General features: G+C 72.3%; 35 protein-coding genes. 26 read left to right on the top strand and 9 right to left on the bottom strand.

The window, feature by feature from the left end:
- Both IH00_RS0102120 and IH00_RS0102125 read left to right on the top strand, forming a co-directional pair.
- On the top strand, positions 1-1,069 hold a 1,069-nt coding region (locus IH00_RS0102120; protein WP_031068902.1), incomplete at its 5' end, for an SUKH-4 family immunity protein.
- A gap of 84 nt (positions 1,070-1,153) precedes the next feature.
- Positions 1,154-2,065, top strand: coding sequence for a coiled-coil domain-containing protein (locus IH00_RS0102125; protein WP_031068904.1), 912 nt, complete (start codon positions 1,154-1,156; stop codon positions 2,063-2,065).
- Between the two features lie 429 nt (positions 2,066-2,494).
- Here the strand turns inward: IH00_RS0102125 and IH00_RS0102130 are convergent, their stop codons facing one another.
- The gene (locus IH00_RS0102130; RefSeq protein WP_031068905.1) at positions 2,495-3,985 is read right to left on the bottom strand and encodes an MFS transporter; all 1,491 of its coding nucleotides are present in this window, start codon (positions 3,983-3,985) and stop codon (positions 2,495-2,497) included.
- 295 nt (positions 3,986-4,280) lie between these two features.
- On the opposite strand from IH00_RS0102130, the gene IH00_RS0102135 reads away from it, so the two are divergent.
- Positions 4,281-5,069 (top strand): ABC transporter ATP-binding protein, encoded by a 789-nt coding sequence (locus IH00_RS0102135; RefSeq protein ID WP_031068907.1) that lies wholly within the window; start codon positions 4,281-4,283, stop codon positions 5,067-5,069.
- Positions 5,066-7,645 carry an ABC transporter permease gene (locus tag IH00_RS0102140; RefSeq protein WP_031068909.1) on the top strand — a complete coding sequence of 860 codons (2,580 nt, stop codon included), beginning with the start codon at positions 5,066-5,068 and terminating at the stop codon, positions 7,643-7,645. Before IH00_RS0102135 ends, IH00_RS0102140 begins: the two co-directional genes overlap by 4 nt.
- Before the next feature lie 82 nt (positions 7,646-7,727).
- Here IH00_RS0102140 and IH00_RS0102145 read toward each other — a convergent pair whose 3' ends face one another.
- The 3 genes from IH00_RS0102145 to IH00_RS0102155 are packed head-to-tail and all read right to left on the bottom strand — an operon-like array spanning position 7,728 to position 10,236.
- Positions 7,728-9,176, bottom strand: a complete 1,449-nt coding sequence (locus IH00_RS0102145; protein WP_031068911.1) for a DUF2079 domain-containing protein — start codon at positions 9,174-9,176, stop codon at positions 7,728-7,730.
- A gap of 24 nt (positions 9,177-9,200) precedes the next feature.
- Positions 9,201-9,752: a hypothetical protein gene (locus tag IH00_RS38680; RefSeq protein ID WP_031068913.1), complete on the bottom strand. Its 552-nt coding sequence runs from the start codon at positions 9,750-9,752 to the stop codon at positions 9,201-9,203.
- A complete protein-coding gene (locus IH00_RS0102155) occupies positions 9,745-10,236 on the bottom strand; it encodes a SigE family RNA polymerase sigma factor (RefSeq protein WP_031068915.1) in 492 nt (163 codons plus the stop codon). Before IH00_RS0102155 ends, IH00_RS38680 begins: the two co-directional genes overlap by 8 nt.
- A 184-nt stretch (positions 10,237-10,420) precedes the next feature.
- Here IH00_RS0102155 and mfd point away from each other — a divergent pair, with 184 nt between their 5' ends.
- Positions 10,421-13,951: a transcription-repair coupling factor gene (gene mfd, locus IH00_RS0102160; RefSeq protein ID WP_031068916.1), complete on the top strand. Its 3,531-nt coding sequence runs from the start codon at positions 10,421-10,423 to the stop codon at positions 13,949-13,951.
- Positions 13,952-14,020: 69 nt separating this feature from the next.
- Here the strand turns inward: mfd and IH00_RS0102165 are convergent, their stop codons facing one another.
- Both IH00_RS0102165 and IH00_RS0102170 read right to left on the bottom strand, forming a co-directional pair.
- Positions 14,021-14,581 (bottom strand): dihydrofolate reductase family protein, encoded by a 561-nt coding sequence (locus tag IH00_RS0102165; RefSeq protein WP_031068918.1) that lies wholly within the window; start codon positions 14,579-14,581, stop codon positions 14,021-14,023.
- A 329-nt stretch (positions 14,582-14,910) separates the two neighbouring features.
- Positions 14,911-15,516: a TetR/AcrR family transcriptional regulator gene (locus IH00_RS0102170; protein ID WP_031068920.1), complete on the bottom strand. Its 606-nt coding sequence runs from the start codon at positions 15,514-15,516 to the stop codon at positions 14,911-14,913.
- Between the two features lie 85 nt (positions 15,517-15,601).
- Here IH00_RS0102170 and IH00_RS0102175 point away from each other — a divergent pair, with 85 nt between their 5' ends.
- The 14 genes from IH00_RS0102175 (at position 15,602) to IH00_RS0102240 (ending at position 38,256) form a co-directional block, all read left to right on the top strand.
- Positions 15,602-16,486 (top strand): SCO6745 family protein, encoded by an 885-nt coding sequence (locus IH00_RS0102175; RefSeq protein ID WP_031068922.1) that lies wholly within the window; start codon positions 15,602-15,604, stop codon positions 16,484-16,486.
- 23 nt (positions 16,487-16,509) lie between these two features.
- Positions 16,510-17,259: an HNH endonuclease family protein gene (locus IH00_RS0102180; protein ID WP_031068925.1), complete on the top strand. Its 750-nt coding sequence runs from the start codon at positions 16,510-16,512 to the stop codon at positions 17,257-17,259.
- Positions 17,260-17,511: 252 nt separating this feature from the next.
- On the top strand, positions 17,512-20,898 hold the full coding sequence (locus tag IH00_RS44960) for a hypothetical protein (protein ID WP_031068927.1): 3,387 nt from the start codon (positions 17,512-17,514) through the stop codon (positions 20,896-20,898).
- A 143-nt stretch (positions 20,899-21,041) separates the two neighbouring features.
- On the top strand, positions 21,042-21,407 hold the full coding sequence (locus IH00_RS0102190; protein WP_052411124.1) for a hypothetical protein: 366 nt from the start codon (positions 21,042-21,044) through the stop codon (positions 21,405-21,407).
- Between the two features lie 59 nt (positions 21,408-21,466).
- The gene (locus IH00_RS0102195; protein ID WP_234334731.1) at positions 21,467-22,018 is read left to right on the top strand and encodes a BMP family ABC transporter substrate-binding protein; all 552 of its coding nucleotides are present in this window, start codon (positions 21,467-21,469) and stop codon (positions 22,016-22,018) included.
- 234 nt (positions 22,019-22,252) lie between these two features.
- Positions 22,253-32,839, top strand: a complete 10,587-nt coding sequence (locus IH00_RS0102200) for a LamG-like jellyroll fold domain-containing protein (protein ID WP_234334732.1) — start codon at positions 22,253-22,255, stop codon at positions 32,837-32,839.
- A gap of 30 nt (positions 32,840-32,869) precedes the next feature.
- Complete coding sequence (locus IH00_RS0102205) at positions 32,870-33,418, top strand: SMI1/KNR4 family protein (protein ID WP_031068934.1); 549 nt, start codon at positions 32,870-32,872, stop codon at positions 33,416-33,418.
- 149 nt (positions 33,419-33,567) lie between these two features.
- Entirely contained in the window at positions 33,568-33,948 is a 381-nt protein-coding gene (locus IH00_RS0102210; protein ID WP_031068936.1) for a hypothetical protein, read from the top strand.
- A 157-nt stretch (positions 33,949-34,105) separates the two neighbouring features.
- Positions 34,106-34,786 (top strand): hypothetical protein, encoded by a 681-nt coding sequence (locus tag IH00_RS36855; protein WP_052411125.1) that lies wholly within the window; start codon positions 34,106-34,108, stop codon positions 34,784-34,786.
- 32 nt (positions 34,787-34,818) lie between these two features.
- The gene (locus tag IH00_RS0102220) at positions 34,819-35,193 is read left to right on the top strand and encodes a hypothetical protein (protein ID WP_031068938.1); all 375 of its coding nucleotides are present in this window, start codon (positions 34,819-34,821) and stop codon (positions 35,191-35,193) included.
- Positions 35,194-35,238: 45 nt separating this feature from the next.
- Positions 35,239-36,012 carry a tetratricopeptide repeat protein gene (locus tag IH00_RS38685; RefSeq protein ID WP_158827614.1) on the top strand — a complete coding sequence of 258 codons (774 nt, stop codon included), beginning with the start codon at positions 35,239-35,241 and terminating at the stop codon, positions 36,010-36,012.
- 39 nt (positions 36,013-36,051) lie between these two features.
- Positions 36,052-36,654 carry a hypothetical protein gene (locus IH00_RS41570; RefSeq protein WP_031068941.1) on the top strand — a complete coding sequence of 201 codons (603 nt, stop codon included), beginning with the start codon at positions 36,052-36,054 and terminating at the stop codon, positions 36,652-36,654.
- A gap of 23 nt (positions 36,655-36,677) precedes the next feature.
- Positions 36,678-37,646: an SUKH-3 domain-containing protein gene (locus IH00_RS0102235; protein WP_031068943.1), complete on the top strand. Its 969-nt coding sequence runs from the start codon at positions 36,678-36,680 to the stop codon at positions 37,644-37,646.
- Between the two features lie 25 nt (positions 37,647-37,671).
- Complete coding sequence (locus tag IH00_RS0102240) at positions 37,672-38,256, top strand: suppressor of fused domain protein (protein ID WP_031068945.1); 585 nt, start codon at positions 37,672-37,674, stop codon at positions 38,254-38,256.
- A gap of 7 nt (positions 38,257-38,263) precedes the next feature.
- Here IH00_RS0102240 and IH00_RS0102245 read toward each other — a convergent pair whose 3' ends face one another.
- Together IH00_RS0102245 and IH00_RS0102250 are read right to left on the bottom strand one after the other, a co-directional pair.
- On the bottom strand, positions 38,264-38,740 hold the full coding sequence (locus IH00_RS0102245; RefSeq protein ID WP_031068946.1) for a DUF4265 domain-containing protein: 477 nt from the start codon (positions 38,738-38,740) through the stop codon (positions 38,264-38,266).
- Between the two features lie 8 nt (positions 38,741-38,748).
- On the bottom strand, positions 38,749-39,036 hold the full coding sequence (locus IH00_RS0102250) for a GntR family transcriptional regulator (RefSeq protein WP_031068948.1): 288 nt from the start codon (positions 39,034-39,036) through the stop codon (positions 38,749-38,751).
- Between the two features lie 161 nt (positions 39,037-39,197).
- Between IH00_RS0102250 and IH00_RS0102255 the strand changes: the two genes are divergently transcribed.
- From IH00_RS0102255 to IH00_RS0102275, 5 genes are all read left to right on the top strand, one after another.
- Positions 39,198-39,527, top strand: coding sequence for a hypothetical protein (locus IH00_RS0102255; protein WP_031068950.1), 330 nt, complete (start codon positions 39,198-39,200; stop codon positions 39,525-39,527).
- On the top strand, positions 39,524-39,814 hold the full coding sequence (locus tag IH00_RS36865) for a hypothetical protein (RefSeq protein ID WP_039946038.1): 291 nt from the start codon (positions 39,524-39,526) through the stop codon (positions 39,812-39,814). Before IH00_RS0102255 ends, IH00_RS36865 begins: the two co-directional genes overlap by 4 nt.
- A 52-nt stretch (positions 39,815-39,866) precedes the next feature.
- The gene (locus IH00_RS0102265; protein WP_031068952.1) at positions 39,867-40,421 is read left to right on the top strand and encodes a hypothetical protein; all 555 of its coding nucleotides are present in this window, start codon (positions 39,867-39,869) and stop codon (positions 40,419-40,421) included.
- 157 nt (positions 40,422-40,578) lie between these two features.
- Positions 40,579-40,995, top strand: coding sequence for an LppU/SCO3897 family protein (locus IH00_RS0102270; protein ID WP_031068953.1), 417 nt, complete (start codon positions 40,579-40,581; stop codon positions 40,993-40,995).
- Positions 40,996-41,110: 115 nt separating this feature from the next.
- The gene (locus IH00_RS0102275) at positions 41,111-41,590 is read left to right on the top strand and encodes a hypothetical protein (protein ID WP_031068954.1); all 480 of its coding nucleotides are present in this window, start codon (positions 41,111-41,113) and stop codon (positions 41,588-41,590) included.
- Between the two features lie 94 nt (positions 41,591-41,684).
- On the opposite strand, the gene IH00_RS0102280 is transcribed toward IH00_RS0102275, so the two are convergent.
- Entirely contained in the window at positions 41,685-42,431 is a 747-nt protein-coding gene (locus tag IH00_RS0102280; protein WP_234334733.1) for a hypothetical protein, read from the bottom strand.
- A 153-nt stretch (positions 42,432-42,584) separates the two neighbouring features.
- Between IH00_RS0102280 and IH00_RS0102285 the strand changes: the two genes are divergently transcribed.
- Both IH00_RS0102285 and IH00_RS38690 read left to right on the top strand, forming a co-directional pair.
- Positions 42,585-44,624 carry an N-6 DNA methylase gene (locus tag IH00_RS0102285; RefSeq protein WP_031068956.1) on the top strand — a complete coding sequence of 680 codons (2,040 nt, stop codon included), beginning with the start codon at positions 42,585-42,587 and terminating at the stop codon, positions 44,622-44,624.
- Positions 44,625-44,750: 126 nt separating this feature from the next.
- Positions 44,751-45,222, top strand: a 472-nt coding sequence (locus tag IH00_RS38690; protein WP_158827616.1) for a hypothetical protein, incomplete at its 3' end; no start/stop codon positions are given.

Below are 45,222 nucleotides of genomic sequence, written 5' to 3' on the forward strand. Positions count from 1 at the left end.
GGGTCCGGTCGGTCCCGGTGGTCCTGGTGCGCCCGTACCGCCGCCCGGCTTCCCGCAGCCCCCGGTCCAGCCGCAGGCGCCGGGGCCGACCGGTCAGCCGACCGTCGGGCCCGGCTACCAGGCGGTGTTGCGCTACCGCGCGCCCGACGGTTCCGAGCAGCAGCTCATCCGGCGTTCGGCGCCGGGCACGCCGCACCCGGAGTGGCAGATCTTCCACGAGCTGCGGGCCATGAACATCCCGCCGGACCAGGTACTGGAGCTGCACACCGAGCTGGAGTCGTGCGAGCTGCCCGGCGGTTACTGTGCCCGGATGATCCGGGAGACCTGGCCGCAGGCGCGGATCACGTCGATCTCCCCGTACGGGCGCGATCACGCGAGCCGGCAGCAGGGTGTGCAGCAACTGATCGCCCACCAGGGTGAGTTGCACCAGGTGGCGGACGGTCCGGCGCGTCCGGCGCCGCTGCGCACCCCGCTGCCGCCGGTGCAGCCGGCGCCGCCGGTCCCGCCGGAGGGCATCGCGCAGGAGCTGGCGGGGGCGTTCGGGCCGCAGGGCATCTGCCGGTTCGACCAGCGGGCCGTGTCGCGGCAGGGCGTGCCGGAGATGGTGGCGCGCACGCTCGTGTGGGCGGGGCTGCCGGCGGACTTCGGGCCGTTCTTCTGGGCGCAGCCCGCGCAGCCGGTCGTGCCGACGCTGGCGGAGCTGGCGGCGCAGCGGCAGGTGCAGCCGGCTTCGGACGCGGGCTCGTACCTGGTGCTCGGTTCGGACTTCGGCCGGGCGATCTGTGTCCAGTACGGGACGGCGCACATCGTCGCCGTACCGGTGGAGGGGGGTCCGGGCGGTCAGCCGGTGGCGCCGCAGTTCGTGAACACCGGGCTGCCGGAGTTCACGCGGTGCCTGGCGCTGCTGGGACGGATGTGGCGGCTGAGGTTCGGGTTGAACCCGGAGCAGGCGGGCCGCTGGACCGTGGACTTCCAGGTGCAGCTGGCCATGCTGGACCCGGCCGCGCTGGCGTCGCCGGAGAGCTGGTGGTCGGTGCTGCTGGAGCAGATGTGGGACGGGCTGCTGTGAGGTGACGAGGGCGTGGTGACCGGCCTGCCGCGAGCAGACCGGTCATTACGTCCCTTTTTGTGATGATTGTCGCATCCTGGGCGTATGAGTCCTGACACAGCATCATCATCACCGCATGGGTTCGAGGTCGTCGCCAAGGGCCGGGGCTACCGGCCCAAGGACGTCGACGGCTATGTGAGTGGGCTGTCCGCCGACCGCGACAGCGCGTGGGAGCGTGCGGCGCGGCTGACCGTGCTCGCCAAGGAGATGGACAAGGAAGCCGCTCGCCTGCGCGAGGCCGTCGCCGGGCTGAAGCCGCAGCGGTACGAGTCGCTCGGGCCGCAGGCGCATCAGCTCCTCGTGATGGCGGAGGAGGAAGCCGGGGCGGTACGGGCAAGGGCGGTGGCCCACGCGCAGGCCCTGGCCGACGCGGCCGACGAGGCCGGGCGGCAGACGAGGGACGCGGCGCGCGAGGCGGCGGACGCGCAGCGGGCCGCGGCGGAGGAGGAGGCCACGCAGATCCTGCTCGCGGCGCGCGAGAAGGCCCAGGAACTGCGGGCGGAGGCGCGCGGGGAGGCCGACCGTACGCGGGGTGAGGCGCAGGCGGAGCTCCGGCAGGTGCGGGAGCGGACGGAGGCGCTGCTGGCCGCCCAGGAGAAGGTGCAGGCCGAGCAGCGGAAGGCCGCCGAGCAGGAGCTGACGGAGCGGCGGGCGGAGGCCAAGGAGCGGATCGCCGCGATGATCGCGGAGGCGGAGTCCCAGTTGGCCGAAGCCGATCGGGTGTACGCGGAGGCGGAGGAGGCGGCGCGCCGGCGGCAGCAGGAGGCGGACGCGCGGGCGGCGGAGCTGCTGGCCTCGGCGCGGGTGGAGGAACAGCGCATCGAGGAGGAGACGGAGCAAATGTTGCGGGAGCACGCGGAGGCGCGGGAGGGGTTGCGGGAGCACATGTCCCACGTCCGCGAGAGCCTGGCGGCGCTCACGGGCCGCGCTCCGGACCCGGATCCGGACGCGGCCTGACCGCCTCCACGTTCCCGATCCGGAGTCGATCCGGAGTCGATCCGAAGCCGATCCGAAGTCGAGCCGGAGCCGATCCGAAGTCGAGCCGGAGCCGGTTCCGGAGCTGGACGCGGTCGCATCGCCCCGGCTTTTCCGCCCCCCGCCCCTGTCCGGCCTGCCCACTCTCCGCCCGGCCCCGGCTCCCGTGACGAGGGCTCCGCCCCTCAGGATGCCGGGGCCGCGCCCGTTCCGGAGCAGGCGCGGGCCCCGGCAGGGGGCCCGGCGCCGCCCAGCCGCCCAGCCGCCCAGCCGCCCCGCCGGTGCGGTCCGATGCGCGGGCGCGGGCGCGGCGCGGTGCAGGCACCGGAACCGGCGCGGGTCCCTCGCCGGATCCGTCCGTACCCGGCGTGTCCATACGGGAGTTGCGCCGTGCTTGCGGGCCCGGGCGGCTCAGTCCTCCGCCCGCAGGACCGGGAAGCGGCGGGGAGCCACTGTCAGGAGGACCACCAGCGCCAGCGCCGCCGCGACCGCGGCGCCCACGTAGACGTGGTCGACGGCCGCGTCCACCGCCGCCGGGGTGAGCGTGGCCGGGTCGTCGAGGTCGCCGGAGGGGAGGCGGTCGGCGAGGACGGCGTTGGCGAGGGCGCCGAAGAGGGCCGCGCCGAGGCTCTGGCCGACCTGGCGGCAGAAGAGGACGGACGCCGTGGTGGTGCCGCGCTCGGACCACGGCACCGTGGACTGGACGCCCACGATCAGCGGCAGCTGGACCAGGCCGAGCGCCGCGCCGAGCAGCAGCATCATCAGCGCCGGCTGCCACGGCTCGCCGGGATACGGCAGGAACGGCATCGCCAGCAGGATCAGCATCGCGAGGGTGGTGCCGGCGGCCGCGGTGAGCCGGAAGCCGATCCGGGTGTAGAGGCGGTTGGAGAACGCCGCGCTGACGGGCCAGGACAGGGTCATCGCGGAGAGGACGAAACCCGCGGCGACCGGGCCGAGACCGAGGACGGTCTGGGCGTAGGTGGGGACGAACACGGTGGGCGCGACCATCAGCAGGCCCAGCGCGCCCAGGGCAAGGTTGACGGCCGCGATGGTGCGCCGGCGCCAGACCCAGCCCGGTATGACCGGTTCGGCCGCCCGCCGTTCGATCACCGCCGTCAGCGCCGCCAGGACGGCGGCGCCGGCGAAGAGCCCCAGGGACGGGGCGGAGAGCCAGGGCCACGCCACGCCGCCCTGCACGAGCGCGGTGAGCAGCAGGGTGCCGGTGGCGAACACCCCGAGGGCGCCCGGCCAGTCGACCCGTACTGCGGCCGCACGGGCACGGGGCGCCTCGGCCAGGTGGCGGGTGATCAGCCAGAGGGCGAGGGCGCCGACGGGCAGGTTGATCAGGAAGATCCAGCGCCAGTCGGCGTACCCGGCGAGCAGCCCGCCGAGGGCCGGGCCGGCGACGGACGAGGTCGCCCAGACCGAGGAGAGGCGCGCCTGGATCCTGGGGCGTTCCTCCAGCGGGTACAGGTCGGCGGCGATGGTCTGGACGGTTCCCTGGAGGGCGCCGCCGCCCAGCCCCTGGACGACGCGGAAGGCGATCAGCGCGGCCATGTTCCAGGCGGCGGCGCACAGCAGGGAGCCGATGAGGAAGAGGACGACGCCGGTGATCAGGACCGGTTTGCGGCCGAAGGTGTCGGACAGCTTGCCGTAGACGGGGAGCGTGACGGTGACGGCGAGCAGGTAGCCGGAGAAGAGCCAGGAGAAGACGGACAGTCCGCCGAGGTCGCCGACGATCTGCGGTACGGCGGTGGCGATGACCGTGCCGTCGAGGGCGGCCAGGGCCATGGCGAGCATCAGCGCCGCGACGACCGGTCCGCGCCTGCCCGTCGTGGCGCTGCCCGCCGGTGTGGCGGCCCCGGTCAGCGAATCCGTCACCGAGGTCCTTTCCCCATGCATGTATTTCGTCGGTCAGCTTCTCACTCCGTCCCCGGTCGGAGAACCCCTAGGGGCTCCTCCTCACTTCAGGCCAGGGGCTGTTCGTCCCGCCGGAGGACGAGAGGCGGGGGACGGCTGCCTAGCGTGGGTGGGGAAAACCCCAGGGCGAAGAGTGCGCCGCGCACCAGTGCGCACGGGCCTGCCGGGGCGGAAAACTCAGGACGTGTAGCCCAGGACTCGCTGCTGCCGCCTTCCCGCTCGTGCCTCGTCGCGCCGCGGTGCGGTGCGCGAGCCGATCCGACATAGGAGACGTACCGTGACAACGGCTGTGACCATCCCCAGGCACGGGGGTACTGGAGGGCGTACGGCCGTCGCGGCGCGAGCGCGGCAGGTCGTCAAGGCGTACGGCGCGGGGGAGACCCGGGTCGTCGCGCTCGACCACGTCGACGTGGACATCGCCCGGGGCGAGTTCACCGCGATCATGGGCCCGTCCGGGTCCGGCAAGTCGACGCTGATGCACTGCCTGGCCGGGCTGGACACCGTGACCAGCGGGGAGATCTTCCTCGACGACACGGAGATCACCCGGCTGAAGGACAAGAAGCTGACGCAGTTGCGGCGCGACCGCATCGGCTTCATCTTCCAGGCGTTCAACCTGCTGCCGACGCTCAACGCGCTGGAGAACATCACGCTGCCGATGGACATAGCGGGCCGCCGGCCCGATGCCGCCTGGCTGGACCGGGTGGTGGAGACGGTGGGCCTGGCGGGCCGGCTGAAGCACCGGCCGAACCAGTTGTCCGGTGGGCAGCAGCAGCGGGTCGCGGTGGCCCGGGCGCTGGCGGCCCGGCCCGAGATCATCTTCGGTGACGAGCCGACCGGGAACCTGGACTCGCGGGCCGGGGCCGAAGTGCTGGGCTTCCTGCGCCGGTCCGTCGACGAGCTGGGGCAGACCATCGTGATGGTCACGCACGACCCCGTCGCGGCGAGCTACGCGGACCGGGTGCTCTACCTGGCGGACGGGCGGATCGTGGACGAGATGTCCCGGCCCACCGCCGAGGCCGTCCTGGACCGGATGAAGGACTTCGACGCGCGGGGGCGGACGTCGTGACCGTGCTCAGGACCTCCCTGCGCAACTTCTACGCGCACAAGGGGCGCATGGCGCTGTCGGCGGTGGCGGTGCTGCTGTCGGTGGCGTTCGTGAGCGGGACGCTGGTGTTCACGGACACCATGAACACCACCTTCGACAAGCTCTTCGCGTCGTCGGCCGCCGACGTCACGGTCAGCCCCAAGGCGGCGACGGCCGACGACGAGATGCCGCAGACGGGGAAGCCCGAGACGCTGCCCGCCTCGCTGGTGCAGCGCGTCGGGAGCGCCACGGGCGTCAAGGCGGCCGAGGGCGCGGTCGTCTCGATGAGCGTCACCGTCGTCGACGCCGACAACAAGAACATGGGGCCCACCAGCGGGGCCCCGACCATCGCCGGCAACTGGACGCGCAACGACCTGCGGTCGATGGAGATCACGTCGGGGCACGCGCCGCGCGGACCGACCGACGTGATGGTCGACGCCGACACCGCCGACAAGCACCACCTGAAGCTGGGTGACGAGCTGCGCACCATCGCCGTCACCGGGGACTTCACGGCGAGGATCTCCGGTATCGCCTCCTTCAAGGTCACCAACCCCGGTGCCGCCGTCGTCTACTTCGACACCTCGACCGCGCAGCGCCACCTCCTGGGCGGCCAGGACCTGTTCACCCACATCGCGGTGGAGGCGGCCGAGGGCGTCGGCCACGAGGAGCTGAAGCGGAGTGTGGCCGCGGTCGTCGACGGTGCGGCGTACAAGCTGCAGACGCAGAAGGAGGCGGCTGACGCCGGACGGGAGGACGTCGGCGGGTTCCTCGACGTGATGAAGTACGCCATGCTCGGCTTCGCCGGGATCGCCTTCCTCGTCGGCATCTTCCTCATCGTCAACACCTTCTCGATGCTGGTCGCCCAGCGCACGCGGGAGATCGGCCTGATGCGGGCCATCGGGTCGAGCCGCAAGCAGGTCAACCGGTCCGTGCTGGTCGAGGCCGTGCTGCTGGGCGTCGTCGGCTCGGTGCTCGGCGTGGGCGCGGGCGTGGGCCTGGCGATCGGGCTGATGGAGCTCATGTCGTCCATGGGCATGGAGCTGTCCACCCAGGACCTCACCGTCAAGTGGACGACGCCGGCCGTCGGTCTGGTCCTCGGCATCGTCGTCACCGTCCTCGCCGCGTACGTTCCGGCCCGCCGGGCCGGCAAGGTCTCGCCGATGGCCGCGCTGCGCGATGCCGGCACCCCGGCCGACGGCAGGACCGGTGCCGTACGCGCCGTCACCGGGCTGGTGGTGACGGGCGCGGGCGCCGCGGCGCTGTACGCGGCGGCGAGAGCGGACGCGGCGGGCGAGGGGTCGCTGTACCTCGGGGTCGGTGTCGTGCTGTCCCTGCTCGGCTTCGTGGTCGTCGGTCCGGTCCTCGCCGGTGGTGTGGTGCGGGTGCTGGGGGCCCTGATCCTCCGGGTGTTCGGACCGGTGGGGCGGATGGCCGAGCGCAACGCGCTGCGCAACCCGCGCCGTACCGGTGCGACGGGTGCGGCCCTCATGATCGGCTTGGCGCTGGTGGCGTGCCTGTCGGTGGTCGGCTCGTCGATGGTCGCATCGGCGACCGAGGAGCTGGACCGCTCGGTCGGCGCGGACTTCATCGTCCAGAGCGCCAACGGCCAGCCGATCGTGCCGCAGGCGCAGACGGCTCTCGAGAAGGCGCCGGGCATCGCCCATGTCACCGAGTACAAGCAGGTGGACGCCCGGCTCACCTCACCGGACGGCAGGACGGAGGACGAGGGCATCGTCGCCGCCGATCCGACGTACGCCTCCGACCTGCGCCGCGAGACCGTGTCGGGCGAGCTGCCGGACGCGTACGGCAAGGACGCGATGTCGGTGGGCAGCGAGTACGCGCAGCGGCACGGCGTGAAGGTCGGCGACACCCTCACGGTGGCGTTCAAGCACGGCGAGCGTCCCGCGAGGCTGAAGGTCGCGGCGATCACCTCGGACGACACGAACGTCGACAAGGGCGCGATGTACACGAACATCGCGACGGCGCAGCAGTACGTGCCCGCGGGGAAGATGCCGAAGAACATCATCCTGTTCGCCACGGCGCGGGACGGCGGGGAGACGGCGGCGTACGCCGAGCTGAAGAAGGCCCTGGCGCCGTACCCGCAGTACAAGGTGCAGAACCAGACCGACTTCAAGCAGGACCTGAAGGACCAGGTCGGGCAGTTGCTGAACATCGTCTACGGGCTGCTGGCACTGGCGATCATCGTGGCGGTGCTCGGTGTGGTGAACACCCTGGCCCTGTCGGTGGTCGAACGGACCCGGGAGATAGGCCTGATGCGGGCGATCGGGCTGTCACGGCGTCAGCTGCGCCGCATGATCCGCCTGGAGTCGGTGGTCATCGCCCTCTTCGGCGCCCTGCTGGGCCTGGGGCTGGGCATGGGCTGGGGCACGGCGGCGCAGAAGCTGCTGGCCCTGGAGGGGCTGGGGGTCCTGGAGATCCCGTGGCCGACGATCCTGACGGTGTTCGTCGGGTCGGCGTTCGTGGGCCTGTTCGCGGCGCTGGTCCCGGCGTTCCGGGCGGGTCGGATGAACGTGCTGAACGCGATCGCCACCGACTGACCGGTACGGTGAGGGGCCGCGGTCCCGGTGGGCGTCCTCCATGCCCACCGGGACCGCATCCGCACGGCAGCCCCGAGAGGCATCAGGTGCGCCGCTCCAGGACGACGTAGCCGGCGGCCGCGCCGGTCAGGTCGTAACGGGCGTCGGGGTGGAGCTGCTTGGCGTAGCCGCGCGCGTCGCGCACCCAGCCGGATCTGTTGTTCAGCGCGATGTAGTCGGGGGCGGGGTTCCTGGCGTCGCCGATCCACAGGACGCGGCAGCGGCCCGTCAGGCGGCTGATGGGGCCGACGTTCGCCTCGACGGTCGCACCGTCCGGGATGCGGGCGAGGAGCCGTTGGGCGGCGACGGCCCCGGGCGGTGTGCGGTAGGCCTCCGCCTCGGTGAGCACCGACAGCGGCAGCGACGTGGTGAGGGCGACCGCGGCCGCGGCGGCGCACGCGGGCAGCCGGTCCGCGTACGTGCGCAGCCAGGGGCGCGGACTGCGGCGCGTGATGTCCGCGGCATCCGCCAGCGCGAGGAACACCACCGGCATCAGCACGGCGCTGTAGTGCCAGTCGGTGGACCAGTAGTGGGGGTCGCCGGACAGGAACCGCCAGCCGAGAGTGGGGGCGGCGGCCAGCAGCAGCGGGGAGCGCAGGGCGAGCAGCCCGGCCGGCAGCAGCAGCCACCCCAGGGTGCGCAGCTTCGTTTCGGCGCCGGCGAGGGGGCCCGGGCCCTCACCGACCTTGCTCCAGTAGTCGTAGCCGCCCGCGGTGTTGAACGCCGGTATGACGGCGAGGAGGGTCAGCGCGGTGGCGGCCGCTCCGAGGACCGCCACACCGGTCGCGTACACGGCGGCACGCCGCGAGGTGCGCCGCGCCCGCCAGGCGACGACGAGCGCGAGGGCGGCCAGGGTGAGGCCGAGGTCCTCCTTGACCAGTACGAGCGGTGCCGCCCACAGCAGTGCGGCACGCCACCGGGCGCGCAGGACCGCCTCCAGGGAGAAGGCGATCAGCGGGACGGCGAAGCAGATCTCGTGGAAGTCGAAGTCGGCGGCCCGCTGGATGCCCCAGGACAGGCCGTACGCGACGCCGACGGCCACACCGGAGGCCCGGCCGAGCAGGCGGGTCGCGGCGCGGGTGACGGGGATGGCGGCGAGCGCGAACAGCGCGGCCTGCGCGACGAGGAGGGTGACGGGCGTGGGGAAGAGCCGGTAGGCCGGCGCGAGGAGCGCGGTCACGGGGCTGAAGTGGTCGCCGAGGATGTTCGTGCCCGGCCCCTTCAGGTCGGCGACGGGCGCCTGGAGGTGGGCGTATCCACGGACGGCCTGCTCGAAGATGCCGAGGTCCCAGGAGCGGCTCCCCATGCGGCGGTGGCGGAGCACGGACAGCGTGGTGTACGCGGTGAACAGGGCGAGCGCGAGGAGGTACGGGGCTGGGCCGCCCGCGGCCGGTGCGGCGGCGGGCGGCCCGGTTATCGGTATCGGCGCGGCTTGCCGTGTCTCCGGTGCGGTGCGGCGGCCGGCGGGTGCGGCGAGGACGGCTCCACGCATGCGGGGCGGGCTCCTTCGGGTCGCTTACGGGTGGCGGGACCCGATGGCGGGCAGGACGGTCGAGGCCGACGCGCTCGGGGGCGGAGCACTCGGGGTGGCGGTGGCCGGCGCCGCAGCCCTCGGGGCGGGGACGGCGGTGGTCGGGACGGACGACGGGCTCGACGGGATCGGGGTGGGGACGGTCGGGGTCGGGGACGCCGGCGGAACCGGCAGCGAGGCGGAGTACGGCGGGACGGAGCTCGGCGGGACGGACGTGGGCGAGGCGGGGGACGGCGGGGCGGACGAGGGCGAGGCGGAGGCCGGCGGGGCCGACGGCGAAGGGGACGGGGACGGCGGCGCCGTCGGCACGCCGGGCCGGTCGGGCAGCAGCGCGAGCGCGGCGAGCGTGCCCGTGGCACCGAGCACGCACACGGCGCACACCGCCGCGGCGGCCAGCGTACGGCCGCGGCGGCGCCGCCCCCGCAGCGCCACCCGGGCCGCGGGCTCGGGCTCGACGAGCAGGGAACCGGAGCGGGCGGCCCGCTTGAGCGCGGCGGCGATGGCCTGGTCCGTGTGCTGGCTGCGCTGGTCAGACACCGTGCTGCTCCTCGGTCAGATGGGGTGCGAGGGCGGCTCTGGCCCGGGACAGGTGCGTCTTGACGGTCCCGGTGGCGAGCCCGGTCTCCGCGGCGACCTGCTCCACCGACAGGTCGCACACGTAGTGCAGGACGGCGACGCGCCGCTGCCGCTCCGACAGCGTGCGCAGCGCCGCGACGAGGGCGACGGAGCCGGCGTCGGGCGCCGGCACGCTGTCGCGCAGACCGCTGCCGTGCCGGCGCCACGCCTCCGCGGCCCGGCCCCGCCGCCGCCAGCGGCTGACCGCCAGCCGCCACGCCACCGTACGGACCCACGCCTCGGGCCCGGCGTCCCGCAGGAGCCGGGAGCGGCGCCCCCAGGCCCGTACGAACGCCTCCTGGACGACGTCCTGGGCCTCGTGGACGTCGCCGGTCATCAGGTACAGCTGGCCGACGAGGCGCGTGACCGAGTGAGCGTAGAGCTCGTGGAACTCCTCTTCGGTCAATGCGGGCCCCCAGTGGTCGGACGGTTCTCATGGCCTATACGCACCCGGGCACGTGTCCGGTTGACATGCGGCCCGGGATTGTTTCGAGCGCGACGGTCCGGGTGACGTCGTAGGCTGGGAACCCCCGGCCCGTGAGACGTGTCGGGCGGTTCGCGTTGCCCCACACACCGGGATGGAAGTCTCCATGAGCCTGCACGGTCTGCTCGACGCCGTCGTCAAGGACCCCGCCCTCGCCGAAGCGGTGAAGGCGGCCTCCGACGGCCACCGGCACCATGTCGACCTGGTCGGGCCGCCCGCGGCGCGCCCCTTCGCGGTGGCCGCGCTGGCCCGTGAGGCGGGGCGGCCGGTGCTCGCGGTGACCGCGACCGGGCGGGAGGCGGAGGACCTGGCGGCAGCGCTGCGCAGCCTGCTGGACCCCGACACGGTCGTGGAGTACCCGGCCTGGGAGACGCTGCCGCACGAGCGGCTCTCGCCCCGCTCGGACACCGTGGGCCGGCGCCTCGCGGTGCTGCGGCGCCTGGCGCACCCGTCCGCGGACGACCCCGCGGCCGGCCCGGTGTCCGTCGTCGTCGCGCCCGTGCGCTCCGTGCTCCAGCCGCAGGTCAAGGGCCTCGGGGACCTGGAGCCGGTGTCCCTGCGCACCGGTTCGCAGGCCGACCTGAACGACGTGGTGGAGGGGCTCGCGGCCGCCGCGTACGCACGCGTGGAGCTGGTCGAGAAGCGCGGCGAGTTCGCGGTGCGCGGCGGGATCCTGGACGTGTTCCCGCCCACCGAGGAGCACCCGCTGCGGGTCGAGTTCTGGGGTGACGACGTCGAGGAGATCCGCTACTTCAAGGTGGCCGACCAGCGGTCCCTGGAGGTCGCCGAGCACGGCCTGTGGGCGCCGCCGTGCCGTGAGCTGCTGCTGACGGACCAGGTCCGGGCGCGGGCGGCGGCCCTGGCCGAGGAGCACCCCGAGCTGGGGGAGCTGCTCGGGAAGATCGCCGAGGGCATCGCCGTGGAGGGCATGGAGTCCCTGGCCCCGGTGCTCGTGGACGACATGGAGCTGCTGCTGGACGTGCTGCCGAAGGGCTCCATGGCGGTGGTGTGCGACCCGGAGCGGGTCCGCACCCGGGCCTCGGACCTGGTGGCCACGTCCCAGGAGTTCCTCCAGGCGTCGTGGGCGGCGACCGCCGGCGGCGGGGAGGCGCCGATCGACGTCGGCGCGGCGTCTCTGTGGGGCATCGCGGACGTCCGGGACCGGGCGCGCGAACTCGGGATGATGTGGTGGTCGGTGTCCCCGTTCGCGGCGGACGAGGAACTCGACGAGGACACCTTCACGCTGGGCGTGCACGCCCCGGAGTCGTACCGCGGCGACACCGCCCGGGCCCTGGCGGACACCAAGGGCTGGCTGGCGGACGGCTGGCGCACGGTCTTCGTGACCGAGGGCCACGGACCGGCCGCCCGTACGGTCGAGGTGCTCGGCGGGGAGGGCATCGCCGCCCGCCTGGACGGGGAGCTGACGGAGATCTCGCCGTCCCTCGTCCATGTGGCGTGCGGCTCGATCGAGTACGGCTTCGTCGCCCCGGGCCTGAAGCTCGCGGTGCTGACCGAGACCGACCTGTCGGGCCAGAGGACGGCCGGCAAGGACGGCCAGCGGATGCCCACGCGCCGCCGCAAGACCATCGACCCGCTCACTCTGGAGACGGGCGACTACATCGTCCACGAGCAGCACGGCGTGGGCCGCTACATCGAGATGGTGCAGCGCACCGTGCAGGGCGCCACCCGTGAGTACCTGCTGGTCGAGTACGCCCCCGCCAAGCGCGGCCAGCCGGGCGACCGCCTCTACATCCCCACCGACCAGCTGGAGCAGGTCACGAAGTACGTCGGCGGGGAGGCACCGACCCTGCACCGGCTGGGCGGCGCGGACTGGACGAAGACCAAGGCCCGTGCGAAGAAGGCGGTCAAGGAGATCGCCGCGGACCTGATCAAGCTGTACAGCGCCCGCATGGCGGCGCCGGGCCACGCCTTCGCCCCGGACACGCCCTGGCAGCGGGAGCTGGAGGACGCCTTCCCGTACGCGGAGACACCCGACCAGCTGTCCACCATCGCCGAGGTGAAGGAGGACATGGAGAAGACGGTCCCCATGGACCGCCTGGTCTGCGGCGACGTCGGCTACGGCAAGACGGAGATCGCGGTGCGCGCCGCCTTCAAGGCGGTCCAGGACGGCAAGCAGGTCGCCGTCCTCGTGCCGACGACCCTTCTCGTGCAGCAGCACTTCGGCACGTTCTCCGAGCGGTACTCCCAGTTCCCGGTGGTCGTACGGGCCCTGTCGCGCTTCCAGTCGGACGCGGAGGCGAAGGCGACGCTGGAGGGTCTGAAGGACGGCTCCGTCGACGTCGTCATCGGCACGCACCGGCTGTTCTCGTCCGAGACGAAGTTCAAGGACCTGGGTCTGGTCGTCGTCGACGAGGAGCAGCGCTTCGGCGTCGAGCACAAGGAGCAGCTGAAGAAGCTGCGCGCCAACGTCGACGTGCTCACCATGTCCGCCACCCCCATCCCGCGCACCCTGGAAATGGCGGTGACCGGCATCCGTGAGATGTCGACCATCACGACGCCCCCGGAGGAGCGGCACCCGGTGCTGACCTTCGTCGGCCCGTACGAGGAGAAGCAGATCGGGGCGGCGATCCGCCGCGAGCTGCTGCGCGAGGGGCAGGTCTTCTACATCCACAACCGGGTGGAGTCCATCGACCGGGCGGCGGCCCGGCTGCGCGAGATCGTCCCCGAGGCCCGCATCGCGATCGCCCACGGCCAGATGACCGAACAGGCCCTGGAGCAGGTGGTGGTGGACTTCTGGGAGAAGAAGTTCGACGTCCTGGTCTCCACCACGATCGTCGAGTCGGGCATCGACATCTCCAACGCCAACACCCTGATCGTGGAGCGCGGTGACAACTTCGGCCTGTCGCAGCTGCACCAGCTGCGCGGCCGGGTCGGCCGCGGCCGTGAGCGCGGATACGCGTACTTCCTCTACCCGCCGGAGAAGCCGCTGACCGAGACCGCCCACGAGCGGCTCGCGACGATCGCCCAGCACACCGAGATGGGCGCGGGCATGTACGTCGCCATGAAGGACCTGGAGATCCGCGGCGCGGGCAACCTGCTCGGCGGCGAGCAGTCCGGCCACATCGCGGGCGTCGGCTTCGACCTGTACGTGCGGATGGTGGGCGAGGCGGTCGCGGACTACCGCGCGTCGCTGGAGGGCGGCGTGGAGGAGGAGCCGCCGCTGGAGGTCAAGATCGAGCTCCCGGTCGACGCGCACGTCCCGCACGACTACGCGCCCGGCGAGCGGCTGCGCCTCCAGGCGTACCGGGCGATCGCCTCGGCGAACACGGAGGACGACATCAAGGCGGTCCGCGAGGAGCTGACCGACCGCTACGGCAAGCTGCCCGAGCCGGTGGAGAACCTGCTCCTGGTCGCCGGCCTGCGCATGCTGGCGCGTGCCTGCGGTGTCGGCGAGATCGTCCTCCAGGGGCCGAACGTCCGCTTCGCGCCGGTGGAGTTGCGCGAGTCGCAGGAGCTGCGTCTCAAGCGCCTGTACCCGCGGACCGTGATCAAGCCGCAGGCCCACCAGATCCTGGTTCCCCGTCCCACCACGGGCAAGATCGGCGGGAAGCCGGTGGTGGGCCGCGAACTGCTGGCGTGGACGGGCGAGTTCCTGACCACGATCCTGGGGTCGTAGCTCCCGGTACGGCGTCGTGGGCTCGTGGGCGGCTCTCCCGGAGGGCCGCCCCGCCGCGGGTGCGCCGGGTCAGGGGCGCTTCGGCTCGTAGTGCAGCGCGGTGATCCCGCAGTCGAAGGGGCGCGCGGTGACCAGGCGCAGGTGCTGGTAGGCGTCGGTGTGCGGGAAGACGGGCATGCCGGCGCCGATCGCGGTGGGGTTGACGAAGAGGTGCAGCTCGTCGAGCAGGCCCTGGGCGATCAGGTCGCGGACGAGCGTGCCGCCGCCGTAGGCGATGATGTCGCCGCCGGGCTTGGACTTGAGCTCCTGCACGGTTCCGGCGAGGTCGTCGGAGACGACGGTGTTCTCCCAGGGTGACGCGGTGAGGGTGCGGGAGATGACGACCTTGGGCGTGTTGTTCATCTTGTCGATGGACGCCCGGTCCTCGCCCTCGGGGCCGGCGGCCCAGGTGGGGATGAAGCCCTCGGCGAGCCTGCGGCCCAGGACGATGCAGTCGACCGGTGCGGTGAGCGCGTCGATGTAGGCGTTGATGTCGTCGGTCCACGGGAACGTCATCCAGTCCATCTCGCCGTTCGGGCCGGCCATGTAGCCGTCGGCGGTGACCTGGACCTGGAGCTTGAAGGTGCGCATGGGGTGACTCCCGTGGTGTCGTCGTTGCTGATGGTGTGGAGACCGGAGGTGTACGGAAAACTCATCGGTCCGCGCGCCGCGGTGTTTCCGGAGCCGCCGCACGCTGTCGCCGGGGGCCTCCCGCACGGACCGCCGCCAGGAGCCATGGCCGTGAGCCGATGCCGTGGCCGTCGCCTCCCGCACGAACGGCCGCCGTGAGCCATGGCCGTGAGCCGATGCCATGAGCCGTGGCCCGTGGCCGTCGCCTCCCGCACGAACGGCCGCCGTGAGCCATGGCCGTGAGCCGTTGCCATGAGCCGTGGCCCGTGGACCGCCGTCAGGGGCCGTCGTCACGGACCGCCGTCACGGACCGCCGGGCCGTCGTCCGTCCGGAACAGCAGGCCGGCCAGTGCGCGGAAGACGTCCTCCGGGTCGCGCCCGGCCATCGGTCCTTCCAGGTTGCGGGTCAGCAGGAGTGTCGCGAAGCCGTGCGCGAGGGACCAGGCCGCGACGCCCGCCAGCCGGGCGTCCTCGCCCCTGCCCCCGGCGGGAACCGCGGTGACGGCCTCACGCAGCCGGTCGCCCGCACGGCCCCTGGCCCGCCGCAGCTCCGGGTCGTCCGGGTGGTGGAGGTCCGGCTGGAACATGACCTGGAAGTGCGCCGGGTGGTCGACGGCGAAGCGGACGTACCGAACGCCCGCGTCCCGCAGGTCCGTCGCCTTGCCGAGGGTCGCGGCCAGCAGGTCGAAGCCCTCGCCGGCGATGGCGGTCAGCAGGCCGGCGCGGTCCTTGAAGTGGTGGGCCGGCGCGGCGTGCGAGACGCCGGCGCGCCGGGCCAGGTCCCGGAGGCTCAGGGACGCCGGGCCGTCGCTGCGGATGGCGTCCAGCGCGGCGGTGATCACGGCCCGCCGCAGATCGCCGTGGTGGTAGCCGCGCCGGTTGTTGCTCGTGGTCATGGAGGCAGCGTACGCCCCATCTAGGCATTGACAAGTTTGCCGGGCCGGAGCAGTCTTGGTGTCAGCAGATCTAGGCAGTGACTAGATGGGAGTGGTCCCGGTGTTCCAGCCCGAACCCGCACGCGTCCGGCAGATGTGGCACCTGCTGGAGCCCCTGCACGCCGTCCTCTACTACGCACCCGAAGCCGTCGAGGAGGCCGCCGCGCTCGGATACGCGACCGACGAGCGCTGGCCCGCGTACTTCGCCTGGCGTGCCGCCCCCCTCGGCCCCGTGGACGCCGGGCCCGTCGCGGCCGCCTTCTACAGCTTCAGCCCGGCGATGGTGCGGCGGTACGTGCCCGCGGCCTGGCGGACCGCCGCACCCGGCGACGTCCTGGCGGCACGGCTGCGCGCGGTGGACCGCTTCTACCGGCGGCTGCTCGGGGACGCGGTCGCCGCGGAGGAGCTGGTGGAGGCGGCGGCCCTCGCGCGCCGCGCCGCCGAGGCCGCCGAAAGCGCCGGGCGGCCGCTCGCCGCCGCGAACGCCGCGCTGGACTGGCCCGAGGAACCGCACCTGGTGCTGTGGCAGGCGGCGACCGTGCTGCGCGAGCACCGCGGGGACGGACACCTGGCCGCGCTCCTCACCGAGGGGCTCGACCCGGTGGAGGCGCTCGTCTCGTTCGCCGCCGTCGGCGCGGCGCCCGTCACCACGTTCGCGAGCCGCGGCTGGAGCGAGGCGGAGTGGGCCGCCGCCCGGGACCGGCTCGCCGCGCGGGGGCTCGTCACCGCCGACGGGCAGGCCACCGACGCGGGGCGCGCCCTGCGTGACGACGTCGAGCGCCGCACGGACCGACTGGCCGCCGGCCCCTGGGCGGCGCTCGGCGACAAGGGCATGACGGAGCTGGCCGAACGGGTCGGCGGCACCTGGGTCGCCGTGCTCGGCACCGGGCTGCTGCCCCGCGAGAACACCCTGGGGGTGGGGAAGGTGTAGGCGAGGGCCCTACCGTGGAGCCCATGCCCACGCTCCGGAGGACCCTCGTGCCCGCCGCGCTCCTCGCGGTCTCCTCGCTCGCCGCGGGATGCGGTGCCGCCGACACCGGTGACGCGGCATCGGGCCCCGCGCCCGGCACCCGCGCGGCCGTCCCGCTGGACAACCCGGACGGTACGGAACCGGGACTCGCGCCCGTCGCCTCCGGGGCGGACCGCGCCGAGGCCCGCCGGCTCCTCGAACGCCTCGCGGTCAAAGGCCGCGGACCGAGGACCGGTTACGACCGCGAGGAGTTCGGCTACGCCTGGAAGGACTCGGTCGATGGCGTACCGCTGGCCCGCAACGGCTGCGACACCCGCAACGACCTGCTGCGGCGCGACGGACAAGACCTGCGCCTGCGCTCCGGCTCCGACTGCGTGGTCGTCGCCATGACGCTGCACGACCCGTACACCGGCCGGACCGTCGAGTGGCGCAAGCAGAAGGCCGCCGAGGTGCAGATAGACCACGTCGTACCGCTGTCGTACAGCTGGCAGATGGGCGCCGCCCGCTGGCCGGAGGCCAAGCGCGAACGGCTGGCCAACGACCCGCTGAACCTGCTGCCGGTGGACGGCCGCGCCAACTCGGCCAAGGGCGATTCGGGTCCGGCTTCCTGGCTGCCGCCGGACAAGCGGATCCGGTGCGCGTACGTGGTGCGCTTCGCCCAGGTCGCCGTGAAGTACGACCTGCCGGTGACGGCGGCGGACCGGCGCATGATGCTGCGGCAGTGCGACGGTTGAGGCAGGGCCACCGGGCCGCCGGGCACCGGTGGAATCGCATAGGAGTCCGCAGGCCCACGGGGCCGCCGGGCGGCGGTGGTGGTAGCGCATAGGAGTCCGCAGGGCCACCGGGCCGCCGGGCTGTGGTGGTATTGCACAGGCGTCCGCAGGGCCACCGGGCCGCCGCTGAGAGCGCGCAAACGTCTCACGGGATTACCGGCCGCCGGTGATATTCCGTGGGCGTCACACGGTCCACCGGGCAGAATCCCCGTCATGTCCCCTACGGTCGAACGCCTGCTCGCCTCCCTCGAGCCGCTGCCGCACTCCGCGCGCCTCGCACACCTCGCCCGCACCGCCCGTGACCTCGCCCGCAAGGGTGAGTTGCCGGCCGTGCTGGCGGAACTGGACAGCCGCGGCACCTATGAGCGGCGGCTGGCCGCGCTGGCAGCGCTGGCGGGACGGCACGCGGACCACCTCACCGCCCGGCTGACCGACCCCGACCCCGTGGTGCGCGGATACGCGCTCCACGCGGTGCACGTCCTGGCGCTGCCGGACGCCGCCGTCGAGGCCGCCTGGGACGACGCCTCCGAGGCGGCCCGGCGCGGTCTCGCCCGGGTCGTCATGGCGGGCCGGCGCACGGCGCTCGCCGAGCGCCTGGTGACACGGCTGCGCGCCGCATGGGGAGACGGCGAGGCGGCGCGCCTGCTGCCGGTGTGTTCCCCGGAGTTCGTGGCGCGGCTGCTGCCGGAGCTCGCCCACGCCGTCCCGTCGTGGACGCAGCTCGGCCGCCGCCACCCCGGCGCCGTGCTCGACCACGCCGAACGGGAGCTCGCCGAACAGCCGCACCACCTGCGGGACGTGTGGTGGCAGCAGCACGCCCGGGGCGTGGCCGCCGCCGCTCCCGCCCGGCCCGGACGGGTGCTGGCGCTGCTGGAGGCCCACGGACCGGGCGCACTGCCCGCGCCGCTGCGGGACAAGCTGGCCGTCCTCGCGGAGGCCGACGCCGAGCGCACCGTGCGGTTGCTGGTGTCCCCGGAGCGGACGTCCCGCCACGACCCGTCACCCCGCCCCGCCGTGCTGCGGCGACTGGCGCGGGCCGACCCGCCGTCCCTCCCCGTACTCGGCCGCCTGTGGGCACGCAACCGGCCCCAGCGGTTCGCCGCGCTCCTCAAAGCGCTGCCGCCCGCCCGCCGCACGGCCTTCCTCGACACGGTCACCGAGGGGACGGACGGCCGGATCGCGGACGCGGTACTGGCACTGCTGCCGCGCGACCGCCGTTACCAGGAGGCCCGCCGCTGGGTCTCCCGCGGCCGTGCCGAGAGCTGGCACTGGAGCGACGTCCTGGAGACGCTGGCCCACTGCCCCGTCGAGGAGGCGCGGCCCGAGCTGCTGGCCGCACTCGCGCGGCCGGACGCAGAGGAGCGGGCGTTCGTCTGGCCCCTGCTCGTCGCCAACGCCGGCGCGTCCCGCGACCCGGCGGCGGTACACGACCTGCTCGGACTGATGCAGCGGCTGCGCAACGAACAGGACCCGGTCCGGGCCGCGGCCCTCGACGCACTCGCCGACGTGCGCCCCGACCTGTTCACCGCGGACGGCATCGGGCCGCTGGACCGGATCGTGACCGACGCGCTGGAGGCGCGGGACAGCTCGCCGCGCAGCCGGGCCGCGGTGCGCCGCCTCGCCGCCGCGCTCCTGCGCGAGCACGCCCGGGACGGCGAACCGGCGCTGCGCGACTGGGCGCTGAGCGCACTGGAGCGGATGGCCCGGTACGCCGGCGTGGTCGACCTCGGACCCCTGCACCGCAGCCTGCCCCGTGGCGGGGAGTACCGCCTCTTCGACATCCTGCGGCCGTGGCTGGAGGCGGCCGCGGAGCAGGGCGACCACCGGCCGCTGTTCGCGCTGGCCGCCGCACTGGGCGACCGGGCGCACCGGATGGAGCCGTTGCAGCGGATGCTGGAGGGCGTGCTGACGACCGGTGACGACACCGACTTCGCCATCGCCGCCCGGTGGTGGCTGGACGCCCCGGCCACCCGCGGCGAGCGGGTGGAGCGGATCCTCGCGCTGGAACCGTCGGCCGCCGTTCTCGCCCCCGTCCAGCGGGTGCTGACGTCCACACGCGTCGACCTGCTCGACGTCCTGATCGCCGACACCCCTCCCTACGGGCGCTTCCTGCGCCCCGGCACCCGCCGTCCCCTGCCCGCTACGTGGCACGCCCCCCGCTGGCTGCCCCGCCAGCAGGCCGCGGTCGCCCGCCTGGCCGACGAGGCCGTCGCGGACGGCTCCCGTCCGCTGCACGAGCGGGCCGCCGCGCTCCGGGCGGCCGCCGCACTGCCGGACCATGGGGCCGCGCTCGCCCTGCGCTACGCCGAATCCCCGGAGGTCGCGCTCGCCGAGGCCGCGCTGGGAGCGCTGGTGTGGACCGGGCGCCCGCAGGACGCCCTGCCGGTGCTGCTCGCCCACGCCGGGAGCGACCGCGCCCGGACCGCGGTGTACGCGGCGGCGCGGGCCGCCCGCTTCGTCCCGCCGTCCGAACTGGCCGAGCGCCTCGGGACGCTGCTGTCCGGCGCCGCGGGCCCCGTGAAGGTGACGAGCCGCAAGGAGGCGGCGCGGCTGGCCGCCCGGTACCTGCCGCCGCGCCGCGCCGCCGCCCTGCTGGCCGCCGCGTACCGCGCGCCCGGCCAGCACCCCGACGTACAGGCCGCCGTGGTGGGCTGCTCGGCCGAACTGCTCGGCCAGGAGGAGATCCGGGCGGTGCTGGCCGAGGCCACGCGCGGAGCGCCGCAGGTGACGCGGGCGCTGGCCGGCGCCGCGCCCTGGTCCCTGCCGGAGGCACACCGGGCCCACTACGCGCGGCTGGTGGGCGAGGTGTGCCGGTCCGCCGACCCGGAGGCGGCGGCGGCCGCGCTGCAGGCCCTGCCCCGCTGGGCGGGGTACGCGCCCGAGGCGGCCGAGGTCCTGCCCGCCACGGTCGGCAACCTCGATGAGAGAACGGACGGTTGGTCGAACACCTGGCGTACCGCCGCGCATGCGGTCGCATCGCTGGCCGTCTCCGGGCTGCCGCACCCGCTGGGCGGCGCGGCACCGGGGAGCCTGCTCCACGACACGGCGGCCCGGCTGCTCACGGCCGTCGCGGCCGGGGAGTTCGAGGCGCTGGAGGACCGTGACCTGCCGGCCCGGCAGCGACTGCTCGCCTTGGTGGACCTGCTGCCCTATCAGCCGGGGGCCGGGGCCCGGCCCGTCCTGGAGGCGCTGGCCGCGCAATTCGCCGGGGAGCCGTCCCTCACCGCCGCCCGCGCCGACCTCCTGCGGCGCCTGGTCACGCTGGACGCGGACCCGTCGGAGCTGGCCGCCCGGCTGCGGGCCGTGGCCGACGCGGTGGACGGCAGGCCCGTGCTGGCCGGCAGGGTCGCCGACCGGCTGGGGTCGTCCCTCGCGATCACGCACGCGGGGCAGGACCCGGAGCCCCTGCTGGCCGTGGCCCAGGAGTGCGCGGCGGCAGGCGGGCCGGGAGCCGGGCTGCTGGCCGTCGGAATGGTGCACATCCTCGGGACCCGCCTCGACTGGCCCGCGCCGTGGCGGGCCGCCTTGCGCGCGCTGCGCCGGCACCCGGTGGCGGACGTCCGGGACGCGGCGCTCGCGGTGTTCGTCGCGCGCGAATGACGACGGCAGCGGGGCCGGACCGGGCGGGCCGGGCCCGGGGTGTGAGCCCCGGGGCTGACGCCGGGCGGCGCGGGATGTACCGTACGGCGTCCCCTTCCGCACGACCGTTCCCGCACTTGCGCGCGCCCGAGAGGTATCCGAACGTGAAGCACGCCGACGCCGCCACCGCCGAGACGGTGGCCGAACCGATGAGAGGAGCGGCGCCCGGGTCCGGGGCGCCGGGGCTGCTCGCCCGCGTTCTGCTGGCCGCCGTCCCCGTGGTCAGCCTGGGGATGATGGGGGCGCTGCCCTCGCTGGTCATCGCGTGGCGGCGGGGCGCCCGCGCCGACTGGGTCGCCGCCGTGGTGTTCACGGCGGTGACGGTCGCCTGGCTGTTCCAGGCCGTCCTGACGCCGGTGGAGTCCCACGGGTGGCAGTTCGCCGGGGACCTGGTGCTCCTCTCCCTGGCCACCGTCGGAGCCGCGCTGCACTGCCTGCTGGCGTCCCACCGGACGGGGCAGCGGCGATGAAGACGCGGCGTACCTGGCGAAGGGCCGAGAAGCGCCCCGAAAGCGGGCGAAACGTACGGATGTTGCTCGCGCGGCTGCGGATGCCGCGCGGACGCGCCGCCTGGGCGGCCGGGAGCGCCGCCGTGCTGGTGCTCGGCCTGGTGGCGGTCGCGCTGTTCGTCGGCGGCGGGCAGGACGGCCCGCCCGACCCGCGGGCGCGGCAGTACAAGGACATCGACGCCTGCCTGCTGACCGGCGAGAAGGGCGTCGCCGCGGGCACGCCGGCCGCCGCGGTGTGGCAGGCGATGCAGAAGGCGTCGCTGGACACCCGGTCGCGGGTCAACTACGTCCCGGTCATGGGCGAGCAGACGGCGGTGAACGCGCGCCCCTTCCTCAACAGTCTCATGCAGCGCAAGTGCGCGGTCGTGTTCGCGGTGGGCGGCCCGCAGGTGCAGGCCACCGTCGCGGGGGCCAGGGAGTACCCGGAGGCCCGGTTCGTCGTGGTCGACGGTGACGGGGCGGGGCAGCGGAACGTGACGGCGGTGCGGTCCGGGGACATGGCCGAACTGGACGAAGCGGTCGGAAGCGCGATCCGACGCGCCGTCAAGGACTCCGAAGCGTCGGGGAAGTAACACTCAAGCGCTGGTTCCGCGTGTCTGGTAACGATCAGATCAAGCCACCGCTCTCAAGTGGAACTGGCATGCGCACTTCGGGCAAGCTCACGAAGCTTTTGTAGGCTTCGTGTAAGCAAAGGGTTGCCCATGCGCATCCGCTGGGTCCGTAGCCCTCGCCTGTTTCCTCCGGGTCCTACCGGAAGACGCAGAGTGAGGGCTACGGCCGTATCTGTCCTTGTTTCCTTCTCTTTCATGCTCACCACCGAGACGGCGGCCGCCACCGGCGCGACGCTTCCGGCCCTGAGCATGCCCGAGTTGTCCCTCTCCGGACTGTGGGAGTGGGCCAACAAATCACCTCTCGACACCCCCGAACAGGAGGGGGGCACCGCCCGCGGCAAGAGCCACCAGGCTTCGGCCGAGGACACCAGCGCCGACGGCGGCGTCGGCCGCAAGCCCGGCAAGGGCAAGGGTGAGCTCGACCCGTTCAAGCGCACCGTGGACGCCGAGGACCCCGCCACCACCGGCAAGGCCCGCGGCACGGCGACCAGCTTCGACCCGGCGACGAGCAAGCGCGACGCCAGGAAGTCGACGGCGACCTCGGACTACTACGTCAACGCCGACGGCTCCACCACCATCCGCCACTACACCGGCCGCCACAACTTCAAGGCGGACGACGGCACTTGGAAGCCGATCGACACCCGGCTGACCGAGGACACCGACGGCCGGCTCCAGCAGCGGGCCAACTCCCTCGACGTGGAGTTCGCCCCGGACGCGGCCGACCAGCAGCTCGCCTCCGTCGACTTCGGCTCCGGCCGCAGCCTGGCGTACGCGCTGCGCGGCGCCGTGAAGGCCGAGCCGACCGTGGCCGCCAACGGCACCGTGACCTACCCGGGCGTGCTGCCGGACACCGACGTGGAGCTCGTGCCGCTGGCCGAGGGCTTCAAGGAGAACATCGTCCTGCGCTCCGCGGACGCGGCGAACTCCTGGGTCTTCCCCCTCGACGTCAAGGGCCTCGCGCCGCGCATCGCGGCCGACGGCGACGTGGAGTTCACCGACGCCGACGGCAAGGTGACCGCCACCATCCCGCACGCGTACATGGAGGACTCCAAGGTCGACCCGCGCTCCGGTGACGCCGCGCAGTCCCGGGCGGTCCGCTACGAGCTGACCACCGTGGACGGCGAGCCGGCGCTGCGGATGACCGCCGACCGCGCGTGGCTGGACGACCCGGAGCGGGTCTACCCGGTGACCGTCGACCCGACGGTGACCGCCAGCAACTCCACGTACGCCCAGAACACCATCGCCGGCGACCACTCCACCGAGACGCAGATCAAGGTGGGCTCGTACGACGCCGGCACCAACAAGGCGAACTCGTTCCTGCAGTTCTCCTCGCTGGGCACCACGCTCAGGGGCCAGAAGGTCTCCGCGGCCACCCTGAACGTGTACGCGCTGTGGTCCTCGGTCTGTGACGCCAAGCCGTTCACGGTCCACCCGATCACCCAGTCGTGGACCCCGTCCGGCGTCACCAGCTACCCCGGCCCGGCCTACGGCTCGTCCATCGGCACGGCCACCGGCACGCCCGGCGCCTCCTGCACCAACTCGGACGGCGGGGCGGACGTCGGCGTGAAGATGCCGGTGTCGCTCTCCACGAGCTGGTTCACCCAGGTCGCCACCGGCGGAGCCAACTACGGCCTGGCGCTGACCGCGCCGACGACCGACAACCTGCACTGGAAGAAGTTCCACTCCGACAACTCGGCGACCGCCACTTGGCGCCCCGCCCTGGACCTGACCTACGCGCCGAACACCAAGCCGCAGGTCAACGCCCAGTACCCGCCGGAGAACTTCCAGGCCAACACGCTCCAGCCGGAGCTGCTGGTCTACGCGAGCGACGCCGACAAGTGGCCGAACGCGTCCCTGCAGTACACCTTCGAGGTGTACGACGCGGACACCGAGAGCACCACTCCGGTCGTCACCTCCGGCGCGACCCCGCTCACCAAGGGCTCGTGGAAGATCCCCGCGGGCAAGCTGAAGTGGAGCAAGAACTACACCTGGTACGTCGGTGTCTCCGACGGCTACGAGGAAGTCACCTACTCCAGCCGCTTCACCACCGCCGTGCCGCAGCCGCCGGTCACCTCGGGCCTCGCCCAGAACACCGACGGCCACGAGTTCGACCCGTCCGACGGCAACTACACCACCGAGGACACCGACGCCGAGATCCCGGTGATCGGCCCCTCGCTGGAGATCGACCGCTCGTACAACAGCCTCGACCCGCGGGTCGACGGTGCCTTCGGCGCCGGCTGGTCGACGGTCGTCGACATGAAGGCCGCCGAGGTCAGGGACGGCGCCGGCGCCATCGCCAGCGTGGTCATCACCTACCCGGGCGGTGAGCAGGTCGCCTTCGGCCGCAACAGCGACGGCACCTTCCAGCCCCCGCTGGGCCGCTACGCCCGTCTGGAGGCCGTCACCGGCGGCTACAAGCTCACGGACAAGGACTTCACGGCCTACGCGTTCACGCAGGCCACGTCCAAGGCCGGGGTGAAGGCGATATCCAGCATCACCGACTACGCGGGCCGCGCCGAGACGTTCACGTACAACGCCTCCAACCAGCTCACGAAGATCACCAACACCACGTCCAACCGGTCGCTCACCCTGACCTGGCAGACGCCGGCCGGGGCCACCGCCGCGCACGTCGCGACGGTCGCCACCGACCCGTCGAAGACGGGCGACGCCACCACGGTCCAGACCTGGACCTACGGCTACACCGGCGACCAGCTCACCAAGGTGTGCCCGCCGGCCGACGCCACCAAGTGCACGGTCTACGGCTACGCCACCGGCAACCACTACCGCACCACGGTGCTGGACGCCGACCCGTTCGCCTACTGGCGCCTCGGTGAGACCTCCGGGACCGTGGCCAAGGACAGCGTCGACAGCAACCAGGGCAAGTACAACGGTCTGTACCGCAACGTGACCCTGGGCTCCACGTCCGTCCTGGCGGGCTCCACCCAGAAGACCGCCACCTTCAACGGCACCACCTCGTACGTCGAGATGCCGAGCGCCCCGGGCGCGACGCCGTCGTACATGTCGGTGTCGCTGTGGTTCAAGACGACCACGGCGGGCGGTGTCCTCTTCTACTACGGTGACAAGCCGCTGAGCGGGACCGACCCGGTCGGCACCACCACGAAGAACACCCCGGCGGTGTACGTCGGCACGGACGGCAAGCTGCGCGGCTGCCTCGCCATGTCGCCCGGCTGCATGACCACGATCACGTCCACCGCGACCGTCACCGACGGCCAGTGGCACAACGCGGTCCTCACCGGTGTGGCCAACAGCCAGACCCTCTACCTGGACGGCGTCTCGCAGGGCTCCCTGTCCGGCACCATCAACGACTGGGAGCAGCCCTACATCTCGCTGGGCGCCGGTGTGAACACCGACGGCTGGCCGGCGATGAACCCGAACGACAAGCTCGGGCACTACACGGGCCAGATGGCGGAGGTCGCCATCTACTCCGAGCCGCTCGACCCGACGGTGATCACCGCGCAGTACCAGGCCGCCAAGCGGTCCGCCGGTCTGCTCAACAAGATCACCACGCCGGGCGGCAAGTCCCAGGCGTCCGTCACCTACAACACCACCGACGACCTGGTCACCCAGGCGACGGACGGCGACGGCGGCACCTGGAAGCTGAACCCGCCGACCATCTCCGGCTCCTCGCAGGTCTACCGCTCCGCCGTCATGGGCTCCGCCCCGTCCGGCTACTGGCGGCTGGACGACACGCAGGGCGCGCCGCAGGCGGCCAACGAGATCCACACCGGCTTCGGCACGTACAACACCGTCACGCAGGGCGTGGCCGGTCCGTTCGGCACCGGTGACGCCACGGCGGCGCAGTTCAACGGCACGTCGTCGTACGCGGAGATCCCGTTCAACCCGTGGCACGGGAGTGGCGAGCGGGCCGTCGAGCTGTGGTTCAAGACCGGTTCGCCCGGTGTGATCCTGTCCGACCAGTCGCAGCCGCCGACCGGTGCCACCCCGACCGGCAGCTGGAACCCGCTGCTGTACGTGGGCGCTGACGGCAAGCTGCACGGTCACTGGTGGAGCGTCTCGGGCTCCGGCAGCACGGACTTCGGTTCCAAGGCCGTGGTCAACGACAACCAGTGGCACCACGCGGTCCTGTCGGCCTCCGGCAGCACGCAGACCCTGTACGTCGACGGCGTGAAGCAGGCCGACTACAGCGGTGCCGCGAAGGACCAGAGCAACACGCGCACCTTCATCGGCGCCGGCTTCGGCAAGTACTGGTTCAGCTCCCCCGGTGACGTGAGCTTCTTCAACGGCTCCATCGCCGAGGTCGCGGCCTACGCCCACCCGCTGTCCGAGGACCAGGTCGAGCAGCACTGGTCGGCGTACAAGGCGTCCTCCGGGATCGCCCCGGTGCGCACGGTCAAGCTCACCGACCCGACGAACAAGACGCTGACGTACGTGTACGACGCGGAGATGGGCAACCGTCTGCTGGCCGCGATCGACACCAACGGCAAGCGGACGACGTACGGCTACGACACGGGTGGCTTCCTGCACACCGTGACGGACGCCAACGGCAACCGCAGCATCACCGGTCACGACGTCCGCGGCAACACGGTCTCCCAGACCAGCTGCCAGGACACGGCGGCCGCCAAGTGTTCGACGGAGTACTACACGTACTTCCCGGACGCGACCACGGCGTTCCCGCCGATGGACCTGCGCAACGACCTGATGCTCACCGAGCGCGACGGCCGTTCCTCCGGTCCGGCGGACAACACGTACCTGACCAGCTACACCTACGACACGGCCGGCAACGTCACCTCGGTGACCACCCCGCCCGTGGCAGGCCACCCGAACGGCCGCACCGCGACCACGACCTACACCACCACCGCCACCGTGGCGGTCGGGGGCGGCAATGCGCCGGCCGGGCTCATGGACACGGTGACGACCCCGGGCGGCAAGAAGACCACGTACAAGTACTTCTCCAACGGTGACCTCGCCGAGGTGACCGACGCCAACGGCGCCACGAAGAAGTACACGTACGACAACCTCGGCCGGAAGATCACCGAGACGGAGGTCACGGACGCCCAGCCGAGCGGTCTGACCACCACGTTCACGTACGACAAGAACGACCAGGTCACCACCGAGACCGACCCCAAGGTCACCAACCGTGTCACCGGTGCCGTGCACCAGGCGAGGACGACGACGTCGTTCGACGCCGACGGCAACATCCTCGAGCAGAAGATCGAGGACCTGACGGGCGGTGACGCGGCGCGTACGACGACCATGACGTACGACGCGTACAACCGCATGGCGACCAGGACGGACCCGGGCGGCGACACCACGTCGTTCGAGTACGACGTCTACGGCAACAAGGTGAAGGAGACCGACCCCGCGGGGAACGTCAACACCTACACCTTCGACGGCGAGGGCCGTCCGCTCACCACCAGCCTGCTCAACTACACCGGCGACCCGAACAACCCGTCGGCGCCGACCACGCTGGTCCAGGAGTCCCGGGCGTACGACCCGGCGGGCCGGCTCGCGTCGATCACCGACGCGATGGGCTGGGTGACGGAGTACACCTACACGGACGACGGCCTGTCGGCCTCCGTGGTCCGCAAGGACCCGGCGAACGGCAAGCAGTTCGTGGAGCAGGCCAACACCTACGACGCGGCCGGGAACCTGATCAAGCAGGTGACCAACGACGGCCAGACCACGACCACCTTCACGGTGGACGCGGCGGACCGCACCACGTCCTCGGTGCTGGACCCGACGGGTGTCAACCGGTCGACGACGGTGTCGTACGACCCGGACGACAACGTGGTGTCCGAGACGGAGCGGGACCCGGCGACGGGCGACGTGTCCACCACGGACACGACGTACGACGACCTGGGCAACGTCACCGGCACGACCGTCCACGACGGCACGACCGCACCCGTGGCGCGCTACAAGCTGGACGAGACCACGGGCTTCTCCGTGGCCGACTCCTCCGGCGCCAACCACACCGGTACCCACGGCACCGGTATGCACTGGAACACCGACCGGGGTGGCAGTGCCGTCTTCGACGGCAACGCCAACTCGTACGCGGAGACCGACGGCTCGGTGGTCAACACCTCCGGCAGCTACACCGTCTCCGCGTGGGTCAAGCTGACCTCGACCGCGTCCAATTACACGGCGGTCAGCCAGGACGGCGACTACCACGGCGGCTTCCTGCTGGGGTACGTCCAGTCGGCCAACAAGTGGGCCATTCGCATCCCGACCCGTGATGACGCCTCCGGCTCGCTCGGCACGCAGCTGGTGTACTCCACCGCCGCTCCGGTCACGGGCCAGTGGACGCACCTGACGTCGGTCTACGACGCCTCGACCGCCAAGGTCTCGCTGTACGTCAACGGCGCCCTCCAGGGTTCCGACGACGTCACGACGCCGTGGTCGGCCAACGGCAACCTGCAGATCGGCCGGGTCAAGTACCAGGGCGCCTACAGCGGCTTCTGGCCGGGTGGCATCGACGACGTCCAGGTCTACGGCGAGGCCCTGTCCGCCTCGCAGGTCTCGGCGGTCCACGGCGGCACCCTGCCGGCCGCGGGCAGCTCGGTCCGCTCCACGACGTGGGAGCTCGACCAGCGGGGCCTGCCGGTGTCCATGACGGACACCAACGGCAACACCACCGACTACGGGTACGACGAGGCCGGTCAGCAGACCACGGTCACGGAGCCCGTCGTCAACGCGGAGCAGAACGGCGAGGCCGCCGTGGCGATCCGCCCGGTCTCCATGACGGGCTACAACACCTTCGGTGAGGCGACCGAGTCGTCCGACCCGCTGGGCAACGTCACGGTGACGGCGTACGACGCCGAGGGCCAGGAGTCCTCCACGCGTCTGCCGGACTACACCCCGCCGGGGTCCACCACCCCGATCACCGCCACCGCCTGGAACGAGTACAACCGTCTCGGCCAGGTCACGGCGGAGGTCGACCCGCTCGGCAACCGCACCACCTACACGTACACGCAGCTGGGCGACCTGGCCTCGGTCACCGAGCCGGGCGGCGGTACGACGACGTACACGTACGACACCAACGGCGACCAGCTGTCGGCGACCCGGCCGAACGGCGCCCGTGAGGAGAGCACCTGGGACTACCTGGGCAACATGCTCACCAGCACGGACATCGTGCGGCAGCCGACGCAGCGGGCGTACACCGCGATCAACGAGTACAACGCTCCGGGCGGCGAGCTGTCCCGGACCGTGAGCCCGACCGGTGTCCAGGAGACGTACAAGTACAACGCGCTGGGCGAGACCACCGAGGTGACGGACGGCGCCGGCCAGACGTCGAAGTTCACCTACGACATGGACGGCCAGCTCCTCACCGCGACGGACCCGGACGGAACCAGCACCCGGAACACGTACGACGGCTTCGGCCAGCTGGTCTCCACCAGTGACCTGGACGCGACCGGCACGGTGCTGCGCACCAGCAGCGCCCAGTACGACCGTGCGGGTCAGCCCGTGGCGATGACCGACTACCGCGGTCACACCACGCGCCTGACGTACGACGCCACCGGTGTCGTGACGAAGGCTGTGGAGCCGGTCTCCGCGACCGAGTCGATCACCACGACCTACGGCTACGACGCGGCGGGCAACCGCACGCGCTTCACCGACGGCCGTGGCAACCCGTTCCTGACCACCTACAACAAGTGGGGGCTGCCGGAATCCCAGATCGAGCCGTCCACCCCGTCCCACCCGGACCTGGCCGACCGCACCTTCACCACGGTGTACGACGCCAACGGCCGGGTGAAGGAGATGCGGGCCCCGGGCGGCGTGGTCGTCAGCCACGAGTACGACGCCAAGGGCCGGCTGACCCGCCAGGCGGGAACGGGCGCCGAGGCGACGACGGTCGACCACACCTACGCCTACGACGCCGACGACCGGATCACGGCCGTCGCGGGATCGGGTGAGGACAAGAACACCTTCACCTATGACGACCGCGGACTGCTGCTGACCGCGTCCGGCCCCTCGGGCTCGTCGTCCTTCGCCTGGAACGGCGACGGCGCGATGACCACGCGGACGGACGCGGCGGGCACGTCGACGTACGGCTACGACACTGCCGGCCGCCTGAAGACGGTCAACGACGGTGCCACCGGCACCACGATGACCTACGGCTACGACGTCAACAGCAAGGTGACGTCCGTCGACTACGGCGCGGGCAAGTCGAAGCGTGAGTTCAGCTACGACGCGCTGGAGCAGATCACCAGCGACAAGCTGACCTCGCCGACCGGCAAGGTGCTGTCCTCCATCACCTACGGGTGGGACGAGAACGGCAACATGACGTCGAAGACGACGACCGGTGTCACCGGCGCGTCGACGAACACGTACACCTACGACTGGGCGAACCGCCTGACGTCGTGGAACAACGGATCCACCACGGAGGTCTACGGCTACGACGCGTCCGGCAACCGGACCCGCGTCGGTGGCGACACCTACACCTACGACGCCCGCAACCGCCTCACGTCGGACGGGCACAACACGTACACGTACACCGCCCGCGGCACGATGAGGTCCATCACCGCCGAGGACGGGACGCAGACGTCGATCAAGGCGGACGCGTTCAACCGGGTCATCAACGAGGGTGACCGGACGTACGCGTACGACGGCCTCGACCGTGTGCTCAGCGCGAGCGACGCGGACTCGGGTCCGGTGTTCTCCTTCCAGTACAGCGGCGTCGGCAACGACGTGGCGTCCGACGGTTCGGCGACCTACAGCCGGGACGCGGACGGTTCTCTGCTGAGCGTGAAGGCGACCGGCATGGCCGCCGTCCTCGCGCTGACGGACGTGCACGACGACGTGATCGGCCAGTTCACCGCCGCAGGCGAGGCACTGACCGGTTCGACGACGTACTCGCCGTTCGGCAAGGTCCTGAACACCCAGGGCATGGTGGGCAACCTCGGTTACCAGTCCGGCTGGACCGACCCGCAGACGGCCAAGGTCAACATGGCCGCCCGCTGGTACTCACCGCAGACCGGCCAGTTCAACAGCCGCGACACCTGGGACCTGGACCCGCTGCCGCAGTCCATCGAGGGCAACCGCTACGCGTACGCCGCGGCCAACCCGATGACGGCCACCGACCCGAACGGCCACTTCTGGGGCTGGGTCAAGAAGACCGTCAAGAAGGCTGCCAAGAAGGTCAAGAAGGTCGCGAAGTCGGCCTGGAAGAAGACCAAGAAGGCCGTCAAGAAGGTCGCCAAGGTCGTCAAGAAGGCCGCCAAGCGGATCAAGCGCGCGGTCAAGCGGACCGTCCGGAAGGCGTACCGCTCGGTGCGCAAGGCCGTGCGGTACGTGTCCGACAGCGTCAGAAAGGTCAAGAGATACGTCAAGAGGACCTATAAGCGGGTCAAGCACTACGCCCACAAGGTCGTCAAGAAGGTAAAGAAGGCGGTCCGCAAGGTCGCCAAGGCTGTCAAACACGTCGCCAAGAAGGTGGTGAAGGCAGCCAAGAAGGTCGGCAGAGCCGTCAAGAAGGCGGCCAAGGCCACAGCCAACTTCGTCAAGCAGCACGCCGCGACCATCGCTTCGGTGGCGGTCGGTGTGGCGGTCTTCGCCGGATGCACGGCGATCACGGCGGGCGTCGGCGCGATCGGCTGTGCCGCTCTCGCGGGCGCCGCTGCCAACGGCGTGGGTTACATGATGAGCGACGGCCCGAAGACCCTCGGTGGGTTCGCCACCGCGGTCGGGATCGGCGCAGTGACCGGTGCGCTCGGTGGTGCCGCCGGCGGTGCGGCGTCCGGTGCAGTGGGACGCCTGCTCGCCGGTGTCGGCGGCAAGACGGCCCAGGGTGCTGCCATGGGTGCAGCAGGCGGTGCCGCGGAAGGCGCGGTCGGATACGGCGTCTCCTGCATCAACAGCGAGGAAGGCTGCAGTGTCGGTGGTGCGGCGACGGCTACGGCGGTCGGCGCGGCCAGCGGCGGTGTGTTCGGTGCTGCGGCCAGCAAGTTCGGCCGCAAGGGGTGCACGCCGCACAGCTTCACCGGTCTCACCGGTGTGCTGATGGCGAACGCCACGGTCAAGCCCATCTCCGAGGTCAAGGTCGGCGACTACGTCCTGACGGCTGAGCCGGGCAAGAAGGAGAAGGAGAAGCACCGGGTCAAGGCGGTGATCGTCACCAAGACCGACCGTGACTACGTCGATGTCGTCGTCGCCACGAAGTCGGGTCCGAAGACGATCCAGACCACCAAGCACCACCAGTTCTACGAGATCACCCGCAACTCCTGGACGCAGGCCGGCGACCTCAAGGCCGGCCAGAAGCTCCAGGACGGCTCGGGTGGGCCGACGGCGATTGTCGCGGTCAAGGAGTACAAGGCGCAGCGCGTAACGTACGACCTGAGCGTCGAGGGCCTGCACACCTACCACGTGCTGGCCGGCGACACCACGGTGCTCGTGCACAACGCAGACGAGGCGTGCCCCGTCGTCTTCGCGGTCGACTCCAGGGGCGAGGCCACGAGGCTTCCCGTCCATGAGATTGACCCCGCTGTACACGGGCCCATGGCTGCGAACCAGCAGCGAGCGGTACAAGCCGGCGCCCCAGCGATCCTGACTCGACGGACCGGAGAGGCCAACCACCGGAGGAACAGGCGTCACGCCCAGGCCCACGCGCCTCGGCCCCGTCAGTTCGCATCCAACGCGACCTGGGAGGAGTACCCGTTCGCCTCTTCCTACGAAGGTGGCACGGGAGCGACGCTCACGCTGGCCCCGGGGACAATCAATTCCAGCCATGGAAACTCTCTGAAGGAGTTCTACCGTCAGAACAAGCTCAAGGACGGCGACAAGTACGTCGTGCGCATCAAAAAATAGAACCCGGTAAACAGAAAGGAAGATGAACCTGTGCTCTCGGAATCTATCGAAAGCCTTTGGCAGGAGGCGGAGCGCCTGAACCGCCCCGTTGCCTCACTCCGCGTCCCGGGTGTCGGCCCCGATGAGGTGGCCAATGCCTTCGGCGGGCCGGTACCCGGTGATGTCGCGGAGTGGTTCGGCTGGAGCAACGGCGTCCAATGGCAGCCAAACCAGAAACAGGACGACGCCGCGCTGATTCCGGGGTACGAGCCCCTCTCCGTGCAGGATGCTGCCGCGGTCAAGGCGTCGTACGGGAGCGAGGATCCCCTCCTCGGGGAGAGATGGTTCCCGCTCCTCGGCACCGGCGGTGGTGACTTCTACGCAGCCGTGGAAGAAGACTCGTCCACGTCACCGCATGTCGTCAGTGTCATGATCGGCGAAGACTCGAGACCGGCTTACGGCAGCATTGAGGAGATGGTGACCGCATTCCGGGACTTCTACCGATCCGGAGTGTTCTTCGTTGCCGCTGACGGAACTCTGGACGCGGATGACGATCTGTGGATCGCCACCGAGACCGGTTCTCGCCCGGACAGTGTCTGATCGTCCGAGGCGGTGACAGCCTGAAGCCCCGGCCGGGCTCCATCCGGCCGGGGCTTCAGCTTTGACGGATTGTGCGCGTCTGTACGGAACTACTCGCAGTTGCCCGGTGCATCGAGGCGCTCGCTGTCATTGGTGCGACAATCGCCCGCATGGCAACACCAGTGCTGCGCATGATCACGGCGGCCGGCGAGTCCCGCGACGAACCATCATGGGAAACCTTGGCCGATGCGCTCAGCGAGATGAACACGCGGTACCGCTTCGTCATTCTTGAGCGGCTCGACCGTGAACCAGCGGATCAGCACTACATGCAGGTCTACATGAACGACGACCACAGTTGTCAGGTCGAGTACCGCGAAGGTTCGGCGGATCGTCATTTCCAGGCCCAGGTCCCGGCGCCGCCGGAGGTGGAGCGGTACCAAGGCATCGCGACCCTGATGAACGACTGGGGCCACGATCGTCCCGGGTGGCGCAGCGCCGTGGACTGGCAGCCGAAGCCGGTGGCACCTGCGAACCAGTCAGGCGCGCGATGACCCGCACCACCCCCGCTCGCCCCGTCGACATCGTTGCCGTCTTCCCTGAGCTGGCCGCCCACCGCCGCACGGCGACCCGTCTGCATCCCAGGCCTGGGGCCCAGGGGCCGCAGGGGAGCACCGTGGGCGGGCCCCTCCTCTGGCCGGCGGACGAGCAGTGGCCGATGTGCACGCAGCCGCACCGGCGGCAAATGGCCCCCTGGCCCAGCTGTACCGCCGGGACGTGCCCGACCTCGCCGGCCCGGCCAACCACGACCTGCTCCAGGTGCTGTGGTGCCCCTTCGACGCTCACGACGGTCGGCACGAGCCCGCCGTCGAACTGCGCTGGCGTCGCTCCGCCGATGTCGCGGACGTACTGACCGACCAGCCCGAGCCCGACGTCGTGGGCTCGGAGGGGTACGTGCCCGTGGCGTGTGCGCTCGATCCGGAACAGGTCGTCGAGCACCAGGACATCGAGGCGCTGCCGCAGGACCTGCGCGAGCGCATCGACGCCTGGGAGGGTGACGAGGACGACCTGGACGAGGACGCCGTCCTCTACCGGTCCGACCTGTCGACGGCACCGGGATGGAAGGCGGGCGGGTTCGCCCGGTGGCACGGGGCCGGCCCGGCAAGGATGACATGCGACTGCGGCCGCGAAATGGACCTGATTCTGACCGTCGCGAGCCAGGAGTGGGACAACGGCAGCCGCAGATGGATTCCCCTGGAGGGCCGGCCGACGGCGGACGCCATGGACGCCAACATCCCGACCCAGGTGACCGTCGGCCGCTGGGGCTCCATGCAGGTCTTCGCCTGTCCGGCGGACGCCTCGCACCCGCCGCGGCTGAGCTTCCGGGGCTGAGTGAAAACCCCTGCGGTGCTAAACCAGGGGGCATGGCGCAGTTCTTGGTGTTCGTGGACGGTGAGGCCGCCGGATGGCGGGTCGATCGCGACGCGCTGGCCGAGGCGATCCGCTGCCGATGGGCGGACGTCGAGATCGACGCGACGCGTCACGATGAGATGCGCAGCTTCGGCTGGCGCTTCGAGACGGAGGACGGGCCCGGCGAGGCGTACCTGCACGAGGAAGGCACCTGCCTCTCCATGGACGTCCCGGACGAGGACGCCGTGTGGTTGGCGGTCGTCTTCCGCCGGCTCGCCCCGGCGGGGCTCGGCCTGGTCTTCTGCGATGCGGGGTACCACGTTCAGGTGCCGCTCCGGCAGGACACCTCGGAGGCGGAACTGAGGGACCTGCTGGACGCCGCCGGGTGATACCCCAGGACCAGTGCCGCACCTGCCCGGTCCTACAGTGGCCCGGTGCCAGACGAACCCTCCCGCATGGCCGCCACCGCCCACCGCCTCATGGACGCCGCGATCGAAGGCGACCCGGCGGCCGCCGAAGCGCTCCGCGAGGCCCTGCCCTCCCTGAGGAGCGCCGCCGAGGCCGGTGACCTGGAGGCACAGGAGGTGCTCGGGGGCGTGCTCCTCGAATGGGAGGAGAACCCCGCGGAGGCCGCGCCCTGGTTCCGGCGAGCCGCCGAGCGCGGCAGCGCCGTGGGCAAGCGGAGCCTGGCGTACCTGTACGTCAACGGACTCGGGGTCGAGCAGGACGCCGCGGCGGCCGAGCGGCTGTTCCGGGAGGCGGCCGACGCCGGGGACGCGTACGCGCAGTTCAACCTGGCGCAGATGTGGTGGGGCGAGCGCGACCCGCAGGCCGTGGCCGCGCTCCTGCGAGCCGCCGCGGAGGGCGGCGTCACCGACGCGTACGTCGTCCTCGGCGACCTCCTCGGGGCCATGGGCCAGGACACCGAGGCGCTCGACTGCTACCTCACGGCCGCCCGGGCCGGGGACGACCGGGGCATGTACGTCGCCGCCTGCTGGTACCGCGACGGCCGGGCGGGGCGGCGGGACACGGTCGAAGCCCTGCGGTGGTTCTTCGCGATGATCGAGGCCGGCAACGCCGACGGCCTCCACGAGGCGATCACCATGGCGCGTGGCATGACCGACGAGGAGATCCGCCGGGCCGGCGAACTGGCGGGGCAGCCCGGGTCGGCGGAAGCCATGGTGGACACCGTCTGGAAGTACCGCTGACATGGCACGGCGCGCAGGCCGGTGGTGCGTGGAGGCGTGGTGAGGTTCCTCAGGCGCAAGGCGCACCCCGAGGACCAGCCGGTCAGGATCCAGCGGGCGCGGGTCGCGGTCGCCAGGTTCGCGCCCGTCGTCGGCTCCGGGCTCTCCCCGGAGTGGGATGCGACCGTGGCCGGGCGCCCCGGTGCGGAGGCGCTCCACCGGGAGCTGGCCCGCCTGGCCGACCCGGGGGCCACGGCCCGTATCGCGGAGCTGGAGCGGCTGCTGAAGGCCCTAGGGGACCTGCTGGACCTCTTCGGCGAGGAGCCGATGGGGCACGCCTACTACCCGTACAAGGCGGCGGAGCTCATCGAGCTGTACTGCCGGAGCGCCACGGGAGATCTGCCCGATGAGGCTCCGGTGCCGCTGACGGAATGGGCGGAGCGGTACGCCGGGCATGTCGACCGGCAGCTCGCGGAGAGTGGGGTCGACCTGGGTCGACCCCAGTACTTCACGGCTCTGGAAGCCGGTACGGCATCGGAGGAGAGGGCGCTCACCGGGCACGACGACGCGTACTTCCGGGAGCTGCTCGGCAGCGCCCGCGTCGCCGGTGCGCAGTACGTCCGCGCGCTGGCCGCCGCCCTCGGGGGCCGGGCCGCGGAGTGAGGTGGCGTGCCTACAGTGGCCCGGTGCCGAGAAGAGAACTCATACGTGCGATCGCGGGGCTCTGGCAGGAGGCGGAACGGCTGAACCGCCCGGCCGCCGCGCTCCGCGTCCCCGGCATCGCCCCCGACCAGGTGTGGGAAGCCTTCGGCGGGCCGGTGCCCGACGACGTCGCCGCGTGGTTCGGCCACGCCGACGGCGTCGCCTGGCGCCCCGGCCAGACCCAGGACGACGCCGCGCTCGTCCCCGGGTACGAGCCCCTCGCCGTACGGGACGCCGCCGCCCTGCGCCGGTCGTACGGCGAGCAGTGGTTCCCGCTGCTCGGCACCGGAGGCGGCGACTTCTACGCCGCCGTGCCCACGCCGCCGGGCGACGGGGCCCCGCGCGTCGTCAGCGTCATGGCCGGCGAGGAGCCGAGACCGGCGTACGACAGCGTCGCCGACATGGCGGAGGCGTTCCGGGACCTCTACCGGGCCGGGGTGTTCTTCGTCGCGGAGGACGGCACCCTGGACGCGGACGACGACCTCTGGATCGCGATCGAGACGGCGGGGACCCGGCCGGGGCTCGACCATCTCCGGCGCGTGGCTGACGGAGCCCTACGCCTCGACCTCCGCGACATCGACGTCCCGGCGGCCTGCGCGGCCTACGCGGAAGCCGGATACGGCGTCACCCTCCAACTGGTCCGGTTCCTGGCGGACTACGGCGAGCTCACCCTCGGCTGGGCCTACGGCGCCGCTCGGCATGAAGCGGTCGTCACGATCTCCGTCGAGGCCGCACTCGACGTCTTCGCGCCGAACGTACGCGGCTGCGCCCGGCGCCTCGGCATGCCGGTGCTCCCCGTCGGGACGGCCTTCGAGACCGAGGAGACGGTCCTGCTCGCCGAGAACGGCGACATCCTCTTCGCCGGGGACGCCGGGATGCAGCGCGTTGCGAACGGCTTCGAGGAGGCCGTGCGGGCGCTGGTCTCGGGGGAGTGGGACAAGACCTTCTTCTGAGGCCGGTCGTAGGGGAGCAGAGGCGATGGCAGCGGTACTGGTCGAGCACTTCGAGGCACGTCTCGGCGGGCTCGTCGGCGCCTGGTCCGCGAGGGAGGGCGCACCCGAAGGGGCCCCGCAGGTGGGGTACTTCACCGGCGGGCGCCTCGGCGGCGGAGTGCAGTCGTACGCGACGATCGGCCTGCACGCGACCCCGCTCCTGTCCCGGACCACCGGACGCCATCTGCACCTGGAGCTGCTCGGCTGCAACCGGCCGGTCCCGGGAGACGAGACCGGGCCGTTCCCCGGCGTACTGGAGTACGTGGCGGAGCAGCTTCTCGCCGGGCGGGAAGCCGTGCTGAGCGGTGACGTCCTGCGCCTGTCGATGGCGCTGACGCCCGGCGGCGCCATGACCGCGCTGTACGCGGCGATGCCGGTGTACTACGACGACGCCTTCGCCTCGGTCGTCCTGGAGAACGGGTCCGACGTCGCCGTGGTGTGGCTGGTGCCCGTCACTTCCGCGGAGGCCGACTTCGTCGAGCGGCGCGGCTGGGAGGCGTTCGAGCACGAGCTCGTCCGCCAGGACCCCGACCTGCTGGACCTCGACCGGGCCGGGATCGGCCTCGGCTGACCAGCCCTCAGGCCGCCCACCACTCCTCGGTGCCGCAGCCGACCTCGTAGTGCCACCATCCCTCTTCCCGCCCCCGCGTCAGCAGCGCCTTCAGTCCCGCGAAGTCCGCGCCGGCCGGAGCGGTGAAGGCCACCATGGGGAAGTCCTCGCTGAAGACCTCGCCCCCGAGCCCGAACGCCGAGAGGCGCTGATGCACCGCTTGGGCGCTGCGGCCCAGAGGCCCGGAGGGCAGGGGCACGACGCGGATCGTGCCGTTGCCGACGGAGCTGACCCGGCCGACCGCCCAGTGGAGGCCGTCGGCGTCGGTTCGGTACCGCACGACATCCCCCTCGGCCACGCCGTTCTGGAGGAAGGGCGCGTTCCGCACTTCGGCCGTGTCCGCATCGAGCCTGGTCGCCCACAGGCCCTCGGTGTCCTGGGGGAACCATCCCTCCCGGGGGACGAACCGGAACCAGACCTTGATCTTTTCGGCAGGGTTCGCCATGAGGGCGATCAGTCGGCGGTGGTGTCGTCGGACCGGGCAGAAGCCGCGCCCGGGGACACGTACGTTCCCCGCTGCGGGACCGTGAACACGAGGCCCTCCTCGACCAGGACTGCGATCGCCCGGCGCACGGTGGTGCGTGCCAGGCCGTATTGCTGGACGAGTTGCGTCTCGCTGGCGATGGCCCTGTTCGGCTGCCAGTCGCCACGCGCGATACGGGCGCGCAGGATGCCGGCGAGCTGCCGGTAGGGGGTCACCGGGCCCGCGTGGTCGATTTCGGCATCGGGTTCGAATTCCATGACGTTGAAGCTACTCAGAGAGCAAGAAGTGGCTTCATCGAGATACGTATCTGTACGTAGCGATACAAGGCGCTATAAGGTGGTGTCCGACAGCAAAGACCCCGGCGAGGTGGCCAGACCTCCCGGGGCGCGGCCGATCTCCACTCGAAGGACAGACCGACATGCACGACCTTATCCGGGCCCTCGCCGCATGGGCGAGGCTCACCCTCCTGTCGGGCGCTCGCGGGCGCCATCGCAGTGGCCCCGCCCTCGCAGCGCCCCGGCACGCGTGCCCGCCCGCCTCTCCGCCGCGGCTGCCCGCCGCCCGGTCGCCGTACGGGATCGACGGGCCCCTGGACGGCAGCGCGTCGGCGCTCGTACGGCCGTACCTCGTGGCGTACGAGCAGGGTGAGGAGCGGACGCGCCAGCGGCAGCGGCGGCTCGCGCTCGTGCTGGCGGCGGACTTCGGGGTCGACCTGGACACTCCGTACGGCGCGGGGGTGGCCTGGTGAACTGCGACGCGTGCGGGGAAGCCGCAGCCGGCCCACTGGCCACCGTCACCACGGATGCCGCCGGCGGGGTCCGCCACCGGACCGTCTGTCAGGGCTGCGCCACCGGGGCGGCGGCCAGGGCGCGGCAGCCGGTGCGGATGTGCGTACGCTGCGAGCGGATCACCTCGGCCCCGGTGCTGGTGGCCGAGGTTCACCAGGGCACCGGCCCCGGGTTCAACGTGTACGCCTGTCCCGGCTGTGCGCCCGGTCTCCCGGAGCTCCCGGACGCCCTCGATCTGCTCGGCTGACGGCGACAAGAAGAGAACAAGAAGAGAACAAGAAGAGGAACGGAGTGGCGCGATGGCGACGCTGGTGGAGGCGGCGGTGACGGAAGCGCTCACCCGGGGCGGCCGCGAGGTGGTGCGGACGTACGCCGCCGCGTGCGTGGAGCGTCTGGCGCCCGTCTTCCTCGGGCTCCGCGGCGGCTCTCGCGACCGGGAGGCGGACGTGGACCTCTTCGTGAGGGCGCTGTGGCGGCTGTGGGATCCCGCGGATCCGTTCGCGGACGCCGAGCGGCTGGCGGAAGAGGTCGAGGAGTTCGCCGAGCTGCGGCCGACGGAGACCGGTCTCACCGATTCCGCCGACATCCACTGCTTCCACGCCGTGCTGGCGCTGCGGTACGCCGTCCTCTGCGCCGGCACCGGCGAGGTCGCAGAGGCCGGGCAGTGCGGTCATGTCGCCCTGACGGCGATGGGACTGCTCGACCAGAACCTCCCCCAGCCGGGTCTGTACGACGAGGAGTTGGCGTGGCAGCGGCGCTCGGTGGCGCGTACCGAGGGGCTGCGTGAGGCGTGTGCCGAGGTGGGGCGCGGGCGCCTGGCGGTGCTTCAGGGGCGCGAGCGCGGCGGCCGGTGAACGGGACGGGGCCGAAGCGCGCACAAGCGGAGGCTCAGGTTTCGGGGGCGTCACGACTCGGCATCTGATCGGACCGCCGGGGCTCTTGGGCGTTTTGGGTGGTGGCGCGGTCTGTAGCGTTCGCGCGTTCGATCACTCCTTCTCTTGAGGACAGCTCATGGCCACGCCGCCTCCGCCGCACACCCCCGACCCTCAGCAGGTCCCGCCGCCCGCCGAGGGGTTCGGTGGACCGGTGCCGCCTCCCGCCGCGCCCCGCAAGGCGGGCTGGGGCAAGAAGATCCTCCGGATCGTCGCCCTCATCGTGGTCGCCGTCGCGGTGAAGCTCGGCATCTCGTACTTCTTCAACTCCCCGGTGCACGCCGCGGCCGGTGACTGCGTCCAGGTCACCGGCAGCGACACCGACCCCAAGGTGGAGACCAAGGAGTGCGGCGACAAGGACGCCAACTACAAGGTCGTGAAGGTCGTCGACAACACCTTCGACGTCAACGCCTGCGGCACGACCGGTGAGGCCGCCCTGGCGCAGCAGTGGGACCAGGAGAAGTTCGTCCTCTGCCTGAACGGCATCAAGAAGTAGGACCCGCGGGACCTGGGGAACCCCGGACCGGCCACATGCGCGGGCGGGCCGGGGTTCGTCCCGTCACTCTCCCGCGCGATGGCGGAGCACCCAGTTTCCAAGTAGTTTCAAACTTATGAGCGCCGAGAACGCCGCCGTGAACTTCTCCGAGCTGGTGAACAAGAACAAGCAGACGCTGGCCCGCCTCAAGGAGTCGCCACGGCTGCTGCTGCACCGCCGGGACGGGGAGGACCTCGTCCTCACCACCGCCGCCCGCGCTGAACAGGACCGGACCGTCGTGTCGGCCGCCACCCGGATGCTCTCCGCCCTCGCGCGGCGGGAACCGGGAAGCGTGCAACTGCTCCTCGACATACTGCCGGATGCCTTCCCGTGGGTCCGCTTCCTGCCGGAACGGGACGTCCACGCCTTCGCCGTCGAGCTCGTCGGCACCATGCGAGCTGCCGACTCGGTGGGCAACAGCGCCGCGGTGGCGCAACTCCTCGCCGCCTGGCAGCACACGGCGGAGGTCCACTCCGACCCGGAGCTGCTGTCCGCCCTGACCAGGGACCACGACGCGGATTACGGGCCGGCGACCGACCCCCGGGAGCTCGGGTGACACCCGGGCGCGGCGACCGGGCCGCGCCCCCCGCGCCCGCAGGGCAGGCGCAGGGGCAGTGGCCAGGGGCAGAACCGCCTGTCACGAATCGGGCTCAGCCCGTCTTCACCCAGTCCTTGCAGCCCGAGGTCTTGAAGTACGCGTCGGTCGCGCTGATCTTCACCGTGGCCGTGCCCGACACGTTGTCGTTCGCCAGGATCGCGTCCGTGTTGTGGGAGGCGTCCTTCGCGCGCTCCCAGTAGCACATGTCGTCCTCGTTGCCCGTCGACTTGTACGTGCCCGGGGCGAGGTCCACGCCCACCTTGAACATGCCGCCGTCGCCCTTGGCCTCCGTCTTGGGAGTGCCGGTGGCCTTCTCGTCGACCGCCTCCCAGTCCTTGCAGTCGGAGGACTTGAAGATCTTGTCGCTCGCCTTGATGGTCACGTAGCTCGTGCCGGTGACGTTGTCGTTGGCGAGGATGGAGTCGGTCTCGCCCGAGGCGTCCTTGGCGCGCTCCCAGTAGCACAGGCCGTCCTCGTTGCCGCTCGTGCGGTACAGGCCCGGCTTGACGTCCGTGCCCACCTCGAAGTCGCCGTCGCCCTCGATGGCGGCCGCCTTCTTCGGCTGCTCCTGCTGCCCGGCCGGCTGCTGCTTGCCCTTGGTGTCGCCGGCCGCCGGCGCCTTGCCGCCGTCGTCGCCGCCCCCGCCCACCGCCGAGGCGATCGCCACGACCACGACGACCGCGCCCAGGCCGGTGAGGAGCTTGTGCCGGGCGAACCAGCCGCGCTTCTTCTCGGGGCGGCCGTGCTGGGGCTGCTGGGGCTGCTGCGGCTGCTGCGGGGCGTACATGGACTGAGACATGGCTGTGGCACCTTCCCGGGCGCTGTTTGCGTGCTCCGTGCTTCGACGGGATCAACTACAGCAGAGCCTGTGAACCGAGTCAACACGGTTCACGGATTTTGGATCCGATCACACTGTGAACCAGCGCCTCGGTATGCTCGACGCTCATCGCGGATGAGGGGAGGCGGACACGTGCCGCAGGAGCACGCAGCAGAGGTCACCGCCGCCGGCATCGCCCGGCTGGCCGGGGTGGGCCGGGCGGCGGTCAGCAACTGGCGCCGCCGGCACGCCGACTTCCCCAAGCCCGTGGGCGGCACCGAGACCAGCCCGTCGTTCGCCCTCGCCGAGGTCGAGCAGTGGCTCCGCGACCAGGGCAAGCTCGCCGAGGTGCCGCTGCGCGAGCGCGTCTGGCAGCAGCTCACCGCGCACCCCGCGGGGGCCGTCGCCGCCCTCGTCCACGCCGGCTGCGTCCTGCTCCTCGTCCACGAGCGGCCCACCGGCTGGCTGGAACGGGCGGCCGGCTCCGACGAGCGGCTCACGGCCGCGCTCCCGGCCGCCCTGGAGGAAGTGCTCACCGCCCGGTTCGGCGCCGATCGCGCCGTACCGACCCCGACCGCGGCCGCCCTCGGCCCCTCCGCGCCCCTGCTGCGCGGCGCCGCCGAACTCGCCGCCCAGCTCGGCGCCCGCCAGGCGTTCGAGTTCCTCCTCGGCCGGCACCTGGACGCCAACCCCCGCCAGTACACGCTCACCCCGCCCGGACTCGCCGAGCTGATGGCCGCCCTGGCAGGGCCCGCCCGCACGGTGCTGGACCCCGCCTGCGGCACGGGCGGGCTGCTGCGCGCCGTCGAACGCCCCGAGAGCCTCCACGCGCAGGACGCCGACCCGGGCACCGCCGCGCTCACCGCCCTGCGCCTCGCCCTGCACGGCACGGCCGACGTCCGCGCGGCCGCCGCCGACACCCTGCGCGCCGACGCCTTCCCCGGGCTGCGCGCCGACGCGGTGCTGTGCCACCCGCCGTTCAACGAACGCGACTGGGGCCACGACGAACTGGCCTACGACCCCCGCTGGGAGTACGGCTTCCCGGCCCGCACCGAGTCCGAGCTGGCCTGGGTGCAGCACGCCCTCGCCCGCCTCCGCGACGGCGGCACCGCCGTGCTGCTGATGCCGCCCGCCGTCGCCTCACGCCGCTCCGGGCGCCGCATCCGCGCCGACCTGCTGCGCCGCGGCGCCCTGCGCGCCGTCGTCGCCCTGCCCGCCGGAGCGGCGCCCCCGTACGGCATCCCGCTGCACCTGTGGGTGCTGTGCCGGCCCGGACCGGACCAGCGGCCCGGCCCGGAGCTGCTGTTCGTCGACACCACCGGCCTCGTCCCCGACGGCGGCCGGGACAAGATGCCCTGGCAGGCCCTCCGGACCGCCGTGCTCGACGCCTGGCGGGGTGGCGAGGAGCAGCCCGGCGTCAGCCGCTCGGTGCCCGTCATCGAACTCCTCGACGACGACGTCGACCTGGCCCCGGCCCGGCACCTGTCCGCCCCCGCCGCGGGCGGCTCGGCGGCCGACCTGGCCGCCGTCGGCGAGCGCCTGGACCGCACCCTGCGCCGCACCATGGAGCTGACGCCGCCGCCCGCCGCGCCCGCCCGCCCCGCCCCCCGCCCGCTGACCACCGTCGGCGAACTCGCCCGCGCCGGCGCCCTCCTGCTCCGGGCCGGCGGCGCCGGCACCGCGCCCCCCGGTGAACCGGCGGCCGTCCTCACCGAGCACGACGTGCTCGCCGGTACGGCCCCCTCCGGCACCCTCCCCGACGGGGCGCCGGAGGAGCCGGTGCTCACCGAGGAGGGCGACGTCGTCGTCCCCGTCCTGGGCGGCGGGTCCGTCGCCCGGGTCGTCGACGCCACCACGGCGGGCGCCGCCCTCGGCCGCAACCTCCAGCTGCTGCGGCCCGACCGCACCGCGCTCGACCCCTGGTTCCTCGCCGGCTTCCTGCGCGGCACCGCCAACCAGCGGCAGGCCAGCAGTTACGCCTCCACCGCCACCCGGCTCGACGTACGGCGGCTCCAACTGCCCCGGCTGCCGCTGGCGGACCAGCGGCGGTACGGCGAACGCTTCAAGGCGCTCGCGGAGTTCGAGGACGCGCTGCGCCTCGCGGGGCGCCTCGGCGAACAGCTCGTGCAGGGCCTGTACGACGGCCTGGCGGACGGGACCGTACGGCCCGAGTGACCCCGGGGGGCCACGGGGCGGTGAGCGGTGTCGTACAACCCTGAGGCGGTCGGTGGTGTCCGTGTATACGCTCTTGTTCCCTCTGAACCGCACCTTCTGGAGCGACTTATGCACGGGCACGCGCCCATGACGCCACCGCGCCCCGCCGTGACGGCCGGCGTGATCGCCGTGCGTGTGATCATCTGCGTCCTGATCGCGCTCACGCTCGGGATGCTCGCCTGGGTGGCCATGCTCCGGATCGCGATCATGCGCCGGTCCGGCCGCGACTGGGCGCTCTTCTGGCTGCAGTTGGTGCTGAACATCGCCTGCCTGGCGACCCTGGAACAGCGGCTGGCCGACCACTGGATCTCGAACGTCGGGATGGCCGGGCTGCTGCTGCAGATGGCCGGGGTCGTCACCTACTACCTGATCGTCGACATCCACCACCACCAGCGTGTCCCCGCCGCCACGGCGCAGGGCCCCGCGCCCCTGCCGCCGTACGGGCCCCCGCCGCAGTACGGGTACGGCTACCCGCCCGCGCCCGCCCCGGCCCACGCTCCCGTGCCCCCGACCCATCCCCTCGCCGCGCCGGTCCCCGCCCCGGCCCCCGCGCCTGTGC

Source organism: Streptomyces sp. NRRL S-118 (genome assembly GCF_000716335.1).
Classification (GTDB): Bacteria; Actinomycetota; Actinomycetes; order Streptomycetales; family Streptomycetaceae; genus Streptomyces.

Coding starts and splice junctions, on each gene's coding strand:
- IH00_RS0102125 (WP_031068904.1), top strand. CDS start 1,154: ATGAGTCCTGACACAGCATCATCATCACCGCATGGGTTCGAGGTCGTC.
- IH00_RS0102130 (WP_031068905.1), bottom strand. CDS start 3,985: ATGCATGGGGAAAGGACCTCGGTGACGGATTCGCTGACCGGGGCCGCC.
- IH00_RS0102145 (WP_031068911.1), bottom strand. CDS start 9,176: ATGCGTGGAGCCGTCCTCGCCGCACCCGCCGGCCGCCGCACCGCACCG.
- mfd (WP_031068916.1), top strand. CDS start 10,421: ATGAGCCTGCACGGTCTGCTCGACGCCGTCGTCAAGGACCCCGCCCTC.
- IH00_RS0102165 (WP_031068918.1), bottom strand. CDS start 14,581: ATGCGCACCTTCAAGCTCCAGGTCCAGGTCACCGCCGACGGCTACATG.
- IH00_RS0102170 (WP_031068920.1), bottom strand. CDS start 15,516: ATGACCACGAGCAACAACCGGCGCGGCTACCACCACGGCGATCTGCGG.
- IH00_RS0102175 (WP_031068922.1), top strand. CDS start 15,602: ATGGGAGTGGTCCCGGTGTTCCAGCCCGAACCCGCACGCGTCCGGCAG.
- IH00_RS0102180 (WP_031068925.1), top strand. CDS start 16,510: ATGCCCACGCTCCGGAGGACCCTCGTGCCCGCCGCGCTCCTCGCGGTC.
- IH00_RS44960 (WP_031068927.1), top strand. CDS start 17,512: ATGTCCCCTACGGTCGAACGCCTGCTCGCCTCCCTCGAGCCGCTGCCG.
- IH00_RS0102195 (WP_234334731.1), top strand. CDS start 21,467: ATGTTGCTCGCGCGGCTGCGGATGCCGCGCGGACGCGCCGCCTGGGCG.
- IH00_RS0102200 (WP_234334732.1), top strand. CDS start 22,253: ATGCTCACCACCGAGACGGCGGCCGCCACCGGCGCGACGCTTCCGGCC.
- IH00_RS0102210 (WP_031068936.1), top strand. CDS start 33,568: ATGGCAACACCAGTGCTGCGCATGATCACGGCGGCCGGCGAGTCCCGC.
- IH00_RS0102220 (WP_031068938.1), top strand. CDS start 34,819: ATGGCGCAGTTCTTGGTGTTCGTGGACGGTGAGGCCGCCGGATGGCGG.
- IH00_RS0102240 (WP_031068945.1), top strand. CDS start 37,672: ATGGCAGCGGTACTGGTCGAGCACTTCGAGGCACGTCTCGGCGGGCTC.
- IH00_RS0102245 (WP_031068946.1), bottom strand. CDS start 38,740: ATGGCGAACCCTGCCGAAAAGATCAAGGTCTGGTTCCGGTTCGTCCCC.
- IH00_RS0102250 (WP_031068948.1), bottom strand. CDS start 39,036: ATGGAATTCGAACCCGATGCCGAAATCGACCACGCGGGCCCGGTGACC.
- IH00_RS0102255 (WP_031068950.1), top strand. CDS start 39,198: ATGCACGACCTTATCCGGGCCCTCGCCGCATGGGCGAGGCTCACCCTC.
- IH00_RS0102265 (WP_031068952.1), top strand. CDS start 39,867: ATGGCGACGCTGGTGGAGGCGGCGGTGACGGAAGCGCTCACCCGGGGC.
- IH00_RS0102270 (WP_031068953.1), top strand. CDS start 40,579: ATGGCCACGCCGCCTCCGCCGCACACCCCCGACCCTCAGCAGGTCCCG.
- IH00_RS0102275 (WP_031068954.1), top strand. CDS start 41,111: ATGAGCGCCGAGAACGCCGCCGTGAACTTCTCCGAGCTGGTGAACAAG.
- IH00_RS0102280 (WP_234334733.1), bottom strand. CDS start 42,431: ATGTCTCAGTCCATGTACGCCCCGCAGCAGCCGCAGCAGCCCCAGCAG.
- IH00_RS0102285 (WP_031068956.1), top strand. CDS start 42,585: ATGAGGGGAGGCGGACACGTGCCGCAGGAGCACGCAGCAGAGGTCACC.